The 52,874-nt window shown below is 68.9% G+C and carries 61 protein-coding genes and 3 tRNA genes (2 of these 64 running past the window's edge); 41 read left to right on the top strand and 23 right to left on the bottom strand.

Annotated elements, in window-relative coordinates; translation table 11 throughout:
- Window positions 1-87: the 3' portion of a helix-hairpin-helix domain-containing protein gene (locus tag AC1RSK_RS20510; RefSeq protein ID WP_492909544.1), read on the top strand. 549 nt of this gene lie to the left of the window's left edge; 87 of the gene's 636 nt are visible here — the last part of the coding sequence; the start codon falls outside the window, past its left edge; it ends in the stop codon at window positions 85-87.
- A 142-nt stretch (window positions 88-229) separates the two neighbouring features.
- On the opposite strand, the gene AC1RSK_RS20515 is transcribed toward AC1RSK_RS20510, so the two are convergent.
- The 3 genes from AC1RSK_RS20515 to AC1RSK_RS20525 all read right to left on the bottom strand — a co-directional run bounded on the left by AC1RSK_RS20515 (window position 230) and on the right by AC1RSK_RS20525 (window position 2,025).
- On the bottom strand, window positions 230-589 hold the full coding sequence (locus tag AC1RSK_RS20515) for a hypothetical protein (protein ID WP_492909545.1): 360 nt from the start codon (window positions 587-589) through the stop codon (window positions 230-232).
- A gap of 66 nt (window positions 590-655) precedes the next feature.
- Window positions 656-1,633, bottom strand: a complete 978-nt coding sequence (meaB, locus tag AC1RSK_RS20520; protein WP_492909546.1) for a methylmalonyl Co-A mutase-associated GTPase MeaB — start codon at window positions 1,631-1,633, stop codon at window positions 656-658.
- A 47-nt stretch (window positions 1,634-1,680) separates the two neighbouring features.
- Window positions 1,681-2,025 (bottom strand): heavy metal-binding domain-containing protein, encoded by a 345-nt coding sequence (locus tag AC1RSK_RS20525; RefSeq protein ID WP_492909547.1) that lies wholly within the window; start codon window positions 2,023-2,025, stop codon window positions 1,681-1,683.
- Between the two features lie 179 nt (window positions 2,026-2,204).
- On the opposite strand from AC1RSK_RS20525, the gene AC1RSK_RS20530 reads away from it, so the two are divergent.
- Genes AC1RSK_RS20530 through AC1RSK_RS20540 form a run of 3 tightly spaced genes read left to right on the top strand, consistent with a single transcriptional unit; the run spans window position 2,205 to window position 4,054 of the window.
- Complete coding sequence (locus AC1RSK_RS20530) at window positions 2,205-2,702, top strand: DUF4112 domain-containing protein (RefSeq protein WP_492909548.1); 498 nt, start codon at window positions 2,205-2,207, stop codon at window positions 2,700-2,702.
- 46 nt (window positions 2,703-2,748) lie between these two features.
- Window positions 2,749-3,156, top strand: a complete 408-nt coding sequence (locus AC1RSK_RS20535; protein ID WP_492909549.1) for a DUF4112 domain-containing protein — start codon at window positions 2,749-2,751, stop codon at window positions 3,154-3,156.
- A gap of 58 nt (window positions 3,157-3,214) precedes the next feature.
- Window positions 3,215-4,054 carry an SDR family NAD(P)-dependent oxidoreductase gene (locus AC1RSK_RS20540; protein WP_492909550.1) on the top strand — a complete coding sequence of 280 codons (840 nt, stop codon included), beginning with the start codon at window positions 3,215-3,217 and terminating at the stop codon, window positions 4,052-4,054.
- On the opposite strand, the gene AC1RSK_RS20545 is transcribed toward AC1RSK_RS20540, so the two are convergent.
- From AC1RSK_RS20545 to AC1RSK_RS20575, 7 genes are all read right to left on the bottom strand, one after another.
- On the bottom strand, window positions 4,051-4,971 hold the full coding sequence (locus AC1RSK_RS20545) for a M23 family metallopeptidase (protein WP_492909551.1): 921 nt from the start codon (window positions 4,969-4,971) through the stop codon (window positions 4,051-4,053). The genes AC1RSK_RS20540 and AC1RSK_RS20545 overlap by 4 nt on opposite strands.
- Before the next feature lie 3 nt (window positions 4,972-4,974).
- Window positions 4,975-5,586 (bottom strand): hypothetical protein, encoded by a 612-nt coding sequence (locus AC1RSK_RS20550; RefSeq protein WP_492909552.1) that lies wholly within the window; start codon window positions 5,584-5,586, stop codon window positions 4,975-4,977.
- Window positions 5,587-5,642: 56 nt separating this feature from the next.
- Window positions 5,643-6,146 carry a hypothetical protein gene (locus AC1RSK_RS20555; protein ID WP_492909553.1) on the bottom strand — a complete coding sequence of 168 codons (504 nt, stop codon included), beginning with the start codon at window positions 6,144-6,146 and terminating at the stop codon, window positions 5,643-5,645.
- Window positions 6,143-6,565 carry a hypothetical protein gene (locus AC1RSK_RS20560; protein WP_492909554.1) on the bottom strand — a complete coding sequence of 141 codons (423 nt, stop codon included), beginning with the start codon at window positions 6,563-6,565 and terminating at the stop codon, window positions 6,143-6,145. Before AC1RSK_RS20560 ends, AC1RSK_RS20555 begins: the two co-directional genes overlap by 4 nt.
- Window positions 6,566-6,690: 125 nt before the next feature.
- On the bottom strand, window positions 6,691-7,206 hold the full coding sequence (locus AC1RSK_RS20565; RefSeq protein WP_492909555.1) for a hypothetical protein: 516 nt from the start codon (window positions 7,204-7,206) through the stop codon (window positions 6,691-6,693).
- 2 nt (window positions 7,207-7,208) lie between these two features.
- Window positions 7,209-9,365: a methylmalonyl-CoA mutase gene (scpA, locus tag AC1RSK_RS20570; protein ID WP_492909556.1), complete on the bottom strand. Its 2,157-nt coding sequence runs from the start codon at window positions 9,363-9,365 to the stop codon at window positions 7,209-7,211.
- Between the two features lie 3 nt (window positions 9,366-9,368).
- Window positions 9,369-10,802 (bottom strand): methylmalonyl-CoA mutase family protein, encoded by a 1,434-nt coding sequence (locus AC1RSK_RS20575; protein WP_492909557.1) that lies wholly within the window; start codon window positions 10,800-10,802, stop codon window positions 9,369-9,371.
- Window positions 10,803-11,016: 214 nt separating this feature from the next.
- On the opposite strand from AC1RSK_RS20575, the gene AC1RSK_RS20580 reads away from it, so the two are divergent.
- The 4 genes from AC1RSK_RS20580 (at window position 11,017) to AC1RSK_RS20595 (ending at window position 13,631) form a co-directional block, all read left to right on the top strand.
- On the top strand, window positions 11,017-11,673 hold the full coding sequence (locus AC1RSK_RS20580; RefSeq protein WP_492909558.1) for a class I SAM-dependent methyltransferase: 657 nt from the start codon (window positions 11,017-11,019) through the stop codon (window positions 11,671-11,673).
- 76 nt (window positions 11,674-11,749) lie between these two features.
- Window positions 11,750-12,757: an NAD(P)H-dependent flavin oxidoreductase gene (locus AC1RSK_RS20585; protein WP_492909559.1), complete on the top strand. Its 1,008-nt coding sequence runs from the start codon at window positions 11,750-11,752 to the stop codon at window positions 12,755-12,757.
- Window positions 12,758-12,816: 59 nt separating this feature from the next.
- Window positions 12,817-13,221 carry a DUF2177 family protein gene (locus AC1RSK_RS20590; RefSeq protein ID WP_492909560.1) on the top strand — a complete coding sequence of 135 codons (405 nt, stop codon included), beginning with the start codon at window positions 12,817-12,819 and terminating at the stop codon, window positions 13,219-13,221.
- Between the two features lie 44 nt (window positions 13,222-13,265).
- On the top strand, window positions 13,266-13,631 hold the full coding sequence (locus tag AC1RSK_RS20595) for an EthD domain-containing protein (RefSeq protein ID WP_492909561.1): 366 nt from the start codon (window positions 13,266-13,268) through the stop codon (window positions 13,629-13,631).
- A gap of 75 nt (window positions 13,632-13,706) precedes the next feature.
- On the opposite strand, the gene AC1RSK_RS20600 is transcribed toward AC1RSK_RS20595, so the two are convergent.
- Window positions 13,707-13,781 (bottom strand) — tRNA-Thr (locus AC1RSK_RS20600).
- 60 nt (window positions 13,782-13,841) lie between these two features.
- Here AC1RSK_RS20600 and AC1RSK_RS20605 point away from each other — a divergent pair.
- The 15 genes from AC1RSK_RS20605 to AC1RSK_RS20675 all read left to right on the top strand — a co-directional run bounded on the left by AC1RSK_RS20605 (window position 13,842) and on the right by AC1RSK_RS20675 (window position 24,175).
- Entirely contained in the window at window positions 13,842-14,036 is a 195-nt protein-coding gene (locus AC1RSK_RS20605) for a hypothetical protein (RefSeq protein ID WP_492909562.1), read from the top strand.
- 100 nt (window positions 14,037-14,136) lie between these two features.
- Window positions 14,137-15,423: a UDP-N-acetylglucosamine 1-carboxyvinyltransferase gene (gene murA / locus AC1RSK_RS20610; protein ID WP_492909563.1), complete on the top strand. Its 1,287-nt coding sequence runs from the start codon at window positions 14,137-14,139 to the stop codon at window positions 15,421-15,423.
- Window positions 15,420-15,854: a DUF2948 family protein gene (locus tag AC1RSK_RS20615; RefSeq protein WP_492909564.1), complete on the top strand. Its 435-nt coding sequence runs from the start codon at window positions 15,420-15,422 to the stop codon at window positions 15,852-15,854. Before murA ends, AC1RSK_RS20615 begins: the two co-directional genes overlap by 4 nt.
- 24 nt (window positions 15,855-15,878) lie before the next feature.
- Window positions 15,879-17,018 carry a hypothetical protein gene (locus AC1RSK_RS20620; RefSeq protein ID WP_492909565.1) on the top strand — a complete coding sequence of 380 codons (1,140 nt, stop codon included), beginning with the start codon at window positions 15,879-15,881 and terminating at the stop codon, window positions 17,016-17,018.
- 49 nt (window positions 17,019-17,067) lie between these two features.
- On the top strand, window positions 17,068-18,351 hold the full coding sequence (gene hisD, locus AC1RSK_RS20625; protein WP_492909566.1) for a histidinol dehydrogenase: 1,284 nt from the start codon (window positions 17,068-17,070) through the stop codon (window positions 18,349-18,351).
- Between the two features lie 24 nt (window positions 18,352-18,375).
- Window positions 18,376-18,849, top strand: coding sequence for a UPF0262 family protein (locus tag AC1RSK_RS20630; protein ID WP_492909567.1), 474 nt, complete (start codon window positions 18,376-18,378; stop codon window positions 18,847-18,849).
- Entirely contained in the window at window positions 18,846-19,310 is a 465-nt protein-coding gene (locus AC1RSK_RS20635; RefSeq protein ID WP_492909568.1) for an arsenate reductase/protein-tyrosine-phosphatase family protein, read from the top strand. Before AC1RSK_RS20630 ends, AC1RSK_RS20635 begins: the two co-directional genes overlap by 4 nt.
- Before the next feature lie 127 nt (window positions 19,311-19,437).
- The gene (infA, locus tag AC1RSK_RS20640; RefSeq protein ID WP_004617696.1) at window positions 19,438-19,656 is read left to right on the top strand and encodes a translation initiation factor IF-1; all 219 of its coding nucleotides are present in this window, start codon (window positions 19,438-19,440) and stop codon (window positions 19,654-19,656) included.
- Window positions 19,657-19,664: 8 nt separating this feature from the next.
- Window positions 19,665-20,243 (top strand): Maf family protein, encoded by a 579-nt coding sequence (locus AC1RSK_RS20645; RefSeq protein WP_492909569.1) that lies wholly within the window; start codon window positions 19,665-19,667, stop codon window positions 20,241-20,243.
- Window positions 20,240-21,283, top strand: coding sequence for a ribonuclease E/G (locus AC1RSK_RS20650; protein ID WP_492909570.1), 1,044 nt, complete (start codon window positions 20,240-20,242; stop codon window positions 21,281-21,283). The genes AC1RSK_RS20645 and AC1RSK_RS20650 overlap by 4 nt, the downstream gene beginning before the upstream one ends.
- On the top strand, window positions 21,280-21,447 hold the full coding sequence (locus AC1RSK_RS20655) for a DNA gyrase inhibitor YacG (RefSeq protein WP_492909571.1): 168 nt from the start codon (window positions 21,280-21,282) through the stop codon (window positions 21,445-21,447). Before AC1RSK_RS20650 ends, AC1RSK_RS20655 begins: the two co-directional genes overlap by 4 nt.
- Window positions 21,448-21,530: 83 nt before the next feature.
- Window positions 21,531-21,606, top strand: a tRNA-Phe gene (locus tag AC1RSK_RS20660).
- A gap of 499 nt (window positions 21,607-22,105) precedes the next feature.
- Window positions 22,106-22,993: a MotA/TolQ/ExbB proton channel family protein gene (locus AC1RSK_RS20665; RefSeq protein WP_492909572.1), complete on the top strand. Its 888-nt coding sequence runs from the start codon at window positions 22,106-22,108 to the stop codon at window positions 22,991-22,993.
- A 5-nt stretch (window positions 22,994-22,998) separates the two neighbouring features.
- Window positions 22,999-23,448 carry a biopolymer transporter ExbD gene (locus AC1RSK_RS20670; RefSeq protein WP_492909573.1) on the top strand — a complete coding sequence of 150 codons (450 nt, stop codon included), beginning with the start codon at window positions 22,999-23,001 and terminating at the stop codon, window positions 23,446-23,448.
- A gap of 4 nt (window positions 23,449-23,452) precedes the next feature.
- Window positions 23,453-24,175 carry an energy transducer TonB gene (locus AC1RSK_RS20675; protein WP_492909574.1) on the top strand — a complete coding sequence of 241 codons (723 nt, stop codon included), beginning with the start codon at window positions 23,453-23,455 and terminating at the stop codon, window positions 24,173-24,175.
- Window positions 24,176-24,542: 367 nt separating this feature from the next.
- Here the strand turns inward: AC1RSK_RS20675 and AC1RSK_RS20680 are convergent, their stop codons facing one another.
- On the bottom strand, window positions 24,543-25,433 hold the full coding sequence (locus tag AC1RSK_RS20680) for an alpha/beta fold hydrolase (RefSeq protein ID WP_492909575.1): 891 nt from the start codon (window positions 25,431-25,433) through the stop codon (window positions 24,543-24,545).
- Between the two features lie 91 nt (window positions 25,434-25,524).
- On the opposite strand from AC1RSK_RS20680, the gene AC1RSK_RS20685 reads away from it, so the two are divergent.
- Window positions 25,525-25,601, top strand: a tRNA-His gene (locus AC1RSK_RS20685).
- A 53-nt stretch (window positions 25,602-25,654) separates the two neighbouring features.
- Here the strand turns inward: AC1RSK_RS20685 and AC1RSK_RS20690 are convergent.
- From AC1RSK_RS20690 to AC1RSK_RS20710, 5 genes are all read right to left on the bottom strand, one after another.
- Complete coding sequence (locus AC1RSK_RS20690; RefSeq protein WP_492909576.1) at window positions 25,655-26,125, bottom strand: DUF2314 domain-containing protein; 471 nt, start codon at window positions 26,123-26,125, stop codon at window positions 25,655-25,657.
- Between the two features lie 1,003 nt (window positions 26,126-27,128).
- Complete coding sequence (locus AC1RSK_RS20695) at window positions 27,129-27,953, bottom strand: DUF2971 domain-containing protein (RefSeq protein ID WP_492909577.1); 825 nt, start codon at window positions 27,951-27,953, stop codon at window positions 27,129-27,131.
- A 165-nt stretch (window positions 27,954-28,118) separates the two neighbouring features.
- A complete protein-coding gene (locus AC1RSK_RS20700; RefSeq protein WP_492909578.1) occupies window positions 28,119-28,403 on the bottom strand; it encodes a hypothetical protein in 285 nt (94 codons plus the stop codon).
- Between the two features lie 28 nt (window positions 28,404-28,431).
- Entirely contained in the window at window positions 28,432-28,563 is a 132-nt protein-coding gene (locus tag AC1RSK_RS20705) for a hypothetical protein (protein ID WP_492909579.1), read from the bottom strand.
- Between the two features lie 170 nt (window positions 28,564-28,733).
- Window positions 28,734-29,633 (bottom strand): AraC family transcriptional regulator, encoded by a 900-nt coding sequence (locus tag AC1RSK_RS20710; RefSeq protein ID WP_492909580.1) that lies wholly within the window; start codon window positions 29,631-29,633, stop codon window positions 28,734-28,736.
- A 166-nt stretch (window positions 29,634-29,799) separates the two neighbouring features.
- On the opposite strand from AC1RSK_RS20710, the gene AC1RSK_RS20715 reads away from it, so the two are divergent.
- Window positions 29,800-30,534 (top strand): SDR family oxidoreductase, encoded by a 735-nt coding sequence (locus tag AC1RSK_RS20715; protein WP_492909581.1) that lies wholly within the window; start codon window positions 29,800-29,802, stop codon window positions 30,532-30,534.
- A 112-nt stretch (window positions 30,535-30,646) separates the two neighbouring features.
- Here the strand turns inward: AC1RSK_RS20715 and AC1RSK_RS20720 are convergent, their stop codons facing one another.
- Entirely contained in the window at window positions 30,647-32,791 is a 2,145-nt protein-coding gene (locus AC1RSK_RS20720) for an amylo-alpha-1,6-glucosidase (protein ID WP_492909582.1), read from the bottom strand.
- Window positions 32,792-32,838: 47 nt separating this feature from the next.
- Window positions 32,839-33,945, bottom strand: coding sequence for a glycosyltransferase family 4 protein (locus AC1RSK_RS20725; RefSeq protein ID WP_492909583.1), 1,107 nt, complete (start codon window positions 33,943-33,945; stop codon window positions 32,839-32,841).
- A 196-nt stretch (window positions 33,946-34,141) separates the two neighbouring features.
- Between AC1RSK_RS20725 and AC1RSK_RS20730 the strand changes: the two genes are divergently transcribed.
- From AC1RSK_RS20730 to AC1RSK_RS20755, 6 genes are read left to right on the top strand one after another with little or no spacing between them, the layout of a single operon-like run.
- A complete protein-coding gene (locus AC1RSK_RS20730; protein WP_492909584.1) occupies window positions 34,142-34,798 on the top strand; it encodes a DUF4129 domain-containing protein in 657 nt (218 codons plus the stop codon).
- Window positions 34,795-36,027: a hypothetical protein gene (locus AC1RSK_RS20735; RefSeq protein WP_492909585.1), complete on the top strand. Its 1,233-nt coding sequence runs from the start codon at window positions 34,795-34,797 to the stop codon at window positions 36,025-36,027. Before AC1RSK_RS20730 ends, AC1RSK_RS20735 begins: the two co-directional genes overlap by 4 nt.
- Window positions 36,014-36,970 carry an AAA family ATPase gene (locus tag AC1RSK_RS20740; protein WP_492909586.1) on the top strand — a complete coding sequence of 319 codons (957 nt, stop codon included), beginning with the start codon at window positions 36,014-36,016 and terminating at the stop codon, window positions 36,968-36,970. The genes AC1RSK_RS20735 and AC1RSK_RS20740 overlap by 14 nt, the downstream gene beginning before the upstream one ends.
- Entirely contained in the window at window positions 36,967-38,280 is a 1,314-nt protein-coding gene (locus AC1RSK_RS20745; protein WP_492909587.1) for a DUF58 domain-containing protein, read from the top strand. The genes AC1RSK_RS20740 and AC1RSK_RS20745 overlap by 4 nt, the downstream gene beginning before the upstream one ends.
- An 11-nt stretch (window positions 38,281-38,291) precedes the next feature.
- Entirely contained in the window at window positions 38,292-39,299 is a 1,008-nt protein-coding gene (locus AC1RSK_RS20750; protein ID WP_492909588.1) for a stage II sporulation protein M, read from the top strand.
- The gene (locus AC1RSK_RS20755; protein ID WP_492909589.1) at window positions 39,286-40,161 is read left to right on the top strand and encodes an RDD family protein; all 876 of its coding nucleotides are present in this window, start codon (window positions 39,286-39,288) and stop codon (window positions 40,159-40,161) included. Before AC1RSK_RS20750 ends, AC1RSK_RS20755 begins: the two co-directional genes overlap by 14 nt.
- Window positions 40,162-40,426: 265 nt before the next feature.
- On the opposite strand, the gene AC1RSK_RS20760 is transcribed toward AC1RSK_RS20755, so the two are convergent.
- Entirely contained in the window at window positions 40,427-41,194 is a 768-nt protein-coding gene (locus AC1RSK_RS20760; protein WP_492909590.1) for an SDR family NAD(P)-dependent oxidoreductase, read from the bottom strand.
- A 72-nt stretch (window positions 41,195-41,266) separates the two neighbouring features.
- Window positions 41,267-41,815, bottom strand: coding sequence for a pyridoxamine 5'-phosphate oxidase family protein (locus tag AC1RSK_RS20765; RefSeq protein ID WP_492909591.1), 549 nt, complete (start codon window positions 41,813-41,815; stop codon window positions 41,267-41,269).
- A 137-nt stretch (window positions 41,816-41,952) separates the two neighbouring features.
- Between AC1RSK_RS20765 and AC1RSK_RS20770 the strand changes: the two genes are divergently transcribed.
- The 6 genes from AC1RSK_RS20770 (at window position 41,953) to AC1RSK_RS20795 (ending at window position 47,761) form a co-directional block, all read left to right on the top strand.
- A complete protein-coding gene (locus AC1RSK_RS20770) occupies window positions 41,953-43,299 on the top strand; it encodes an alpha/beta hydrolase family protein (protein WP_492909592.1) in 1,347 nt (448 codons plus the stop codon).
- 64 nt (window positions 43,300-43,363) lie between these two features.
- Window positions 43,364-43,696 carry an ArsR/SmtB family transcription factor gene (locus tag AC1RSK_RS20775; RefSeq protein WP_492909593.1) on the top strand — a complete coding sequence of 111 codons (333 nt, stop codon included), beginning with the start codon at window positions 43,364-43,366 and terminating at the stop codon, window positions 43,694-43,696.
- Window positions 43,693-44,118: an SRPBCC family protein gene (locus tag AC1RSK_RS20780; protein ID WP_492909594.1), complete on the top strand. Its 426-nt coding sequence runs from the start codon at window positions 43,693-43,695 to the stop codon at window positions 44,116-44,118. The genes AC1RSK_RS20775 and AC1RSK_RS20780 overlap by 4 nt, the downstream gene beginning before the upstream one ends.
- A gap of 61 nt (window positions 44,119-44,179) precedes the next feature.
- The gene (locus tag AC1RSK_RS20785; RefSeq protein ID WP_492909595.1) at window positions 44,180-45,184 is read left to right on the top strand and encodes an acyltransferase family protein; all 1,005 of its coding nucleotides are present in this window, start codon (window positions 44,180-44,182) and stop codon (window positions 45,182-45,184) included.
- Between the two features lie 49 nt (window positions 45,185-45,233).
- On the top strand, window positions 45,234-47,372 hold the full coding sequence (locus AC1RSK_RS20790) for a PQQ-dependent dehydrogenase, methanol/ethanol family (protein ID WP_492909596.1): 2,139 nt from the start codon (window positions 45,234-45,236) through the stop codon (window positions 47,370-47,372).
- Window positions 47,373-47,392: 20 nt separating this feature from the next.
- On the top strand, window positions 47,393-47,761 hold the full coding sequence (locus tag AC1RSK_RS20795; protein ID WP_492909597.1) for a VOC family protein: 369 nt from the start codon (window positions 47,393-47,395) through the stop codon (window positions 47,759-47,761).
- Here the strand turns inward: AC1RSK_RS20795 and AC1RSK_RS20800 are convergent.
- A complete protein-coding gene (locus AC1RSK_RS20800) occupies window positions 47,758-47,931 on the bottom strand; it encodes a hypothetical protein (protein WP_492909598.1) in 174 nt (57 codons plus the stop codon). The genes AC1RSK_RS20795 and AC1RSK_RS20800 overlap by 4 nt on opposite strands.
- Window positions 47,932-48,030: 99 nt before the next feature.
- Here AC1RSK_RS20800 and AC1RSK_RS20805 point away from each other — a divergent pair, with 99 nt between their 5' ends.
- Window positions 48,031-48,945: a LysR substrate-binding domain-containing protein gene (locus tag AC1RSK_RS20805; protein ID WP_492909599.1), complete on the top strand. Its 915-nt coding sequence runs from the start codon at window positions 48,031-48,033 to the stop codon at window positions 48,943-48,945.
- A 49-nt stretch (window positions 48,946-48,994) separates the two neighbouring features.
- A complete protein-coding gene (locus AC1RSK_RS20810) occupies window positions 48,995-50,974 on the top strand; it encodes a TonB-dependent receptor (protein ID WP_492909600.1) in 1,980 nt (659 codons plus the stop codon).
- On the opposite strand, the gene AC1RSK_RS20815 is transcribed toward AC1RSK_RS20810, so the two are convergent.
- On the bottom strand, window positions 50,964-51,491 hold the full coding sequence (locus AC1RSK_RS20815; protein WP_492909601.1) for a CinA family protein: 528 nt from the start codon (window positions 51,489-51,491) through the stop codon (window positions 50,964-50,966). The genes AC1RSK_RS20810 and AC1RSK_RS20815 overlap by 11 nt on opposite strands.
- 94 nt (window positions 51,492-51,585) lie before the next feature.
- Between AC1RSK_RS20815 and AC1RSK_RS20820 the strand changes: the two genes are divergently transcribed.
- Window positions 51,586-52,578 (top strand): NAD(P)/FAD-dependent oxidoreductase, encoded by a 993-nt coding sequence (locus tag AC1RSK_RS20820; RefSeq protein WP_492909602.1) that lies wholly within the window; start codon window positions 51,586-51,588, stop codon window positions 52,576-52,578.
- Window positions 52,578-52,874 carry the 5' portion of an acyl-CoA dehydrogenase family protein gene (locus tag AC1RSK_RS20825; RefSeq protein WP_492909603.1) on the top strand. Its footprint extends 873 nt past the window's final position, so only the first 297 of its 1,170 coding nucleotides appear in the window; its start codon is at window positions 52,578-52,580; the stop codon falls past the right edge of the window. The genes AC1RSK_RS20820 and AC1RSK_RS20825 overlap by 1 nt, the downstream gene beginning before the upstream one ends.

The raw sequence follows: 52,874 nt of genomic DNA on the forward strand, positions 1-52,874 counted from the left end.
GCCACGCTCGACAAGGAGATGAAGCTGATCGGGCGCGTCACCCGAGAAGCCTGGGTGGCGCAGGCCAAGCGGCTGGCGGGGAGCTAACCACCACCCCTCCGATCATCCCGACGAAAGTCGGGACCCAGTGTCCACTTTCGTAGATTGCTAAAGCGCTGATCAGCGCCAGCGCATCTCCTGGTTTGCCAACTGGGCCCCGACTTTCGTCGGGGTGATCGGATATGGGGGGTCACTCCGGCTTGAGCATCTCGTCGAGCATCTTTCGCGACGCCGACTCTTCATCGTTCAGCGCCTTGTCGGAGTTAGCGCAGACGAAGCCGGTTTCGGTGGACTTGCAACGCATCTTGCCGTCTTGCGGCGGCGCGTTGGCCTCCTGGCCGGCCTGCTCGGCGCGGGCGAGGGCGGCGGCGTTTGCGGCCGCGATGCGCTCTTCCTCGGTCTGAGGTTTGAGCGGCGCAAAGCCCAGCCTGCCGCTGCCGGCGGGTGGCTTGGCCGGCGCGGGCGGAGACTCCGGCGCGGGCCTGGGGTTCCAGTCGATCTCCGCGGGTTGGGCAAGCGCGATGAGGAGGCTGGCGGCGAGGGTCAACATGGCGGGCTCCGATCTGGCGCCATGATGCCGCGCGCCAGCGCCGGCCGAACCGTCTGAATGGGGGGCTTACAGCCCGAACGCCGCCAGCAGCCGGTCGGCGGCCAGGGAGGCGGGGACCTCGCCGGCCAGGACCTGGGCTTCCAGGGCCGGGGCGAGGGCGGCGACCCCGGGGTGGTCGCGGAAGGCGCGGCCGAGGCGGTCGTGGACCATGGCCCACATCCAGCGGCCGTTCTGGCCGGCGCGGCGGGCGGCCCGCTCGCCGTTGGCGGCCATCACCTCGCGATGGCGCTGGACCTGCGCCCAGAGGATGTCGAGGCCGGCGTTGTTGAGGCCCGAGGCGGTGAGCACCGGCGGGGTCCAGTCGGGATGGGCCGGGGTGAGGATGTGCAGGGCGTTGCGGTATTCCCGGGCGCTGCGTTCGGCGCGGGGCGGGTCGGTGTCGGCCTTGTTGATGAGGATCAGGTCGGCGATCTCGATCAGGCCCTTCTTGATGCCCTGCAGTTCGTCGCCGCCGCCGGGGATGAGCACGGCCATGAACAGGTCGACCATGTCTGCCACGACGGTCTCGGACTGGCCGACGCCGACGGTCTCGACGATGACCACATCGAAGCCGGCCGCCTCGCAGAGCAGGATGGCCTCGCGCGTCTTGCGGGCGACGCCGCCCAGTTCGCCGCCGCTGGGGCTGGGACGGATGAAGGCGCGCTGGTCCATGGCCAGCCGCTCCATGCGGGTCTTGTCGCCGAGGATGGAGCCGCCGGTGCGGGTGGAACTGGGATCGACCGCCAGGACGGCGACGCGGTGGCCGGCGGCGGTCAGGTTGCAGCCGAGCGCCTCGATGGTCGTCGACTTGCCGGCCCCGGGCACGCCGGTGATCCCCAGGCGTTGGGCGCCGCCGGTGTGGGGCATGAGCTTTTGCAGCAGCTGGCGGGCGGCGGCCTGGTGATCGGCGCGGCGGCTCTCGACCAGGGTGATGGCGCGGGCCAGGGCGGCGCGGTCTTGCGCCAGTAGGCGTTCGGCGAGGTTGTCTAGGTCGGGAAGGGCCATCACATCCTCACCCGTAGCGAAGCGTACGGGGGAGGATGGGGAGGCTCTTAGATGACGACGGCGGTTCCCGAAACCGAAACCATCAGCATCGAGCCGTCAGGGCCGACGGTGTTGTAGTCCAGGTCAACGGCGATGATGGCGTTGGCGCCCAGCTTGTCGGCCTGGATCATCAGGTCGCCGAGCGCGTCCTGGCGGGCGTGGTCGAGGATGCGCTCGTAGGACTTGGACTTGCCGCCGATGAAGTCGCGGATGGCGGCCAAGAGGTCCATGACCACGTTCGCGCCCATGATCGAGGTGGTGTAGATCGCCCCCTTGTACTCACGCACCGGATGGCCCTCGATAAACGGGGTGGTGCTGATCAGGACATTGGGCAGCGGCTTTTTCACGGTCATGAGTATTAAGCCTAATCGGCGCAAAGGGCGAGGGTTCCCCCCAGGCGCGAGAACAGGTGACTTTAGCCGGCCCTGAAGGCGAATTAACCGTCCCGGGCCTTTCAACAGGCGGCAGGGTTGTTGCACAGTGGAGTTGGCGGGGGCTGTAGATGTGCCGTTCCCGCACGTGGAGCGCATCGATGATCCTGGCCCGGACCCACCTCGACCTGCACAATGTGCGGGGCAGCATCGAGCGCACCAAGAAGCTGTCCGACAACATCATCGGCATCGGACCGCTGGGCGTCGGCCTGGACGCCATCCTTAACGTCGTGCCCGGCGCCGGGGCGCTGTACAGCGGCCTGGCCGGGTTGATGCTGATCTTCGACGGGGTGCGGGCGCGGGCGTCGGGGATGGTCCTGATCCAGATGGGCGGCATCCTGCTGGTCGACACCGTGGCGCCGCTGGCCGGCAAGCTGGGGGCGGTGGCCGACGTGCTGTTCACCGGCCACAAATGGGCGGCCGACATGCTGCTCAAGCACATGGAAGAGACCATCTATTTCGAGGGCACCCGCGAGGAGGCCCTCAACACCGCCGAATACCGCGACCTGATGGCCCGGGTGCGGGCCGGCAAGGAGAAGCGGCGGGTGGTGTTCCTGGGCGGCGCCTGGCGCAAGAAGACGCCGCCGGTGACCTCTTAACCACCCCCTAGGCGGAACCGACAACGCCGGTATACGCTCGGGTCCCATGACCCGTGAACGCGCACACTCCGCCTGGAAGTCCGCCGAGGCGATCAAGACCATCTCCGATCGGGTGATCGGCATCGGCCCGTTCGGCGTCGGGCTGGACGGTTTGCTGACCTGGTTGCCGGGGGCCGGCATCGTCTACAGCGTCGGGGCCAGCATCTTTCTGCTGTTCGAGGCCTTCCGCGCTGGGGCCTCCTTGAGCACCCTCTTTCGGATGCTGAGCTATCTGGGCATCGACGCCCTGACCTCGGAAGTGCCGGTGGTGGGGGATGTCATCGACTTCTTCTGGCAGGGCCACCTGATGGCGGCCACGGCGCTGCAGAAGGACATCGAGGACAAGCACGGGGCGCCGGACGACATCCCGGTCAAGAAGCGGGCCCGCAAGGGCCGCAGCAAGTTCGCCCACTAGGCATCACCGAACCGGCAGGCGAGACTGGCCCCAACGACAAGACGGGGAGTGATGACGCATGGCCGACGAGGAACGCTATGTCCGGCCGCCAAGCGCGGAGTCGGAAGGCAGGGCGCCGGGGCGCGGGCGGCTCATGGGCCGGCGGGTGCTGGTGGTCGGCGGCGGGCAGCGGGTTGTCGACGCGGAAACCGACCCGGTCGGCAACGGGCGGGCGATGAGCCTGCTGTTCGCCCGCGAAGGCGCGCATGTCGCCGTGGCCGACCGCGACGAGGCCAGCGCCGCCGAGACGGTGCGGCTGATCGAGGCCGAGGGCGGCCAGGCCTTCGCCATCGCCGCCGATATCTCCCATGAGAGCGACGTGGCGGCGATGGTCGAGGCGGCGGTGCGGGGCCTGGGCGGGCTCGACGGGCTGGCGCTGAATGTCGGCATCGGGTTGGGCGGCCTTGGCCTGGCGGCGGTGAAGGCCAGTGAGTGGGACACGGTGCTGGGGGTCAATCTGCGCGGGCCGATGCTGTGCTGTCGCGAGGCGCTGCCGGTGATGGAGCCCGGCGGGTCGGTGGTGTTCATCAGCTCGATCGCCGGCCTGGTCGCCGGCTCGCGGCTGCCGGCCTACGACAGTTCCAAGGCGGCCCTGGGCGGGTTGATGCGGCATGTGGCGCTGGAGGGGGCGCGCAAGGGCGTGCGGGCCAACATCGTCGCGCCGGGGCTGGTCGACACGCCGCTGGGCCGGGCGGCGACGCAGGGGCGGCCCAGCCGCGGTCGCTCGCCGACGCCGTTCGGGCGCCAGGCGACGGGCTGGGAGGTGGCCTATGCGGCGCTGTTCTTCATCGCCGAGGAGAGCGTCTACGTGACCGGCCAGACGCTGGCCGTCGACAGCGGGATGACCGGGATCAGCTAGCCGCAGGTCCCGCCGTTGAGCTTGCGGCGGTAGGCTTCGACCAGGCTGAGGTAGGGCGGCAGGAAGGTGTGGACCACCACCGGCTTGCCGTCGGTGCTGACCCCGGCGACGCCCGAGCGGAGCTCGAAGTGCATGTGGATGGTGGTGGCCGTGCCGCCGAAGTTGTTGGAGGCCTTGCCGAGCCGCCCGCCCTTGGCGACCACCGAACCCTCGCTGACCGACAGCTGGTTCATCTGCAGGTGCAGGTAGCGGTAGACGCGGTGCGGCGCGGCGCTGGCGGTGAGGGTGACGGTGTAGCTGCCGATGTCGGTGATGGTCCCGGCCTCGGCGGCGACCACCCAGTGGACGGCCTTCTTGCAGGTGGCCGGGCGGATGTCCTGGCCCTGGTGGCCCTTGCCGTTGGCGCAGAGCGGGGTGGAGTAGCCGCGGGTCTCACAGAAGTTGTCGGTCCAGGGCAGGACGTAGGCCGGCGAGTCGCACTGGCCGGTTCCGGGCGGACCCTTATAGCCGCCGGGGCCATAGACCTGCGAATTGGCGAAGGCGGCCTCCTCGAACGGGAAGCACATGTCCGGCGACCAGACGGTGCGGTCCAGATAGCCCGAACCGGAGCCGGGATGCAAAGCTCCGGCGGCGTTGTGCGGGAAGTCGACCGGGGCCGGCGGGGTGACCGGGACCTGGTCGGAGGGGACCGGGTCGGCCGGGGTGTCGGGCAGTGGCTCGTCAGGCAGCTGTTCGGCCCCACCGTCGTCGGCCGGCTCGCTGGGCGTCGGGGTCGGCGAAGGCTCGGAGCCCTGAGGCGCGGGCGGCTGGGGGGAGGGCGTCTGCATGCCGTCGAACCAGCCCAGGCTGTTGCCGACGGCGCCCAGCAGCAGAAGCAGGAGGATCAGGCCGAGGATCCAGAGGACGATGCGGTTCATGGCCTAGCCCCCCGATCCTGCGGTTTGGCCGGCCGCCTGGCGGGCGGCCTGGCCGAGGATGACGGCGGTGGTGGCGGCGGTCAGCTGGCGGACCAGGGTCTCGTTTCGGCAGCGGACATCGGACGGCGCGTCGCAGCGGACCTCGACGGTGTAGAGGACGCCGTAGCGGACGAAGCTGGCCAGCTGGCCGTCGACCGTGCGCTGGACGGTCAGCATTTCGGGGGTGTTGGGGTCGATCTTCAGGGGTGATTTGGCGGGCAGGTTCACGACGCTGGTCGTGCCGGTGAAGGAGACGCCGAGGCCGGGGCGGTCGGCGGTGATGCTGTAGTAGTCGCCGAAGGAATAGACCCGGGCGCTGGCCAGCAGGTCGGGGTCGGCCGGGACCAGGATGGGCAGGCGGGTCTGGTTGATGGCGGCCTGGTCAAGCCGGCCCAGGACGTTGGCCGCCCCGGCCGAACGGCGGGCGCCGCCGACCGCCGCCGGCCAGTCGATGGCGCCGGTGCGAGCCGCGCGGGCGCCGGCCGTGGGCGGGACGCTGAGGGTCTGGGAGGCGGCCGGCAGGGCCAGCAGGGCGACCAGCAGCGCGGCGCTGGCGATGGAACGACGACCGGGCATGCGACCCCCACGGCGAAACGATCGGATACCGACGTTACGCCTATTTCGAGGGGCTGTTAAGCAGTCGGCTTGGGGTCCGGATCAACTGTTTGAGCGGCGCGTTCGGCGGCGGGATAGGCGATCCAGCGGACCAGCAGGCCGGTAGCCGCGCCCAGCAGGATCAGGGCGCCGAGAAAGATGCCGCCGGTGTCGTCGCTGAACGGTCCGTTGTTGTAGCGCGCGCCGCTATACAGGCTGATCGCGCCGATGCTGGCCAGGGGGGCGAGGCCGCCAAGCACCGCCGCTGGCCCGATGCCGCGCAGCCCCCGGCGATGGAGCAGGAACCAGCCCAGGAAGCCGACGAACAGGGTTGGAATGCCGACGATGAGCCCGGCGATCGGCGGGTAAATCAGCATGAGCGCAATGGCTTCGATCGAAGCGCTCCAGATTCCCTGTCCGGTCAGGGCCGTCTGCAGGCCCAGAGCGATGGCGTAGCTGGGAAACAGCCAGGCGGCCAAACCGCCCATGAAGACGCGCAGCTCCGGGTCGCGCGGCCGAAAGTCCCGCCCGGCGCCGCTCACGCCGCCAGCTCGGCCTGACGGTAGGCGACCCACCAGACGGCCAGGCCGGTGATGGCGCCGATCACCGGGCCCGCGAAGATCCACTGTGTTTCGCCGCCGCGCCCGCCCAGGGCGATGCCGGCCGCCGCGCCGCACAGCAGGCCGACGCCGGCGGCGACCTTGGGCGTGGCCAGGCGCCAGTGGTGCAGCAGCGCCCAGGCGGCGAAGGCGGCCAGCAGGAAGGGCCAGCCCATCAAGAGGCCCATCACCGGCCCGGCGGTCCAGGCGGTGACGGCGGCGCTGATCATGTCGGCGTCGGGGCCAGAGCCCGTGAAGGCGTCGCCGATCATGATCAGGTTGGCGAGGAGCAACGACGGCAGCAGCCAGGCGACGACGGCGGCGAGGGTGATGCGGCGGGGACTGAGGCGGGGGGCGGGCATGGCGGGCTCCAGAATGGGCGATCAATCTGGCGCACACCGGCGCCCGCGCCAGCGGCGAGAAGTGCAGAGATAGTGAAGAGTCGGCGCCCATTGGGCCAGCCCGACGGGTGCCCGCGTCCTTGCGATCAATCGGAGCGCGCGGGGTTCAGCGAGGAGGACTTCCCAACCCCGTAGGCGACCAACCATATGGCCAAGCCGGCCAAGAGCCCAATAAGGCTGCCGAAACCGCTCATCCACCAGATCAAGTCCTGCGGCCCTTCAATGCCTTCCGGCTGTCTGGCGAAGGCCCAGAGCAGCGAATTCGCAAGCCAAGAGATCAGCGCCAGGGGCAGTGCTCCAACAACGGCTGAGAGGAACAGAAAGCTCACCATGCCGCCCTTCGCCCAACGGTGGGCCGCCCAAACGGGGGTAAACAGCAGCAGAATAACGCCGAACGACAGAAAGACGGTGGCCGGCATCAAAGCGACGGTCGCGGAAACGAACCCGACCACATGTTGGACCGCATCGACCGTCGGTTCGGCACGAGACCGAAAGGCGATTGAGAAGAAGGCCACCGGCACGGCGCTGGCAACGGTACCGGCCGTAAACGTGCCCGCCAAGGCCGCGAGAAGAAGGCGATCGCGGCTGGTGGCCCTACGCATGGCTACTCCGCCGCCGCCTGCTCGTAGCCGAGCTGGCGGTTGAGCTTTTCCAGCAGGTTGATGGCCGCTTCGGCGATCACCGTGCCGGGTGGGAAGATGGCGGCGACGCCGGCCGCTTCCAGGGCCGGCCAGTCCTGGGGCGGGATGACGCCGCCGATCACCGTCATGATGTCGGGACGGCCCTGCCTGGCCAGCTCGTCCTTCAGCTCGGGCGCGAGGGTCAGGTGGCCGGCGGCCAGGGAGCTGGCGCCGACGACATGGACGTCGTTCTCGACGGCCTGGCGGGCGGCTTCGGCCGGAGTCTGGAACAGGGGGCCGATGTCGACGTCGAAGCCGAGGTCGGCGAAGGCGGTGGCGATGACCTTCTGGCCGCGGTCGTGGCCGTCCTGGCCCATCTTGGCGATCAGGATGCGGGGGCGGCGGCCGTCCGCCTGTTCGAAGGCGTCGACCATGGCCTTGGCGCGGGCGACGGCGGCGTTGGATCCGGCTTCCTGCATGTAGACGCCCGTGATGGATTTGATCTCCGCCCGATGGCGGCCGAAGACCTTCTCCAGAGCATAGCTGATTTCGCCCAGCGTCGCCTTGGCGCGGCCGGCGTCGACGGCCAGGGCCAGCAGATTGCCGGTTCCGCGCGCGCCGTCTTCCAGCGCCTGGAGGGCGGCCTGTGTCTCAGCTTCGTTGCGCTCGGCCTTGAGTCGTTTCAGCTTTTCCAGCTGCGCCGAGCGCACCGCGGCGTTGTCGACCTTGAGCACCGGGATGTCGTCGGCGACTTCCGGGCGGTAGCGGTTGACCCCGACGACACTCTGGCGATTGGCGTCGATGCGGGCCTGGGTGCGGGCGGCAGCTTCCTCGATGCGCAGCTTGGGCAGGCCCTGCTCGATGGCCTTGGCCATGCCGCCGAGGGCTTCGACCTCCTCGATGTGTTCCAGAGCGCGGGCGGCGAGGTCGTGGGTCAGGCGTTCGACGTAGTAGCTGCCGCCCCAGGGGTCGGCGACGCGGGTCGTGCCGCTTTCCAGCTGCAGGAAGAGCTGGGTGTTGCGGCTGATGCGGGCCGAGAAATCCGTCGGCAAGGCAAGGGCTTCGTCGAGGGAGTTGGTGTGCAGCGACTGGGTTTGGCCGTTCACGGCAGCCATGGCCTCGACGCAGGTGCGGGCGACGTTGTTGAAGACGTCCTGGGCGGCCAGCGACCAGCCGGAGGTCTGGCTGTGGGTGCGCAGGCTGAGCGAGCGGCTGTCCTTGGGGGCGAACTCGCGCTTCATCAGCCGGGCCCAGAGCAGGCGCGCGGCCCGCATCTTGGCCACTTCCATGAAGTAGTTCATGCCGATGGCCCAGAAGAAGCTCAGGCGCGGGGCGAAGACGTCGATGTCCATGCCCGCCGCCACGCCGGCGCGAGCGTATTCGATGCCGTCGGCCAGGGTGTAGGCCAGCTCCAGGTCGGCCGTCGCCCCGGCCTCCTGCATGTGGTAGCCGCTGATCGAGATCGAGTTGAACTTCGGCATATGTGTCGAAGTGTATGAAAAGATGTCCGAAATGATCCGCATGCTGGGCGCGGGCGGATAGATGTAGGTGTTGCGGACCATGAACTCCTTGAGGATGTCGTTCTGGATGGTCCCGGACAGCTTCTCTGGGGGAACGCCCTGTTCCTCGGCGGCGACGATGTAGAGGGCCAGGATCGGCAGCACGGCGCCGTTCATGGTCATCGAGACGCTCATCTTGTCGAGCGGGATGCCGTCGAACAGGGTGCGCATGTCGAGGATGCTGTCGATGGCGACGCCGGCCATGCCGACATCCCCCTTCACCCGCTCATGGTCGCTGTCGTAGCCGCGGTGGGTGGCCAGGTCGAAGGCCACCGACAGGCCCATCTGACCGGCGGCCAGGTTGCGGCGGTAGAAGGCGTTGCTGTCCTCGGCGGTCGAGAAGCCGGCGTACTGGCGCACCGTCCATGGGTTGGTGACATACATCGTCGGATAGGGGCCGCGCAGGAAGGGGGCGACGCCCGGATAGCCGGTCAGGAAGTCGAGGCCCTCGACGTCCTCGGGGCCATAGGAGGGGGCGACGGCGACGCCTTCGGGAGTTTCCCAGACCTGGCCTTCGGTGGGGGCGGCGACCTTGAGGTCGGCGTCGAAGGCAAGCTCGGCGAAGTTGGGGAACGTGGCCATGGTTCAGGCCTCCTCGAGAGCGGCGGCGAGGCGGACGGGGACGAGCGGTGGGCAGCTGGCCGAGGGGCCGGGGATGCGCAGCTCGGGGACGGGAAGGGCGAAGGCCGCCGCGTCCGGGGTTTCGAAATCGGCCGGGGTCTGGTCGGCGTTGGGGAAGGCGTTGACGCCGAGGATCTTGTGCGGCCGGGCCAGCCAGGCGTCACGGGTGGCAGTGACGGCCCCCGCGACCACGCCTTTGCTGAGCGCCTCGATCAGGCCGCCCTCGGCCTCGATGGCCTGGAAGCCGCCCCAGGCGGCGCGGGCGATCTGGTCGGTCAGGGTTTCCAGGTAGGACGCGCCGCCGGCCGGGTCTGCGACGCGGCCGAGGTTGGCCTCTTCCATCAGCACCAGCTGGGTGTTGCGGCTCTGGCGGCGGGCGAAGGTGGTCGGCAGGCCCAGAGCGTCGGTGTAGGCGCCCAGGATGACGGCGTCGGCCCCGCCGACGGCTGCGGCGAAACCGGCGGCGGTCAGGCGGATGAGGTTGGTCCAGGGGTCCTTGCGGGTCAGCATGCGGTGCGAGGAGCGGACCTCGATGCGGGCCGGCAGCGCGACGCCGCAGGCGGCGGTGATCTGGGCCCACAGGGCGCGGGCGGCGCGCAGCTTGGCGACGCCGGTGAAGTATTCGGCGTCGATGGAGACGCCCAGCGTGATGGCCCCGAAGGCCTGTTCCATGCTCAGCCCGGCCCGGACCAGGGCGCGGGCGTAGGCGACCGCCGCGGCGGCCATGACTGCCAGTTCTTCGGCCTCGCCGCCGCCGGCCTCGTGCACCACCGCGCCGCTGGCCAGCATCAGGCTGGCCTTGGGATGGATGCCCGCAAGGCGCGCGCCGACGGTGGCGGCGGAGACCAGGTGGCTTTCCATCGGGCCGGCCGAGGCGCCGGCGCGGGCAAAGGCGCTCAAGGGATCCATGTGGAAGGCGAGGGGAGCGTTCGGCGCGCCCTTGGCCAGGCTGGCCAGCCAGTCGGCGGCCTTGGGGCCCAGGAAGCCGGCGTCGAGGGCGACGGGGGCGAGGTCGAGCAGCACGCCGTCGAGCACCCGGGCCAGGCCGGCTGCGTCGGCGACGGCGACGCCGTCCTGGCCGGTCGGATCGATCTTGATGAGGACTGAGGCCGCGCCCTGTTCGAGGTCCTTCAGGATGTCGGCGTTGGCGCGGGCGGGATCGGGATGGGCGACGATGGCGCGCAGGTCCCAGGGACGGGCGGCGTCACGGGCCCGCAGGTCGCGGGGGTTTTGCGGGCCCTCGGTATAGAGCGGCTGGATGGCGATGCCATTGACGGTGCGACTGACCAGGGCGTCCTCGAAGGACTGGCCCTTCAGGGTCTTCTCGACGAGCGACAGCCATTCGGCCTTCGGCGCGGCGGGAAAATCGTCAGCGAGCGTTAGAACGGGTCCTGACAAGGCGTCGGCTCCAGCAGTGCGATGCAGCAATTTACGCGGGCGTCATGCGCCCCTGACGTTAGGAGCGTCAAGCGCTCGGGAACGGCGTCCGGGCAGCCGGCGGTGTTGGTTCCGCCGGGGCGCAAGCATCGGTTGGTTTACATCGCCGATCCGATCTTTAGGGGAGGGGGTGAGGTCGGCCCAATCTGAGCTGCCAGCGGCGCGGAGCGACTGGTTGGAACTGAGTGAGACGGTGCGGGCGCAGGCCGAGGACTACATCACGACCCGTTTGTTGGCGACCGAGGTTCCGGACCTGCCTGGCGTCGAGCTCTATCTGGCCGGACCGCGCAGCGGCCTTGGCCGGCTGCAGGCGCTCAATCCCGACTTCATGACCCCTTACTGGGCTCACCTGTGGGGCGGCGGGCTGGCGCTGGTTCGTTTTCTCAGCGAACGGCCGGAGGCGGTCGCGGGGCGGCGGGTGCTCGACCTGGGGTCCGGGTCCGGCCTGGTGGCCATCGCCGCTGCCCGGGCCGGGGCGAAGGCCGTGACGGCGATCGACGTTGACCCTTACGCCGTGGTTTCGACAGACTTGAACGCGCTGCGCAACCAAGTCCCGGTGACCAGCCTGTTGGGCGACGCGACCTGCGCGCCGCTGCCGGAGGTCGATGTCATCCTGGTTGGCGATGTCTTCTATGAGTTCGGGCTGGCCGAGCGGATGACTGCCTTCCTGGACCGCTGCCTGGCGGCGGGGTGCGAGGTGCTGGTCGGCGATCCCTGGCGCGAGTTCCTGCCGCAGAACCGGCTGGCCCTGGCAGCGGAGTATGAGGTCCCCGATTTCGGCGGCCGCCATCCGGGCCCGGCGGCGGTGTTCCGCTTTGTCGCGGCGGCCTGACCCAAGGTCACGGTTGCGCCATCCAAACGGTTGTTATATTTACAGCGTATATCAACCGCACCCAAGGTGACGTTCCATGGCCCTGCCGCCCGTCCTCCGCGACCGCCTCCGCCTGCCGGTCATCGGCTCGCCGCTGTTCATCATCTCGGGGCCGGAGCTGGTCATCGCCCAGTGCAAGGCCGGGGTGGTCGGCAGCTTTCCGTCGCTGAACGCCCGGCCGATCAGCCAGCTGGACGAGTGGCTGGCGCAGATCACCGAGGAACTGGCCGCCTGGGACAAAGCCAATCCGGACACGCCCTCGGCCCCCTATGCGGTCAACCAGATCGTCCACCGGACCAACAACCGGCTCGAGGAGGACATCGAGATGTGCGCCAAGTACAGGGCGCCGATCATGATCACCTCGCTGGGGGCCCGCGAGGACCTCAACAACGCCGTCCACGCCTGGGGCGGCATCACCCTGCATGACGTCATCGACAACCGCTTCGCCCGCAAGGCGGTGGAGAAGGGGGCCGACGGCCTGATTCCCGTGGCGGCCGGGGCCGGCGGTCACGCCGGCGGGCTGTCGCCCTTCGCCCTGGTGCAGGAGATCCGCGAGTGGTTCGACGGGCCGATCGCCCTGTCCGGCGCGATCGCCAACGGCAAGTCGATCCTGGCCGCCCAGGCCATGGGCGCCGACCTCGGCTACATCGGCTCGGCCTTCATCGCCACCCAGGAGGCGCGGGCCATGCAGGGCTACAAGGACATGATCGTCGAGAGCTCGGCCAGCGACATCGTCTATTCCAACCTGTTCACCGGCGTGCACGGCAACTACCTGCGGCCGTCGATCGTGGCGGCGGGGCTGGACCCCGACGACCTGCCGCAGAGCGACCCCTCGAAGATGAACTTCGGCTCGGGCGGCAACCAGGAAGCCAAGGCCTGGCGTGACATCTGGGGCTGCGGCCAGGGCATCGGGGCGATCAAGGAAATCCCCACCGTGGCCCAGATGGTCGCCCGGCTGTCGGCCGAATACGAGGCGGCCAAGGCCGAGCTGGCGGCCAAGACGGCGCTGACCTCCGGGGCGGCGATGGCGCTGGCGGCGGAGTAGCCTCCGCCCTTGGCGGCGGCTCCGCTTGCGCTAGCTTCAGGCGCGTAAGGGAGCCGTCCATGCTGCAATACATCGTCGCCTACATCGCCGCGGCCGTGGTCTTCGTGGCCGTGGACTTCGTCTGGCTCGCCTTCATCGCCCAGAAGCTCTACCAGCGCGAAATCGGCCCGCTGCTGCTGGAAAAGCCGCTGCTGAGCGCGGCCGTGCCCTTCTATCTGCTGTACCTGGTCGGGGCGGTCTGGTTCGGGACCCGCGCGGGGCTGGAGGCCGGCTCCTGGAGCGTCGCCCTGCTCAACGGGGCGCTGTTCGGCTTCATCGCCTACGCCACCTATGACCTGACCAACATGGCGACCCTGAAGGGCTTCAGTTGGACGGTGGTCGCCGCTGACCTGGCCTGGGGGGCGTTCATTACGGCCACGGTTGCGACGGCGGGCTATTTCGCCGCCGGGTTCGTAAAGGGCTAGGCGAACGCGGCGGCAGGCCAGCATCTTCTCCAGCGGAGGACGCCATGATCAAGATCACCTTCTGCCTGACCCGCCTGCCACACCTGACCCGGGCGCAGTTCCAGACCTATTGGCGCGACACCCACGCGCCGCTGGTGGCGGCGCGGGCCGAGCTGCTGAAGATCCGCCGCTACGTGCAGAGCCACAGCCTGCCCGACGAGGCCTTCGCCGCCCTGGCCGCCAGCCGGGGCGGTCCGCCGGCCTATGACGGCGTGGCGGAGCTGTGGTGGAACCGGCCCGAGGACCTGGCAAACGACGATCCGGCCGCGCGCCGGGCGGGGCTGGAGCTGCTGGAGGACGAGCGGAAGTTCATCGATCTGGCGAGGTCGCCGATCTTCCTGGTCGAGGAGCGGGAGATCGTCTCGCGCTGACCGGAACGGCGGACGCGCAGAAGCGATCGACGCCTTGAAACGTCGATCCACTGCTCTTCTTGCGAAGGGAAAACCTGGTGCCGTCGGGCAGGATTGAACTGCCGACCTCAGCCTTACCAAGGATGCGCTCTACCACTGAGCTACGACGGCGAACCAAGTGAGGCGCGCCTAGTAGCGAAAGTCGGCGGGGAGGCAAAGGGAAAAATCGGCTTGACCGCAATTGGTCGCATCGATCCCTTGCAGGCCATGGCCAAACCGCCCCCCAAAGCTCCGCCAAATACGTCTGGCGACAAGGCCGACAAAGAAGCGCGGCTGGCGGCGGCGCTGCGGGCCAACCTGCGGCGAAGGAAGGCGGCCAAGCGGGCCTCTGCACCGGAAAAACAAGACGATCCCGCCAAGGGCTGACAGGGACGTGACAGGCTTGGAAGTGGCGCGCGGGGCTCGCGCCCGCTAAAGGCCATTCTTTGCGCCCGACTTGCCCGGGGGCGACGACCAGAGGGACTGGATGGACAGCATCGCCATCACCGGCGGCACGCCGCTGAACGGGGACATCCCGATCAGCGGAGCCAAGAATTCGGCCATCAAGCTGATGGTCGCCAGTCTGCTGACCGACGAGCCCCTGCGCCTGACCAACATGCCGCGCCTGCGCGACACGCGGTTCCTGGGCCAGCTGTTGCAGCACCTGGGGACGCAGATCACCGAGAGCGATGGGCCTGACGGTCCGGAATCGGTGCTGCACACCAAGACGATTCGCAGCCACTTCGCGACCTACGACCTAGTCCGGCAGATGCGGGCCAGCTTCAACGTGCTGGGACCGCTGGTGGCGCGCAACGGCCAGGCCAAGGTGTCGCTGCCGGGCGGTTGCGCCATTGGCGGGCGGCCGGTCGACCTGCACCTCAAGGCCATCGAGGCCCTGGGCGTGACCATCGACCTGCACGAGGGCTACGTCTACGCCCAGGCCCCGCGCGGGCTGAAGGGCGCCGACATCGACTTTCCGGTGGTCTCGGTGGGCGCTACCGAACACGCCATGCTGGCCGCCGTGCTGGCCAAGGGCGTGACCCGCCTGGGCAACGCCGCCTGCGAGCCGGAGATCGTCGACCTGGCCGACTGCCTGAACGCCATGGGCGCGCGGGTGGAGGGGGCGGGGACCTCGACCATCACCATCACCGGCGTGAAGAAGCTGGGCGGCGCGACCCATGCGGTGATCACCGACCGCATCGAGGCCGGCACCTATGCGGTGGCCGCCGCCATGGCCGGCGGCGAGGTTCGCCTGACCAACACCCGCGCCGACCTGATGGAGGCCCTGCTGAGCAAGCTGGAAGAGGCCGGCGTCGGCGTCACCCGGCTGAACGACGGCGTGGTCATCAAGCGCAACGGCGCGCGGCTGAAGGCGGTCAACATCGAGACCGCCCCCTATCCGGGCTTCGCCACTGACCTGCAGGCGCAGTTCATGACCCTGATGACCCTGGCCGACGGCGAGAGCGTCATCCGCGAGACCATCTTCGAGAACCGCTTCATGCACGCCGCCGAGCTGGCGCGGCTGGGCGCCGACATCACCGTTGCCGGCAGCGAGGCGCGGGTGCGAGGCGTCGAGCGGCTGGAGGGCGCGCCGGTCATGGCCACCGACCTGCGGGCCTCCGTCGGGCTGGTGATCGCCGGGCTGGTGGCCTCGGGCGAGACGACGGTCAGCCGGGTCTACCATCTGGATCGCGGCTTCGAGCGGCTGGAAGACAAGCTCAACGCCTGCGGGGCCCAGGTGCGGCGCATCCATGGGGACGGCGTCGAGGAATGACCGTCGCTCCACTGCGCCTGATCGCCGAGGACGGCGAGGACCTGGCCGTCATCTCGGCGGCCCTGCAGGACGCTGTTTGCAAGATCGGCGACATCCGCTTCGAGGCGGCCGCGCGGCGGCTGACGCTCGGACTGAACCGTTTCCGCTGGGAAGCGGACGGCAAGACCAAGGCCACCGAGCGCGTGCGCAGCGGGCTGCAGATTGGCGGCGTCATGCAGGTGCGCAGCCTGCGTCTGCGGCGCGAGGCCAAGGCCGCGGTGCTGTCGCTGCTCGGCGTCACGTTCGAACCGGGCGAGGCGCCGGGCGGCGCCATCGTGCTGACCTTCGCCGGCGGCGGTGAGCTGCGGGTCGAGGTGGAGTGCGTCGATGCGGCCCTGGCCGACGTCTCGGCCCCCTGGCCGACGCCCCGCCGTCCGGCGCACGACGACTGAGTTGATAGTCCTGGAGTTCCTCTGATGCTTACCCGTCGCCTCCTGCTCGCCCTGGGCGCAGCGCTTCCCGTCGCCGGCGTGGCGCGAGCCCAGGCCGGGGCGATCGTCGCCAAGGTTCGGCTGGAGAATGGCCGCGCGGTGATCGATGCGCACATCAACGGCAAAGGCCCTTTTCCGTTCGTGATCGACACCGGCGCCGTGGTCAGCGGCGTCGAGGATGGGCTGGCGAAGTCGCTGGGACTGAAGTTTGTCCGCCAGGTCCGGCTGAACAGCGGCCGGACCTTTCCCCTCTATGCCGTCGATGACCTGGTCCTCGGCGGCGCGGTGCGCCAGCAGGGCGCGAGCCTGTTTGGGCTGAAGGCCGACCTCCGCGGCGGCGAGGGTCTTGTGGCGGCCGGCATGATGACCACCCACGACAGCATCCTGGATTTCGACCGGGAGGAGTGGAGGCTGTACCCAGGCGGATTGGCCGCGCGGCCGGGCTACAGCGAACTCGACTCCGAAATTCAGCTTGATCCGGGCAGTAACGGGTCGCGGCGAATTTCGGTGCAGGCCATGCTCGACGGCAAGCGGCTCAAGCTGCTGGTCGATACCGGCGCGCCGAGGATGGTGGTCTTGGACCCGGACATCGGCAAGGGGCTGGGCTATTGGGACGATGGCAAGGTGTTCGCCCCCGCCGCCTTCAACGGCATCGACGGAACTCTGGATCGGTCGGGGCGGACGGTTCGCGGCGAGGTCCTGGAGATCGGCCCTGGCCGCTTTGAGCGGCCGCTGGTGACGACGCGGTATCCTGGCGCGCCGGTTATTCGTGGCTTTGACGGCATCGTTGGCCTGCCGGTGCTGGAACGGCTGAACCTGTCGGTCGCCGCCGCGGCTCGCCGGCTCTGGGTACAGCCCAACGGTCGCCCGCAGCGACGGGAGACTGTCAATCGCAGTGGGCTGTGGCTCGACCCGGCCAACGGCGGCGCGCGGGTCGCCGTGGTCGGCACCGGCAGTCCGGCCGCGGCGGCCGGCCTCAAGGTCGGCGACCGAATCGCCGGGCCGGCGGCGTTCGGGGAGTTGCTGCGGCCGCTCGGCGGCGCGGTCGGCGAGACCGTGACCTTGCGCGTCGAGGGCCCAGGCGTCGCGCGGGACGTGAGCTTCGTCCTCGCGGACTATGTCTGAGCGACCCGATTTCTCTTGATCTGACGGCAAGAGGCGGCAAGTGGAACCTATGCGCCGCTTCCGTTTCACCGACCCCGATTTCAAGACCGTTTTCGCCGCCTTCCTGGACGAGCGACGCGGCCAGCCGGACGACGTCGATGCGGCGGCGGCCGAGGTCATCGCCGGCGTCAAGGCGCGGGGCCTGGAGGCCGTCCTCGACTACACCGCCCGCTTCGATCGGGTGATCCTGACCGAGCAGACCATCCGCGTCAGCCCTGAGGAGATCGCCGCCGGCGTCGCCGCCTGCGATCCCAAGGTGCGCGAGGCCATCGCCTTCGCCGCCGCCCGCATCCGCGCCTACCACGAGCGCCAGCGGCCGGCCGACCAGCGCTGGACCGACGAGGCGGGCGTCGAGCTGGGCTGGCGTTGGGGACCGCTGGAGAGCGTTGGGGTCTATGTGCCGGGGGGCAGGGCGGCCTATCCCTCGACGGTGCTGATGAACTGCGTGCCGGCCCAGGTGGCGGGCGTCGACCGTATCGCCATGGTCACACCGCCCGGCAAGCTGCAGCCGGCGGTGCTGGCGGCGGCGGCGGAAGCGGGCGTCACCGAGATCTGGCGGATCGGCGGGGCCCAGGCGGTGGCGGCGCTGGCCTATGGGGCAGGACCGATCGCCTCGGTCGACAAGATCGTCGGGCCGGGCAACGCCTATGTCACCGCGGCCAAGCGTCGGCTGTACGGGGTGGTCGGCATCGACGCCCTGGCCGGACCGTCGGAGATCGTGGTGGTGGCCGACGCCGACAACGACCCCGAATGGATCGCCGGCGACCTGCTGTCCCAGGCCGAACACGACCCGGCGGCGCAGTCGATCCTGATCACCGATGACGAGGCGCTGGCCGACCTGGTCGAGGCGGCCGTGCAGCGGCGGCTGGGCGAACTGGCGACCGGCCAGGACGCCGCCGCCAGCTGGCGCGACCACGGGGCGGTGATCATCGCGCCCCTGGCCCACAGCCCGGCCCTGGTCGACGCCATCGCCCCCGAGCACGTCGAGTTCTGCACCGACGACCCCGATTCCCTGGCCGACCAGGTGCGGCATGCCGGGGCGATCTTCCTGGGCAGGTTCACGCCGGAAGCCCTGGGCGACTACGTGGCCGGCTCCAACCATGTGCTGCCGACCAGCCGGGCGGCCAGGTTCCAGTCGGGGCTGTCGTTGTTCGATTTCCTCAAGCGCACCTCGGTGATCAAGGCCGGCGAGGCGGGCTTCCGCGTGCTGGGCCCGCACACCGTGGCCCTGGCCGAGGCCGAGGGCCTGCCGGCCCACGCCCTGTCGGCCGCCTTGCGGTTGCCGCGCGGCTGAACCCGGGTATCCTGCCCCCGACCCATGACCGACAAAGCCGCCCATCGCCTGCAGAGCATCGAGCTCGACGAGGATTCGCTGTCGGCGGCCTCCCGCGACCAGGAGCAGGAGCGGCAGGTCGCCATCTTCGATCTCCTGGAAGACAACTACTTCCAGCCGGCCGGGGCCGAGACCGGGCCCTATGACGTCAAGATCGCCCTGATCGACAACCGGCTGGCCATGGCCATCACCGGGCCGGGTTACGAGCAGACCCACCTCTTGTCGCTGTCGCCGTTCCGGACGGTGATCAAAGACTACTTCATGATCTGCGAGAGCTATTACGCGGCCATCCGCAACGCCACGCCGGCCCAGATCGAGGCCATCGACATGGGCCGGCGCGGCCTGCACAACGAGGGCAGCACGCTGTTGCAGGCCAGGCTCGAGGGCAAGGTGAAGACCGACCTCGACACCGCCCGGCGGCTGTTCACCCTGATCTGCGCGCTGCATTGGCGGGGATGAGCCCCTTCGACGCCACCCCTGGGGCGGTGCTGTTCACCTGCAACTTCAACCGGGTGCGCTCGCCCATGGCCGAGGCGCTGATGAAGCTGGCCTACGGCACGGCCATCTTCGTCGACAGCTGCGGGCTGAAGGCCGATCCGAGCGAGGTCGGCATGGACCCCTTCGCCGCCGTCGTTCTGGAGGAGCTGGGCATCGAGGCGGCGGGGCACAGGCCCAAGACCTTCGACATGCTGGAGGACGACAGTTTCGACGTCGTCATCTCCCTGACCGCCGAGGCGCAGCACCGGGCGGTGGAGCTGTCGCGGGGCCGGGCGGTCGATATCGAATACTGGCCGACCTATGACCCGACGCTGGCGACGGGTTCGCGCGAGCAGATGCTGGACGCCTACCGCCAGGTCCGCGACGAGCTGTACGGCCGCATCCGGCGCCGGTTCGGGCGGGTGGTGACGGCGGGCGGATGAGCGGAAATCGGACCATCGACCTTTCACCCCCTCTTGCGCTATAAGGCGCGCCATCGAGCCACGGCTCGCGCTCCGAATCGTGTGCGCGAGCCGTGTTGCTTTGCGGAAAGACCAACTGAGAGGCCGTATGGCTAAGGAAGAACTGCTCGAGTTTCCGGGCACCGTCAGCGAATTGCTGCCCAACGCGACGTTTCGCGTGAAGCTCGAAAACGACCATGAGATCATCGCCCACACGGCGGGCAAGATGCGCAAGAACCGCATCCGGGTGCTGGCCGGCGACAAGGTCCTGGTCGAAATGACGCCCTACGACCTGACCAAGGGCCGTATCACCTACCGCTTCAAGTAAGCCAAGCGATGACCAGCCGCCTGGTGCTGGGCAGCGCCAGCCCCCGCCGCCTTCAGCTTCTGGCGCAGGTGGGCGTAACGCCGGACCTGGTCGACCCCGCCGACATCGACGAGACCGTCCGCAAGGACGAGACGCCCCGCCTGCTGGTGGGGCGTCTGGCCGGCGAGAAGGCGGCCGCCGTGGCGGCGCGCCATCCGGACGCCTTCGTGCTGGGCGCCGACACCATCGTGGCGGTGGGAACCCGGGTGCTGGGCAAGCCGGTGGACGAGGCGGACGCCCGGCGGATGCTCAAACTGCTGTCCGGGCGCAGCCATAAGGTGCTGACCGGCGTCGCCGTGATCGCGCCGGGCGGGCGTAGCGCCAGCCGCATCGTCGAGAGCCGCATCACCTTCAAGCGGCTGACCCCCGCCGAGACCGACGCCTTCATCGCCTCGCGCGACTGGGACGACGCGGCCGGCGGCTACAAGATCCACCAGCGGGCCGGGGCCTTCGTCACCAACCTGCAAGGCAGTTTCACCGGCGTGGTCGGCCTTCCCCTCTATGAGACCCTGGCGCTGCTGACGGGCCTTGGCTGGACACGGCCGTGAGCCGGCGCGAGGCCTTTCTCGATCGGGGCGTCGGCGAGACGCGCGGCGTGGTGCTGCTGGACGGGCGGCCCGAGCGGCTGCTGATCCAGCGGGACGGCGATGCGCCGGCCCTGATGGTCGGGGCGCGCAGCGTGGCGCGGGTGCGGAGCGTCGAGGCGGCGTTCAATTCGGTCTTCCTGGATATGCCGGACGGGGCCGAGGCGATGGCTCCGCTGCGGACCGACACGCCCAAGCCGGTTCGTGGGGCCTTGGTTGAGGTGGAGATTCGCGGCGAGGCCCGCCGTGGCAAGCTGGCCAACGCCTGGCTGCTCGGCGAAGGGCAGGGGGAGCCGCGTCTGCTCACCCCCGCGCCGACCGTTGAGAAGGAGCTGCGGCAGCTGGCCAAGGCCGAGATGGTCACCATGGGGCTGGAAGCCCGCGAGGCGGCCGACGAGGCCGAGGCCGAGGCGCTGGCGGTGGTCCACCCGCTGCCGGGCGGCGGCAGCCTGGCCATCGAGCCGACCCGGGCGCTGACGGCCATCGACGTCGACACCGGCGAGCGGACCGGCGGTGATTCCAAGCGGGTGTCGCGGGCCGCCAACCTGGCGGCCATCACCACGGCGGCGCGGCTGCTGCGGCTGAAGGGCCTGGGCGGGCTCGTGGTCATCGACCTGGCCGGGCGCGGCCACGACGGGACAGCGATTCTGGCCGCCATGCGCGCAGCCTTCGCCGCCGACAACCCTGGGGTGGCGATCGGGCCGGTCAGCCGCTTTGGAACCCTGGAACTGACCATTCCGCGCCGCCGCCAGCCGGTGCTGGAGCGCCTGCTGGGCGAGGACGGCCGCCTGACGCCCCTGAGCGCCGCCCTGAGGCTGGCGCGGCTGCTGGAGCGGGAGGGCAGGGCGGATCCCGGCGGGCGGCTGACAGCCCGCTGCGGGCCGGCCGTGGCTGATTCCTTCAAGAGCCTGCACCCGGCCCTGGCCGATCGCCTTGGCGGCCGATTCACCATCGAGGCCCAGGCCGGATGGCTAAACGACCGGCTGGAAGTGAGCGCGTCATGAGCAATGCCTGCCCGATCTGCAGCAAGCCGGTCGATCCGGCGTTCCGGCCCTTCTGCTCCAAGCGTTGCGCCGACGTTGACCTGCACCGCTGGCTGTCGGGAAGCTACGTCATTCCCGGCCTCGAGGACGAGCCGAACACGGAAGACGAAGACCCGGACGAATAATCCGTCAAACCCGGCTGGACTTAGCGAAGACCCTCTTTTATAGACCCGTCTCCCGCGAGGGCGGGGCCTTTTCCAGGGCTTAGGCCTGGGTAGCTCAGTTGGTAGAGCAGCGGATTGAAAATCCGCGTGTCGCTGGTTCGATTCCGGCCCCAGGCACCACTCCCTTGCAGCCGCATGCGGCAATCTTCGCCCGTCGCGCGAACCGTCCAAAAATCCAATCAATCGACAAACGTCGTTCCGTCGAATTGCTGCAGTGCAATATGACTTTTCCCCCGCAAAGGGAAATTTCTTCGAAGCATGAGCAGTTCTACGTGCTGCATTGCAACATAACTGCATGGAACCGGGGGCGTCGCAGAACATTCATGTTGCGATGGGCCCTTGACGGCACAGAAAGGTGTTGCCAAAGGGCCAGTGCGCCAAGTCTAACTTGGTGCAGAAAGCATGTGGTTCAAGATCACACGCTCTCTGTGCGCCTTCAAAACGCCTTCGCTGGTTTGCACAAACAGCGGCGGGTGTAGCGGGTCGGGCGCAGCGAAAGCGTCTCGTTCGCGATCCATTCCGGATCGTGTGCGGGTAATATTTAGTCTAGGGTGGAGACGCTTCCGCGCGACGACCCTTCGGTCCAATAAGTGCTAGACCAAGCAGGAACTGGCGAAAGATGCTCGACAACAAACGAAAGACCCCCCTCATCGCTATGATCGGCGCCCTGGCGCTGATGGCGAGCGCCCCCGCTTTCGCTCAGGAAGCCGCGGCTCCCACTGCCGACGCCGCCGCCGCTCCGGCCGCTGCTGCTCCGGCGACCCCGGCCCCCGCGCCGGAACCAGAAGGAAAGGCCCCGCCTGTCATCGACAGCCACGGCGGCAAGCTGACCCCGGTGACCATGTTCATGGACGCCGAGCTGATCGTTAAGGTCGTCATGATCGGTCTGATCCTGGCCTCGATCTTCAGCTGGGTTCTGCTGATCACCAAGCTCATCGAGTTCGGCTCGCTGAACCGCAAGTCGGACCGCTTCGTCGAAGCTTTCCGCGGCGCCAAGTCGATCAACGACATGGGCCGGATCGCCATCTCCGAAGAATTCGAAGGCAACCCGCTGGCCGACATGGCCGCCGCGGCCGCCTCCGAAGTCGAACTGTCCCGCCAAGCGGGCCTGCAGGTCGGCGGCGAGCACCGTGAATCGACCATCGCCCGCGCCCAAACGGCCGTCGGCGCTGTTCAGTCCACGCTGTCCAAGCGCCTCTCGGGCGGCATGACCTTCCTGGCCTCGGTCGGTTCGTCGGGTCCGTTCATCGGTCTGTTCGGCACCGTCTACGGGATCATGAACTCCTTCATCGGTATCGCGAACACCAACACGACCAACCTGGCCGTCGTCGCGCCCGGTATCGCCGAGGCCCTGCTGGCCACCGGTATCGGTCTGTTCGCCGCCATCCCCGCGGTTATCTTCTACAACTACTTCCAGACCCGGATCTCGGGCTTTGGGGTCCGCACCGATGGTTTCACCGCTGAACTGATGAACGCCATTTCCCGGCAGCTCGACAAGGGGGCCTAACCCAGATGGCCGCCAAACTCGCAGGCTCCGGCGGCGGCAACAGGTACCAGGTCGAACAGAACAGCGAGATCAACGTCACGCCCTTCGTGGACGTCATGCTGGTCCTTCTGATCATCTTCATGGTGGCTGCGCCTCTCGCCAGCGTGTCGGTCGAGCTGAAGCTGCCCAAAGCGGTGGCTAAGCCCAGGCCGAACCCGCCTAAGCCGGTCTATATCTCGATCCAGAAAGGTGGGGCCCTGTACATCGGGGACTTCCCCACCGATCTGGCTTCCATTGGCGACGACCTCAAGAAGCAGATCGGTACCCGGGACCCCTCGAAAGAGCGGATCTTCATCCGAGCTGACAAAGAGGTCCGGTACGGAACCTTCATGACCGTTTTGAACGCGCTGCAGGACAACTACTTCTACAGCGTCGCGCTCATCGGTCAGGACGACAGCCGGGCCGAGGATCAGTAGCGCCATGACAGATCAGACCCAGGATATTACCCACCCGCTGCACAACCCGTTCGATGCTCCCAAGCAGAAGACGAGTCCTGTGGCCTGGCTGGTGGCGCTCGGGATCGTGTTCCTCTTCCACGCGATCATCGGCTACTACCTCTACACGATGCGCTTCACCATCAAGGAGCGTCTCTTCGAGGACGAGAAGCTGGACACCCAGCTGATCAAGCCCCCGCCGCCGCCGCCCCCGCCGCCGCCGCCGCCGCCTCCGACGGATAAGCCTCCGCCGCCGGCCAAGCTGCAGCCGCGTCCTCCGGTCGCCCCTCCGGCCGACCTTCCGCCGCCGCCGATCCTGCAGGCTCCGCCTGTTGAGAAGCGGGAAGTGCAGCCGCCGGCTCCGCCGGTGCTTGCGCCCCCCGCGCCTCCGGCTCCGCCCCGCAACCCGGTGATCACCAAGCCGGACTGGGTGCGTAAGCCGAGCGGTGACGCCGTGAACCGGGCCTACCCGGATCGCGCGCAACGGCAGAACATCGGCGGCCGCGTGACCCTGTCCTGCACCGTCAATGCCGACGGTACGGTCAGCGGTTGCTCGGTGGTCTCGGAAAACCCGGCCGACTACGGCTTCGGGGACGCCGCGATCCGCCTCAGCAAGCAGTTCAAGATGCGGCCTCAAACCGCGGACGGACAGCCTGTTGGCGGCGCCACGGTCCGGATCCCGCTCTCGTTCACGCCCGCTTCGGAGTAGGCGAGCCAGAGCGGGTCGACAGACCCAGACATGCGAAGGCCCCGGAGGAAACTCCGGGGCCTTTTGCTTTGGGCCCCGGCGCTTCGGCGCGATGAGAAAGACCGGCCGCTTATCGAAGCGGCGGATCCATTATACGGGCGGCGCGCGGCCTACAAAAAATGCGGGGATCGCCGCCGGCCGGCCCAAACCCCCGGTCCTGTTGGCTTTGGCGTGGCCTTGCTGTCGCCAGCCGTGGGTCCAGGCGTTGGTCGGAACGTTGGTCGGCAGTTGCCGGATGTTGGTCGCCGGGTGGCCGGGCCGACCAACGCCCCGGGCGGGCGACCGGATCAGCGCCTCGGAGCGGCTCAAATATGTCTAGACATATTGGCTAAGGCTTTGAGAGGGCGAGGTTTTTAGCCCGCAGCCAGGTCTCCATCCGGTCGTTGACGGCCTCGGGGGCCTCCTGCTGCACCCAGTGGGAGACGCCGGGCAGGCGGTTGAGCGTCAGGTCCGTCACCAGGCCCTCGTAGCCTTCGGTGAGTTCGAGACCGAGGGCGGCGTCCTCCTCGCCCCAGACCATCAGGGTCGGAACCGCGATCACCGGGCAGTCGGCGCGGGTCCAACGGTTCAGCTCGCCGGTGTTGGCCCGGTAGTAGTTGATCATGGCGGTCATGGCCCCGGGTTTCAGGGCATTGGCGCGGTAGTGGGCCAGCACCTCCTCGGGGAAGCGGCTCTTGTCGACGGCCATGTTGCTGAAGGCCTCGCCGGTGGCCCGGGCGCCGTTGCGGGTCAGCACCCATTCAGGCAGCCAGGGCAGCTGGAAGAAGACGGCGTACCAGGACTTCTTCCGCTGGGCGGCGCTGCGTTTGTAGACCTCGTTGAAGACGACGGGGTGGGGCACGTTCATGATCACCAGCCCGTCGATCGCCCGCCGCTGCTCGATGGCGAAGGCCCAGGCGATCAGCGCCCCCCAGTCGTGGGCGACCAGCAGCCGGCGCCTGGCCCCCAGGGCGTCGTAGAGGGCCGAGACGTCGTCCAGCAGGTGAGGCAGGCGGTAGGCGTCCTTGCCCTGGGGCCGGCTGCTGTCGCCATAGCCGCGCAGGTCCGGGGCCACGACGCGCCAGCCCAGCTTGGCCAGAAGCGGCAGCTGGTGGCGCCAGGAAAAGCGGCTCTCCGGGAAGCCGTGCAGGCAGAGGGCGACGTTGTCGCCTGCGCCGCACTCGTCGATGGTGAAGCTCAGGCCGTTGGCCTCGATCTGGCGGGTGCGGATGGCGGTCATGGGCCAAGCGTGCGGGGGAAGCCCGGTTCGCGCAAGTGTGCCTTGATCGATTCGCCACAAGCGACTAAACGGACGCCTCTTCGATGGAAATGCCGCCTTAGCTCAGCTGGTTAGAGCGCTAGATTGTGGATCTAGAGGTCCTCGGTTCGAACCCGAGAGGTGGTACCATCGGACGTCAGCGGGCTGGGCAGCGATGTCCGGCCCGTTTGCCATTCAGGGCTTCAATTCAGGCCGCTTAGCCAAACAAACGGCGGCTCAGACCTGTAGGCCGCCTTTTCGTCAGGTGAGAACCCGTTCCACATGAGCCGGAAGGTAAAGCCACCGGTTCCCGCTCCGTCGACCACGTAAAGCCAGTCCGATACCCGATCCGGCTGGATTTCGATCACGTCGCCCTCTGCAACCTCGTTGGTATATACCGGGTTGGCATTTACCACGCCCCAAAGGCGGCCATTCTTACTTTCGACGTCGCCGATATATACGTGCTCAACGGCTGCTCCCGGCTTTTTCGCCGCGAATGCATATTTGACAAGAGCCATCTCCACGGGCGGATTGTTACCAATGCCTTGTCGGTCGATGGCATGGCGAAACTCGGCGAACTTGGACTGGGCCTCCCCAATTGCCGCGTTCATCGCTGCGGACTCGCCGCTGAACCATGCGATGGGAGGCTGTTTTGGCTTCTTGAAAGGCCACATGGGATTCGCTTCTTGCTGATGACGAAGGGTAGCCTACCCGTCGTAACAACACCGAACACCCCTGCAGCACTATCTTGGCGGGCGGTGGTACAAGGTGGTTCTGCTAAGTCACGGAATTTTTTGGCATTGGGTTAGATTGTGGATCTAGAGGTCCTCAGTTCGAACCCGAGAGGTGGTATCATCGAGAATGCGAGTGAGGTCTTCTTGTAAAACGAGATTGAGCTCTGCGGCGCAAGTTTCTGTTTTAGCGAACGGCCGGCGGCGAAGGCGAGACGGTCGGGGCTGCAATCGGGGCCGGTGCCGTTGGTGGTGCGGCGCGCGTCTTGGTGGCGACTGTCGGCGTCAAGCGAGTGGCCGCCCTAGTAAAAGCGGAAAATGAGGTGGCTGCGCCAATCAGGAAGCAGAGCACCCCAGCGACGCCAAGGCCGTATGCGGCGGTGGCCCAGAATGTCGAACCCTTTACGCGCCTGTCTAGGTGGGCGGCCATATTCGCCGTAGGCTGCGCGCCACCAGCCCGGGCTAGCATCGCCTCATGTGCGGCCACACTTCCACCGCCAGCGTGGTCCTGGCTGCGTGCAAGCGCGATGATACCCGTCGCCGCTGCCCCGACGCCCAATGCCCAGGCCAAGCCGCCCCAGCCAAGCTGTACGAGATTGAGCTTATTCCTGAACTCTTGGTCGACGTTGCCGAGAAGCGCCAATACGGCGACAGCCGCGCCCCCGTTAATAAGAACGAGCGTCTTGAAGACCTCCATTGCAGTCTCTCGGACGCCGGCAACGCGAACGGCGATGTAGGCCCCATGCGCCTCAAGGCGGGCCTTCCAAACATCGGCTGGATTCAACGGAGGCAGTTGATCAGACACGGCAAGTCCCCTGCTCTTTGAAGTCGGTTTCACGGCGGCGCATTGTGTCGCTCGCCCTTGTCGAGGTGCAGCGAACGAGCGTTTTGCCCAAAGGAAGCAGGCGGGCGTCGGCCAAAGCAACCCCAAAACCCGACGCCATGGCTAGGTTAAGACCTGTTGGAAGGTCAGTGCGTAACTGTTGGGTTGAAAGGTAGCGTGTCTAACATCAAGCGGTCGGCCAGAACCCGCGACCCAATCCATGACGCACTGACGATCGTCCGACGAAATTCTTGCTCCGAGGATGATGCCCCTAACGGCATCGGTGGGCAGGCGATACGGTCCAGACCACCAGAGCCCCACCGCCCGCCACTCCTTCTCGTAGGACCAACCCAAGGATTTTCGAAGGAACGAACATGTGCTCAGAGCCTCCACATCCTTGATCGCATTGTAACTAGGACGATCGTCCGAATAGGCAACTGGAAGAGGACATAGAGCCCGAAGAATCGAGAAATCAAACTCAATGCAAATGCCCTTATGACTATCGCCGTAGTGAGACCACATCAGGTTTGAGGCTGGATCAGCTGAGAAGGAAAGGACGCCAGTCTCGCCGAGGTTGCGGTCGTAAGCGGCCTGGGCAATGGTCTCAAATCCCACGTCCTTGATGCGCCGCGTCATTTGAGCGCTGGTCTCCGCGACCTTCGCGCGTCGTGCGGCCCTAGAGAGATGAGGGTCGCGTCCTTTTGTAACCCAGCTTAGGAACGCCCGGCGTTCAGCCGCAGAGGACTCGAAGGTATTGTGCGGCCTACAGTCGTATGGGTCATTCAGTTGGTCAGGCTTGGCGAAATAGACCTCGGAGCGCACCACGATAGCCTCACTGAAGCGCTTTGCGGTGCCGCTGAGGCTTCGGTATTTGTATAGGCGGATTGGAGGCGTGGGCTGTTGGGCCAAGGCGTCCAGATAACCCTTCGAGAATACGAATTCCGCCATGTCTGAGTTCCTGTCGACAATGCGTCAGGTTGTGACAAGGCACAAAAGCGTCGCCACCTGCAAACGTCGATGCCACTAGGTTCTGTCAGTATTTAAGCGCTAGGAGCAGGTGGGTGTGCCCTAACTCACCGTCGTCACCCGCAAGCTCGCCGGGCACCGCGTCACTTACGCCACCACCAGCCCCTCGCGGACCCGCTCGAACACCAGGTCCACCTCGCAGCCGCCGACCGCCAGCTTCGGCAGGCTCAGCCGGTTCACGCCGGCCGGCAGTCTCGGCCGGGTGATGCGGACCTCGCCGGCGAAGGCGTCGACGTCGACGCCGAGTAGGGCCTGCAGCATCAGGAAGACCGAGCCGGCCGCCCAGGCCTGGGGTGAGCAGCTGACCGGGTAGGGGACCGGGGGTTCGCCGGGGCGGCGGGGGAAGCCGCAGTACAGCTCGGGCAGGGGCATACCCATCTCCGAGGCGCGGCAACGGCCCCTATCGCTTGGACGTCTTGCGACTGTGAAGGTTGTCGAAAATCCAGGCCCCGCCGATGGTGATCATGAACATGGCGAAGGCGGCCAGGATGCCGGACAGGAAGAGGGTTTCGGTCAGGGTGTGTTGCGGCATGGCGGGCTCCTTTGCTGAGCACTTTGCGGAGCGAGCGGCCCTGCGCCCTTGATCTGCGTCAACTCCTTGGCGCCCCTGGGCGCAGGCTCTTGTCTGCCGAGGGTGTAAGCAGGCGCTCAGCGGCTGCGGGGCAATGGTAAGGGAGCGACGACGCCCGGACGTAAACTGGCCTAAGCCACCAGGGCGTAGTCGGGCGAGCGGCGCAGCCGCGCGGCGTCCTTCAGAGGCGGCGCGCCAAAGAGGCGGCTGTAGTCCCGGCTGAATTGCGAGGGGCTCTCGTAGCCGACCGCGAAGCCTGCGCTTGCCGCGTCCATCGCCTCGACCACCATCATGCGTCGCGCCTCCTGGAGGCGAACGCGTGTGCGGTATTGCAGGGGGCTGAGCGTCGTGGCGGCTTTGAAGTGGCTGTAAAACGACGACGGGCTCATGCCGGCTTCAGCCGCGAGGCGCTCGACGCTGACGGGACTGGCGTAGTTGCGCCGCAGCCAGGCGACAGCGCGGCTGACCTTGGCAAGGCGGCTCTCCGTCGCCGCGATATGGCGGATCATCGGAGCCTGCGCCCCCGAAAGCAGCCGGTAGAGAATTTCCCGCTCGGCGAGCGGGGCAAGGGCCGGGGCGTCTTTCGGGGCATCGAGAAGGCGCGCCAGCCGCAGGGCGGCGTCGAGCAGGCCCGGCTCCACCTGGCTGACGCCGAGGGCGGGACCAACCGGTTCCGGCGCCGGTTCCAGCGAGGTCTGCAGCATGAGGTCGGAAAGGGTCGGCAGGTCGATGTCCAGCGCCAGGCAGAGGTAGGGCCGCTCCGGGCTGGCCTCGAGGACCGAGCCCGTCAGCGGCAGGTCGACGGACACGGTCAGGTATTTCGCCGGATCGTAGACGTAGCTGCGCCCGCCCAGCTCCACCTGCTTGCGCCCCTGGGCGATAATGCACAGCGAGGGCCGGTAAAGCGCCGGTACGGACTGGGTCGGCGTGCACGATCGGACAAGGCTGAGGCGGGGCAGGACGCTGGCGTGCATTCCGTCCGCCAGCGCGTGACGGGCGACTATATCGGCGAGTTCATCGATCGGGCGCATGCCGCACCCTGTCACCGCGCGCCCGGGAGGGGCAAGGGCCCGCCCAGGAAACTTGTAGGATCATGCAAGAATGACGGAGAGCCGTTCTACCGGCGCGGCGGCCGTTCAGGCGACAAGGCTCCGGCGCCGGCGACATCCCGTGTCGGCCCAGAAGGAGTCGAAAGTCATGTCCGACACCCAGAGCAAAGTTGTCGTCATTACCGGAGCAAGCAGTGGCATTGGCGAGGCGACGGCCCGCCGGCTGGCGGACGCCGGCATGAAGATTGTCCTCGGCGCGCGCCGAACCGACCGGCTGCAAACCCATGTCCAGGAGATCCGAGCCGCCGGCGGCGAGGCCGAATTCCAGGCGCTCGACGTCGCCGACCGCGCAGCGTTCGAGGCCATGGTCGCCTTCGCCGAGGCGCGCTTCGGCCGCGTGGACGTCCTGGTCAACAACGCCGGCGTGATGCCCCTGTCGCCGCTGGCGGCGCTGAAGGCCGACGAGTGGGACCAGATGATCGACGTCAATATCCGCGGGGTGCTGAACGGCATCGCGGCGGTCCTGCCACGCTTTCAGGCGCAGGGCTCGGGTCATGTGGTGAACGTCGCCTCGGTCGCCGCCTACGGGGTCTGGCCGACGACGGCGGTCTATTCGGCCACCAAGGCGGCGGTCTGGAACATCACCGAAGGACTCCGCCAGGAGCATTCGGAGATTCGCACCACCATCATCTCGCCCGGCGTGGTGGAAAGCGAACTGGCCACGACGATCACCGACCCCGATACCGCCGCCTATATCAACGAGGCGCGCAGGGTCGCTCTCAAGCCCGACGCCATCGCCCAGGCCATCCGCTACGCGCTCGAGCAGCCCGCCGACGTCGCCGTAAACGAGTTGATCGTGCGCCCGATGGGCGGGGCGTTCTGACGACTTGGCAGGGGCCGGGCCGCAAACCTCGCGGGCCGGCCCTTCCTGCCTCGGTCCTGCGCCCGACGCCGCGGGCCCAGAGGCCTGTCGGCGGCCGGCAAGGCCGGTGTCGCTAGCTCACCGTCGTCACCCGCAAGCTCGCCGGGCACCGCGTTGCCGACGCCACCACCAGCCCCTCGCGGACCCGTTCGAACACCAGGTCCACCTCGCAGCCGCCGACCGCCAGCTTCGGCAGGCTGAGCCGGTTCACCCCGGCCGGCAGTCTCGGACGGGTGATGCAGACCTCGCCGGCGAAGGCGTCGACGTCGACGCCCAGCAGGGACTGCAGCATCAGGAAGACCGAGCCGGCCGCCCAGGCCTGGGGCGAGCAGCTGACCGGGTAGGGGACGGGGGGCTCGCCGGGGCGGCGGGGGAAGCCGCAGAAGAGCTCAGGCAGGCGCATGCCCATCTCCGAGGCGGTGTCGAACATGCCGCGCAACAGCCGGCCCAGGTGGTGGCGGTCGCCGTAGCGGGCCATGCCGGCGGCGCAGACGGAGTTGTCGTGCGGCCAGATCGAGCCGTTGTGGTAGCTCATCGGATTGTAGCGGCTCTCGCCCCGGGCCAGGGTGCGGATGCCCCAGCCGGTGTTGAAGGCGGCGCTGGAAAGGGTGTCGATGACCCGCAGGGCGCGCTCGGGGCTGGGCAGGCCGACGAACAGCAGGTGGCCGGCGTTGGAGGTCAGGGGCCGGCACAGCTGGCCCTCGCCGTCGATAGCGATGCCGTAGCCGCCGACGTCGTCCATCCAGAAGCGGTCCTCGACCGACTGGCGCATGGCCTCGGCGCGGGCGGCCCAGGCGTCGCCGCCCGGCTCGCCCAGGCGCTCGGCCAGCTCGGCCATGGCCCGCCAGGCGGCGAAGGCGTAGCCCTGCACCTCGACCAGGGCGATGGGGCCGGGCGGGAAGCGGCCGTCGCTGTGGAAGACGCTGTCGTAGCTGTCCTTCCAGCCCTGGTTTGAGAGGCCGGTGCTGGCGGCGCGGGCGTAGTCGATCAGGCCGTCGCCGTTGGAATCGCCTTCGGTCTCAAGCCATTGGATCGCTTTCTTGAGGGCCGGCCAGATCTGGCGGATGAACTCCAGCTCGCCAGTGCGCCGGGCGTAGGCGCCGGCCAGGGCGACGAACAGCGGGGTGGTGTCGACGCCGCCATAGTAGAGGCCGAAGGGCACCTCGCCGAGCGAGGCCATCTCGCCCAGGCGGGTCTCATGCATGATCTTGCCGGGCGCGGAGTCGCGGAAGGCGTTGGTCTCGGTCGCCTGGCGGCCGGCCAGGTAGGAGAGCACGCCGCGCGCCAGACCGGGGTCGAACAACAGCATCTGCCAGGCGGTGAGGATGCCGTCGCGGCCGAACGGCGTCGAGAACCAGGGGATGCCGGCATAGGGGTAGCGGCCGGTCTTCAGGTCGGTGGTCAGCAGGGCCAGGTCGACCCGCGACTGGGTGGTCCAGCGGTTGAAGGCGGGGCTGTCGCTGCGCGGGGTGACGCCCAGGCGCGAGCGGGTGCGCATGGTCTTGCGGGCGGCGGCGGTGGCGATGCGGAAGCGGCGGCCGTCGGGGATGTCCTCGAAGGCCGCGCCGACCTCCAGGTAGAGCTCGTAGGAGGTGCGGGGCTGGAAGGAGGCCAGGAAGTCGGCGCGGTCCGCGTGCAGCCGGGCCGGCGGCTCGGAGAAGGCGATGACGCTGGTGCGGGCAACGCCGTCGAGCCCTTCGTAGCGGAAGGTGACGTGGCGGCCGTCGACGACGGGGCGTTCGAGGTGGCCGCGCTTGCGGCGGGTCTGGCCGCGGACCTCGAAGATGTCGCGGAAATCGGCGGCGAACTCGATGGAGACCGGGGCCAGCACCTCGTCGAGGCCGTGGTTGGTCAGCTTGATGCGCTCGTACAGGCGGTCGTTGTGGACGACCCGCTGGCGCTCGACATGCAGCACGCCCGGCGGCACCTGCCGGCCGCCGGCCGGGGGCAGGGGCCGGTTGGCGCCGTGGAAGGTGAAGAGGACGTTGTCGCTGGAGACCCCGGAACTGAGCAGGGTCGGTCCGGCCCCGCCGATCAACAGCTTCAGCCGCGAGAGGATGCGGGTGTCGGCGTCGAACAGGCCGTCGGAGCCGCCGAGGATGTCGCCATGGCCGTCGGCCACCAGGAAGCAGTCGCCGGCCTTGAGGGCCAGCATCCGCAGGGGACCTTCGTTGCGCTGTTCGTCGAGGGCTGGAGCGATGACGGCGATGTCGTTCATTCGGCCTCCAGGCGCATCCGGCAGCAGATCGGCCGGATGCGTCGCCGTCAGGCGATGCGGGCCAGGTCCAGGTCTTCCTCGGTGTTCAACGGCGAATCAGGCGGATCGGTTTCCGCGAACGGACAGCCGGCCAGACGATCCGCGTAGAGGGTAACGTATCGCCGGGCCATGGCCACCGCCGAGAAGCGCAGTTCGAAGCGGGCGCGGATGGCGGCGCGGTCCAAGGCCAGGGCCCTGGGGACGGCGGCGACGGCCTCTTCCAGGCTGTCCACCAGCCAGCCGGTCTCGCCCGGCTGGATGACCTCGGTGGTCGAGCCGTTGCGCCAGGCGATGACCGGCGTACCGCAGGCCATGGCCTCGATCATCACCAGGCCGAAGGGTTCGGGCCAGTCGATGGGGAAGAGCAGGGCCTCGGCGCCGCCCAGGAAGATCGACTTCTGGGCCTCGTTGATCTCGCCGATGAATTCGATGCTGGGGTCGCCCTCGATGAGCGGCTGGATGACGTCGGCGAAGTACTGGCGGTCGGCGCCGTCGATCTTGGCGGCGATCTTCAGCGGCATGCCGGCGGCCCGGGCGATGGCGATGGCGCGATCGGGGCGCTTTTCCGGCGAGATGCGGCCGAGGAAGGCCAGGTAGCCAGAGCCGCGCGGCGAATAGTCGAGCAGGGCGGAAGGCAGGCCGTGCTGCACCGTGCCGGCCCAGCTGGCCAGCGGCAGGCCGCGGCGCTGGTCGTCGGAGATGGAGACCAGCGGATAGCTGGACCAGCGCTCATAGACGGCGGGCAGGTCCTTCAGGTCGACGCGGCCGTGCAGGGTGGTCAGGGTGCGGTGGGCGATGTCCTCGAACAGGGGGAACTGGATCATGTCGGTGTGGAAGTGGATGAGGTCGAACTCATGGGCCCGGCGGCGAACCTCGCTGAGCATGGTCATATGGGCGGCGAGGTCGGACTTCAGAGGCGCCGGGTCGAGGCGGATGGCCTGGTCGCGGCCGGGACAGAGGGTGGCGAGGGTCTTGGATTCACCGCTGGCGAACAGGGTGACCTCATGGCCGAGCTCGACGAGGGCGTCGGTCAGATAGGCGACGACCCGCTCGGTGCCGCCGTAGAGCAGCGGGGGGACAGCCTCATAGAGAGGGGCGACCTGGGCGATTTTCACTGAGGATACTCCGGACGCGGCCGTCAATCGGGCCAAAGCTTCGAAGGCGCGACTCGCGGTCTTGGTTCCTTCACAATTTACGCAATACGGGTTGTGGCGCTGATGGCGCGGCAAACGGGCATTCAGCGCCTTTCGAACGGGCGCGGAAAGCGGCGTGGTTGTGTTGTCATGCCAGTCGCCTAGTATCAGGACGGGGATGAGCCAGCCGACAGCTTCCGTGCCGAGCGTACCGCCTGACGGGTCTGTCGATCCGTCGGGGTTCGACCGGGCGCATGCGGCGATGATGGCCGACAAGACCCTGCAGCACGTGCTGCCCGGCCTGCCCGAGCGCAAGCCGCCGCCGCAGTGGAGCCTGCCGCTCCTCGAGGGGCTGGGGGCGATCAGCGGCGGCGTCACCTTCCTGGTCTGGACGGTGATCATCCTGGGCGTCGCCTTCGTCATCTTCCTGATCGTGCGCGAGCTTTACGGCGTGCAGCTGGGCTGGAAGGGCGGCAAGGGCAAGGCCAGGACCGGGGCCACCGACTGGCGGCCGGACCGGGAGAAGGCGCGCATCCTGCTGCTCGACGCCGACGCGCTTGCCGCCGAGGGGCGCTTCGACGAGGCGGTGCACATGCTGCTGCTGCGCGGGGTGGCCGACATCACCGCCCGGCGGCCGCGGCTGATCGGCCCGGCCCTGACCAGCCGCGACATCGCCGCCCTGCCAGACCTGCCGGAGACGGCGCGGCCGGCCTTCGCCCTGATCGCCGAGATCGTCGAGCGCAGCTTCTTCGGCGGCCGGCCCGTCGACGAGGCCGGCTGGCTGCAGGCCCGCGAGGCCTATGAGCAGCTGGTGTTCTCGGGGACCTGGTCATGACCCTGGTTCCCGGACGCCGCACCCGCAAGCGCGGGAGCAACCCCTTCTCGCCGGTGCTGGTGCTGTGGCTGGTGGCCGTCGGCGTGCTGGCCTTCATCGGCAGCCTGGTGATGGGCGCCTTCGGCGACGACTTCAAGAAGGGCGACAACGGCGGGGCCCACGCCCTGTCGCGCTCGGCGGTCGGCTATGCCGGGATCATCGAGCTGTTGCGGGCCAGCGGCGTCGAGGTGGCCATCGACCGCACCGGCTACACCGACGATCCGGGCCATCCGCTGGTGGTGCTCGCGCCGCAGGTCTTCGCCTCGCCCGAGGCGCTCCAGGAGGTGGTCAACGACGGGCCGCGGCTGATCGTCCTGGCGAAATGGGCGCCGGGCCGGCATCCGACCCGCATGGGCTGGGTGCGCGGCCGCGACACCGTCCCCGAGGGCATGGTCGCCGAGGTGCTGGAGGGCATCGCCGAGGGAACCAAGCTGGACGAGGACAGGGCCAACCGGCCGCGCCGGCTGCTGCGGCCGGACGGTTCGCTGTTCGCCGCGACCGGCCGGATGGACCGTCTGCGGACCCTCACACTGGGCAAGGGCTGGCGGCCGGTGATCGTCGCCGAGGGCGGCGGGGTGGTGCTGGCGCAGTCCAACAGCAGTTTCATCCTGTCGGATCCCGACCTGATCAACACCCACGGGATCAGCGACAAGGCGACGGCGCGAGCCGGCCTCAAGCTGCTGGCGCTGGCGCTGGGGACCGGCGAGGGGGTGGTGTTCGACGTCTCGCTGAACGGCCTGCAGAACCGGCGCAACATGCTGGAGGTGATGCTGCAGCCGCCATTCCTGGGGGTGACCCTGGCGCTGGGTCTGGCGGCGCTGCTGCTGGGCATGCAGGCGATGGGCCGGTTTGGGCCGCCGATCGAGAAGGCCCGGGCCATCGCCCTGGGCAAACGCGGCCTGGCCGACAACACCGCCGCCCTGATCCGGCTGGCGCGCCGGGAGCATGCCATGGTCGAGCGCTACGCCCTGTGGGTGCGGGCCGAGGCGGCGCGCGCGGTGGGCGCGCCGCACGCCCTGTCGGACGATGAGCTGGAGGCGCTGCTCGACCGGCTGTCGGCGCAGGCCAACCTGACCCCCTTCACCACGCTGCGCGCCCGCGCGGCGGCGGCCAAAGACATCGGCGCGGCGCTCGAGGCGGCGCGCCACCTCTATTCCTGGAGACTGGAGATGACCCGTGAACGTCGTTGACGTGCAAGGACTGGCGGCTCGCATCCGCGCCGAAATCGCCAAGACGGTGGTCGGCCAGGCCGACACCGTCGACCTGATGCTGATCGCCCTGCTGGCCAAGGGCCACATCCTGCTGGAGGGCCCGCCGGGCACGGCCAAGACCCTGCTGGCCCAGACCTTCGCCCGGACCCTGGGGGTGAGTTTCGGCCGCATCCAGTTCACCCCGGACCTGATGCCCGGCGACATCGTCGGGGCCAACATCTTCAACTTCCAGACCAGCAGCTTCACCCTGACCCGGGGGCCGATCTTCTGCGACCTCCTGCTGGCCGACGAGATCAACCGCACGCCGCCCAAGACCCAGGCGGCCCTCTTGGAAGCCATGCAGGAGCGGACCGTCACTCTGGACGGCAAGCGCCATGAGCTGGGCGAGCGGTTCATGGTGGTGGCCACCCAGAACCCGATCGAGCAGCAGGGGGTCTATCCGCTGCCCGAGGCGCAGCTGGACCGCTTCCTGTTCAAGCAGACGCTGAGCTATCCCAGCGCCGCCGAGGAGAAGGCCATCGTCGCCCGCTTCGGCGGCCGCACCGGCCAGCCGGACCCGGTCGAGATGGGGGTGCAGAAGGTGGTCGAAGCCGCCGAGCTGGCCGCCATCGCCGAGCTGCTGGCCAGCATTCGGCTGACCGAGGAGATCGGCAGCTATGTCGTCGACATCGTCCGCGGCACCCGCGAGTCGGCCGACTTCGAGACCGGGGTGTCGCCGCGCTGCGCCGCCAGCCTCGCGACCGCGGCCCGGGCCCGGGCGGTGCTGAACGGCCGCGACTACGTCATCCCCGACGACATCAAGGCCCTCAGCCTGCCGGCCCTGCGCCACCGGGTGATCCTGTCGCCGGCGGCCGAGATCGAGGGCCGCAAGGTCGATGACGCGCTGAACACCCTGATCGGCCAGATCGAGGCGCCTCGGTGATCTATCCGACGCGCACCGCCGTCGTGCTGACCGCCATGGGCGCGCCCCTGGCCGCGGCCGCCGGCGTGTTCGCGGCCAGCTACTGGGTGGTGGGCGTCGCCTGGTCGGCGCTGGTGTTCGTGCTGATGCTGCTGGACGCCGGGCTGACGCGGCTTCGGCGGGCGCCGGAGATCGTGCTCGAGGCGCCGGGGGTGCTGGCGGTCGGGGCGGGGGCCGAGGCCAGGGTCGGGGTGCTGTTCACCAATATCTTCACGCCCCGTCGGGTCGAGATGATGCTGGAGGGCAATGAGCTGATCGGCATCGCGCCCCGCAAGGCCACCGTCGAGGTCAGCGACAAGGAGACAGCGGCGGCCTTCACGGTGACGCCGCACCGGCGCGGCGAGGCGGTGCTGGAGAAGCTATGGCTGCGCTGGACGGGGCCGCTGGGCCTGTCTTGGGCGCAGGTCGTGCATCCGCTGGACTATGCGGCGCCGGTGACGCCCAACATCGCGGCGGTCAAGGAAGAGGCCCTGCGGCTGTTCTCGCGCGACGCCCTGCATGGGCTGAAGGAGCAGATCGAGACCGGGGAGGGGACCGAGTTCCACGCCCTGCGCGACTTCGTGGCCGGCATGGACCACCGGACCATGGACTGGAAGCAGTCGGCCCGGCACGGCAAGCTGGTCGCCCAGGAGCGGCGCACCGAGCGCAACCACACCATCGTCCTGGCGCTGGACACCGGCCGGACCATGGCTGAGCCGCTGGACGGCCTGCCGCGCATCGACCGGGCCATCAACGCCGCCCTGCTGCTGGCCTATGTCGGGCTGGCGACCGGCGACCGGATCGGCATGTTCGCCTTCGACGCCAGGCCGCGGCTGTCGACCGGCGCGACGAGCGGGGTGCAGTCCTTCCCGCTGATCCAGCGGCTGGTGTCGCGGCTCGACTACGCCAGCGAGGAGGCCAACTTCACCCTTGGCCTGACCACCCTGGCCGGCGACCTGGACCGCCGCTCGCTGATCGTCATGTTCACCGAGTTCACCGACAGCATCGGCGCCGAGCTGATGATGGAGAACCTGCGCCGGCTGTTGAAACGCCACCTGGTGCTGTTCGTGCTGATGCGCGACGAGGAGCTGGAGACACTGGCGAAGGCGGAACCGATCGACAGCGCCGACGTCTCGCGGGCGGTGACCGCCGCCTCGCTGATCCGTGAGCGGGAGGTGGTGATGATGCGCCTGCGCCGGATGGGCGTGCAGCTGGTCGAGGCGCCGGCGAACGCGGTCGGCCCGGCACTGATCAACGCCTATCTCGACATCAAACGCCGCAACCTGCTGTAGGAGAGGAAACCATGGCCCCCCTGCAGCTCAAGAGCGCCAAGTTCCGCCAGGAGCGGGAACACGACTGGAGCCGGCTGTCGGGCCTCCTGGAAAAGGTCGAGGCGCGCGGCGCCCGCTCGCTGACCGACGAGCAGCTGCTGGCCATTCCGGTGCTGTACCGCTCGGCCCTGTCGTCGCTGTCGGTGGCGCGGGCCACCTCGCTGGACCAGAGCCTGATCGACTACCTGGAGGGGCTGTGCGCCCGGGCCTATTTCCTGGTCTATGGCGCGCGGCCGTGGCTGGGCCAGCGGCTGGGCCAGTACTTCGCCAGCGGATGGTCGCGGTCGGTGCAGGCGATCTGGAAGGAGACGCTGGTTTCGGCGCTGATCACGGTGTTCAGCGTGCTGCTCGGCTATGTCCTGGTCAGCCAGAACCCCGACATGTACTTCTCCTTCGTATCGCCCGACATGGCCCAGGGCCGCGATCCGACCGCCAGTTACAAGGCGTTGCATGACACCATCTATGGCGGCGACAAGGACAGGCTCGGAACCTTCGCCGCCTATCTGTTCCAGCACAACGCCCAGGTCTGCATGTTCTCCTTCGCCCTGGGGTTCGCCTTCTGCGTGCCGACGGCGATGCTGTTGATCTATAACGGCGCCTCGCTGGGGGCGATGCTGGCGGTGTTCTCGGCCAAGGGCCTGGGCTGGGGGTTCGCCGGCTGGATCATGATCCACGGGGTGACGGAGTTCTTCGCCATCATCCTGGCCGGGGCGGCCGGCTTCAAGATCGGCCTGGCCGTGGCCTTCCCGGGCGACCGCACCCGCCTGGACGCCGCGGCCGAGGCCGGGCGGGCCTGCGGCGGGGTGATGGCGGGCGTGGTGCTGATGCTGGTGCTGGCTGGCATCCTGGAGGGCTTCGGCCGGCAGCTGATTACGCTCGACGCCGTGCGCTACGCGATCGGCATCGGGACGGGCCTGATCTGGCTGGCCTACTTCTACCTGCCGCGTCGCCAGAGGGGGGTCGGCGATGTCCGCCTATGACGTCACGCTGAAGTCCGAGGCGGCGCTGCGCCGGTCGCTGGTCACGCCCGAGGGCATCGACCTCAACCTGCGCATCGGCGACGCCGGCCAGCGGATCGGCGCCTTCGTGATCGACTGGGCGATGCAGATCACCTGCATCGTGCTGTTCTTCGTGGCCATGGCCTGGACCTGGGGCGCGATGGGCGGCAAGAAGGCCGAGCATATCGAGATCATCGCCCTGCTGGGCCTGTTCTTCCTGCGCAACGGCTGGTTCATCGGCTTCGAGCTGTCTCCACGGGCCGCCACCATCGGCAAGCGGATCATGGGCCTGCGGGTCGCGGCGCGCGACGGCGGCCGGCTGACCGCCGAGGCGGTGATCGCCCGCAACGTCATGCGCGAGATCGAGTTCGCCGCCCCGATCAGCTTCATGTTCGGCGCGGCCTTCAGCGGCGGCGCCGATGGCCTGTTGATGCTGTTCATGGCCGTGTGGACCGGCATCTTCCTGCTCTTTCCGCTGTTCAACAAGGACCGCCTGCGGGCCGGCGACCTGATCGCCGGCACCTGGGTCGTGCGCACGCCCAAACGGACCCTGCTGCCCGACCTCTCCGACAACGAGGCCCGCGGCCACTTCGCCTTCACCGACGCCCAGCTGTCGGCCTACGGCATCAAGGAACTGCATGTGCTGGAGCAGGTGCTGCGCACCCGCGACCGCAAGACCATGCAGGCGGTGGCCCAGCGCATCCGCCGCAAGATCGACTGGACGGCCGACAGCTTCGAGAGCGACGAACAGTTCCTGCAGGCCTACTACGCCGGGCTGCGGGCCAAGCTGGAGCAGCGGATGCTGTTCGGGCACCGCCGCAAGGACAAGTTCGACAAGGCGTGAGGGGCGGACCACCCGGTTTGTCGAAGCGGGACAATTATAGCAGGAAATGGCGGCTGTGGGAAAAAATATGCAAGTAAAAACAGTAGCTTAAAGTCCCATTTTGACCATCCTTAGGTGGCCAGTCAGCCACCTTTCGGCGGACTTTCCGCAGGCCGGAAGCCTACCGCAGACCACCCCGACACCTATCCGATGCGGCGGGATGTGGCGCGCCGGGCGGCGACCGTCGACGCAGACCCTGGGCGAATATGTATAGACATATTCACAATCAGATCGATTGCCCGTCATCCACCGTCACCACGCTGCCGGTGACGGCCTTGGAAGCGTCGCTGGTCAGCCAGGCGATGACCGGGTCGAGGTCGGCCTGTTCCATCAGGCGGCGGCGCGGGAAGCCGGCGATCTGTTTCTGGCCGCCGTCGCTGGCGAACCAGTCGCTGTTCAGTTCGGTCTCGATGTAGCCAGGGCAGACGACGTTGACGTTGATGCCCTTGCCCGCCCATTCGCGGGCCAGGGTCTTGCCCATGTGGGCGACGGCCGCCTTGGAGGCGCAGTAGGCGGCCAGGCCCGGCAGCACCTTATGCGCGCCGATCGAGGCGATGATGACGATGCGGCCGCGGCCCGTCTCCTTCGAGCCGGCCGCCATCATCCGCCGCGCGCCCTCGCGCACGGTCAGGAAGGCGCCGGTGACGTTGATGTCGAGGACGGTGCGGAAGTCGTTGACTGGGATGTCGACCGCCAGGCCCTCGTTGTTCATGCCGGCGTTGGCGATGACGGTGTCGATGGGGCCGAACTCAGTTTGCGCGGCCTCGAAGGCGGCGATGACGCTGGCTTCGTCCTGGACGTCCATGGCGTAGGCGGCGGCGGTTCCGCCGGCGGCCTGGATCTCCGACACCAGGTCGGCGAGGCGGTCGGTGCGGCGGGCGCAGACGGCGACCTTGGCGCCGGCGGCGGCCAGTTGGGCGGCGAAGCGACGGCCGAGGCCCGAGGAGGCGCCGGTGATCAGGACGGTGCGGCCGGCGTGGGTCTGCTGGGTCATCGGGCTCTCCTTGCTTCGAGACGCCCTGTGCCCGGCTTCCGCAGGGTTCGGCAAGAGGTCAGGCGATGCCCCCTACACCACGCCTGTCGGCAGACCGTCGAGGCTGACGGCGTTCTTTTCGGCGCGGTAGTCGACGAGGCCGTCATCGCCCTTGGCCTCGGCCCAGCGGATCAGGCTGTCGCGTTCGCCCTGGTAGTCGTAGAGCGGCACGCCGAAGCCGCAGGAGGTCTGGACCAGATCGACGTCGAGGCGGACGATCTGGCGGGCGCCGACCGGCTCCTTGCCATCGAAGGCGGAGGCGAGCAGGGCGGCGTAGGCCTCGCCGCCGCGCGGCAGGACTTCGCCGCGGCCATAGAGGCGCAGGATCAGCGGCGGGCCCTGGAAGGCGCAGACCATCACCGTCAGGCGGCCGTCGTGGCGCATATGGGCGGCGGTCTCGGCGCCGCTGCCGGTCAGGTCCAGCCAGCATACGCTGTGGTCGCCCAGCACGCGCAGGGCGTCGAGGCCCTTGGGCGAGAGGTTGACGCGGCTGTCGGCGGTGGCGCTGGCCGTGAAGAAGATGTGCTGTTTGGCGATGAAGTCGGCGTGCTGGGCGCCGATGCGGTCGAACTGCTTGGCCATGGGGGCAGGGTGCCACAGTCCTTCCGGCCCGGAAACTTTTCCTATTGTCGATTATTTACAATGAGGAGGAATGCGACCAGTCTGACGTCGTCCCGCCACGGCGCGCGGACCAATCAGAAAACAGGGAGGACGACAGGATGGCCGAGACAGTGGTGTTTTCCGTCGACACCGGTCGCGACTATGTCACCGGCAGCACGAGCCACGACCGGGTGATGCCGTTGCGCATCTACACCCCGACCGAGCCCGGGGATTATCCGGTGATCTTCTACAGCCACGGCAACACGACCAACCCGGCCATCGCCGAGGCGACGCCGGAGGCCCTGGCGGCGCAGGGCTACATCGTCGTCTGTCCGACCCATCTGGACAGCTACGCCGACCTGATCACGGCCCTCTACTTCCCGCGCTCGGACCCGCAGTCGACCGTCGAGCGGGTGCTGGACATGAAGTATCTGGCCGCCAACGCGGCCGACCTGCTGGCCGGGCATCTGCCGGCCGGCTACACGGCCAACCTCGACACCCCGATCATCGCCGGCCACAGCCAGGGGGCCTTCACCGCCCAGCTGCTGATCGGCACCGACAGCGCCCAGGCCGCCTTCGCCGGTTCCCATGAGCCCTTCTACGAGGCCGCCATCCTGATCTCGCCACAGGGCGTGCCGACCAGCGCCAGCTATCCGGTGTTCGGCGAGTCCAAGGCCGAGGCGGCGACCATGGTCGACGGCGAGTACTGGACCGGCCTCTATTACGAGGACGCCACCCACAACAGCTGGAGCAATGTCACCGTACCGGTGCTCACCCTGACCGGCACGCAGGACAACGGCGACGCCGGCCAGACGGTGCAGCACCGCAAGGACGCCTTTGAATACGCGCCCGGCGGAAACAAGCATCTGGCGGTGATCGACGGGGCCGACCACATCGACATGGGCACCAGCGGGGCGTCGGCGCAGGTCGGCGAGCTGGCGGGCGATTTCCTCGACATCTATGTGCACGGCGACACGGACATGCGCGACCTGTTCGTCGACACCCAGGCCTACAGCGCCAGCCACAGCTACCTGGCCGAGTTCTACGAGAAGGAGGGGGCGGGGAACGGTCACGGCTACATCCGCGACTGGGGCGCGACCCGCGTTGGGGCCGACACTGACGACGTCATCTTCGGTGGGGCGGGAACCGACACCATGACCGGCCGCGGCGGCGACGACACCTTCGTCTTCGCGCCAGGCGACAGCGGCACGCTGGCGCTGACACGCGACAAGATCACCGACTTCGACGACTTCGGGAACGACCAGCTGGACCTGCGCGGCTTTGGCGACCTGACCTGGATCGGCACGGCCAACTTCACCGCCGCCGGGCAGGTGAGGGCGGTGGTGTCCGGCTCCCATGTGCTGGTGCAGATCAACACCACCGGGGCCGGCACGGCCGAGTCGGTCATCGAGCTCAGCAACACAACGATGTCCCAGATCGCGGCCGACGACTTCTGGATCCTCTGACGCCCCGCCTCCCGCTCGCCTTGGGGCGTTGACCGGGGTCATTATTCAACTGTATGGTTGAATAATGACCCCGGCGTCTTTGCAGCTCGACGCGGCGCTGTCGGCCCTGGCCGACCCGACCCGCCGTGCCATCCTGGCCCGGCTGACCCTCGGCGAGGCCCGGGTCACCGATCTGGCCAAGCCCTTCGCCCTGTCCCTGAACGCCGTCTCCAAGCACATCCGCATGCTGGAGCGTGGCGGGTTGGTGAAGCGGCGGCGGGCAGGGCGGGAGCACATCCTGGCTCTCGACCCGGCCCCGCTGGACGCCACGGCCGACTGGATCGCGGCCCAGAAGTCGGCCTGGAGCGCCAGGCTGGCGCTTCTCGACGACATCTTGCGGGAGGAGGACGCCCGATGACCAAGCTGATCAAACTGACCGTCAGCCACAGCTACAGTTCCCCGGCCGAGCGGGTGTTCGACGCCTGGCTGGACCCGGACAAGGCCGGGCGGTTCCTGTTCGCCACGCCGGACGGCGAGATGATCAAGGTCGAGATCGATCCGGTGGTCGGCGGCCAGTTCAACTTCACCGAACGGCGCGGCGACATCGACGCCGCGCACATCGGCGAATATCTGGAGATCGACCGGCCTCGCCGGCTGGTCTTCGAATTCGGCGTGCCGGCCTATTCGCCCGACCGCGGCCGGGTCGAGGTCGACATCGAGGCCCTGGCCGAGGGCGGCTGCAGGCTGACCCTGACCGCCTGGGTCGATCAGGAATACGCCGATCGGACCAGGCATGGCTGGACGACGATCCTGGATAGCCTGGACCGGGTGGTCGGCTGAAGGTTGCGCGCGGCGCGGCGGCGGGGCATCACTGCTCCACGCTCGGCCTGGGGAGGGACGCATGCGTACCCTCCTGTCGATCCAGTACCTGCGCGCCCTGGCGGCGTTTTCGGTGGCGGCCTACCACGCCTTTCAGTGGGCCCGGCTGGACTTCGAGATCGGCGGGGCCGGGGTCGACATCTTCTTTGTCATCAGCGGCTTCATCATGTGGCGCACGACCGAGGGGACCGACATGCGTCCCCTGGAGTTCCTGCGCCGGCGGGCGGTGCGGATTGTGCCCCTCTATTGGGTTGCGACCCTGGGGCTGACAGCGGCGGCGTTGTTGTACCCGCTGAGGTTTCCGGACGTTGAGCCAACCCTGGGCCATGTCCTGCAGTCGCTGGCCTTCATCCAGCACCGCAACCCGGCCGGCCTGCCGTTTCCCGTCCTGGCGCCGGGCTGGACCTTGAACTACGAGGCCGTCTTCTACCTGGTCTTCGCCGGCTGCCTGCTCGTGCCGATGGCTCGGCGGCTGTTGGTCCTGAGCAGCGCCCTGCTGCTCCTGGGGATCGGCGGCTTCTTCTATCCGCCAGCCTACGAGATGCTGGCCAACCCGCTGATTCTTGAATTCCTGGCCGGGGTGCTGCTGGCCAAGGTGATGCGGATGGACTTCGCACCGGGCCGTCCGGCCGGCTGGCTGATGCTGGGGTGCGCGTTGGCCTGGTACCTGACCATGTTCGTGCTGCGGGTCGAATGGGACCTGTGGCGGCCGCTGTTCTGGGGCATGCCGGCGCTGCTGATCGTCGCTGGGCTGACGGCGGTGGAGGCCGACGGCGGTCTGCCGAGGCTGCCGCCTCTTCTGGCCATCGGCGACGCCAGCTACAGCCTCTACCTGACCCATCCGCTGGTCATCGGGGCGCTGGCCGTGACCCTGGGGACCTGGCGGCCCTGGCTGTTCATCCCCCTGGCCCTGGCCCTGGCCTGTCTGTTCGGCTGGCTGTCCTGGCGCCTGTTCGAAAAGCCGGTGACGAAGGCGCTGAAAGGGCCGTTGATTGACGCTGCGTCGGGCGGCCATACTGCTCCCTAACACCGCGCGTCAGATGCGGTGATCTGCATCAGGGATCGGGAGAATCGGGATGGGCGCCAAACGCGCGATCTGGGCCGCCTTGGCGGTCGCTAGCCTGGCCTTGGCCGCCTGTGGCGGGCCGGCCAGCACGGGCGTCGATGGCGCCCGCATCGCCGCCGCCGACAGCAAGCCGGGCGAGTGGCTCAGCCACGGCCGCACCTATTCCGAACAGCGGTTCAGCCCGCTGGACAAGGTCAACGCCGCCAACGTCGGCCAGCTGGGCCTGGCCTGGTCGTTCGACCTGCCGGAGAACCGCGGCATTGAGGCGACGCCGCTGGTCGCCGACGGGGTGATGTACACCACCAGCGCCTGGTCGGTGGTCCGCGCCTTCGACGCAAAGACCGGCAAGCTGCTCTGGGAACATGATCCGGCCGTGCCGCGCAGCACCGGCGTGAAAGCCTGCTGCGACAGCGTCAACCGGGGCGTCGCCCTGTGGGGCGGTCGGGTGTTCTACGGCACCCTGGATGGGCGGCTGGAAGCGCTGGACGCCAAGACCGGCAAGCTGGCCTGGTCCAAGGTCACGGTCGACCAGTCCAAGCCCTACACCATCACCGGCGCGCCGCGCGTCGTGAAGGGCAAGGTGCTGATCGGCAACGGCGGGGCGGAGCTGGGCGTGCGCGGCTATCTGTCGGCCTATGACGCCGACACCGGAAACATGGCCTGGCGCTTCTACACCGTGCCCGGCGAGAAGGAGGCCGACGGCGCCGCCTCCGACAAGGCGATGAAGGACGTCGCCCGCAAGACCTGGAACGGCGAATACTGGAAGGTCGGCGGCGGCGGCACGGTCTGGGACTCGATGGCCTATGACCCCGAGCTCGACCTCCTCTACATCGGCGTCGGCAACGGCTCGCCCTGGAACCGCGACATCCGCAGCCCCGGCGGCGGCGACAACCTGTTCCTGTCCTCGATCGTGGCGCTGAAGCCCGAGACCGGCGAATACGTCTGGCACTACCAGACGACGCCCGGCGAGACCTGGGACTACACGGCCACCCAGCACATCGTCCTGGCCGACCTGACCATCGGCGGCCAGCCCCGCAAGGTGCTGATGCAGGCGCCGAAGAACGGCTTCTTCTATGTGCTGGACCGCACCAACGGAAAGCTGATCTCGGCCGAGAAATATGTCGCCGGGGTCAACTGGGCGACGGGTGTCGACAAGGTCACCGGCCGGCCGATCGAGGCGCCGGGCGCGCGGTTCGAGAAGGCCATCCACCTATCCAACCCCGGCCCGCTGGGGGCCCACAACTGGCACCCGATGGCCTTCAGCCCGAAGACGGGGCTGGTCTACATCCCGGCCCAGGAAATTCCCTTCCCCTACATGCAGCCGGGCGGCGACAAGGCCAACTTCCGCTACCGGCCGCAGGGCTGGAACGTCGGCGTCGACTTCCTGGTCGCCGGCCTGCCGGACGACGAGGCGCAGCTGAAGGCCATCAAGGCCTCGCTGAAGGGCCGGCTGGTGGCCTGGGATCCGGTGACCCAGACCGAGAAGTGGTCGGTCGAGCATGACGGGCCGTGGAACGGCGGCGTGCTGGCCACGGCCGGCGGCCTGGTCTTCCAGGGCAGCGCCACCGGCGAGTTCGCCGCCTATGACGCCGGCAACGGCAAGAAGCTGTGGGGTTTCGACACCCAGACCGGCGTCGTCGCCCCGGCCATGACCTATGAGATCGATGGCGAGCAGTACGTCGCCCTGATGGCCGGCTACGGCGGCGGCTTCGCGGTTTCGGCCGGGGCCGGAGTCGATCCGCGCTCGGACGGCCCGCGCCGCCTGCTGGTCTTCAAGCTGGGCGGAACGAACAAGCTGCCGGCCCGTCCGGTGTCGGAGAAGACGCCGCTGCAGCTGCCGGCCACGCCCGGAACGCCGCAACAGATCGCCAGCGGCGCGGCGGCCTACGCCGCCAACTGCGGGGTCTGTCACGGGACCAGCGGGGTGTCGAACTTCTCGATCCCCGACCTGCGCTATTCGCCGGCCATCACCGACGCGGCCATCTTCAAGAGCATCGTCATCGATGGCGACCGCAAGGACCAGGGCATGGTGTCGTTCGCCAGCCTGGTGACCGTCGACGAGGCCGAGGGGATCCGCCAGTACCTGATTGATCTGGCGCGACGTCAGCAAGGCAGGCAGGCGGCCGCCAAGCCGCCGCCGAAGGGCTAGGACTCCGAGGAGCCGCGAGGATGGCGCTGTCGGTCGCCCCGATGATCCATGTTCCCGATGTCGCCGCCACCGTCGACTGGTATCGGGCCCTGGGCTTCGCCGTCCTCGACACCGCCCTGGATGACGGGGTGATGACCTGGGCGATGCTGGCCCATGGCGATGGCCGCGTCATGTTCAACAGCGGCGGGACGGTCTCGACGGCGGCGCGGCGGGAGGTCGATCTCTATGTCGACGCCGAGGATATCGACGGTCTGTTCGCGCGCTTGCCGGACCAGGTCGCGGTGATCGAGACCCCGCACGACACCTTCTACGGAAGCCGCGAATTCATCGTTCGCGACCTCAACGGCTTCTGGGTAACGTTTGGCGAGGTCTCGGCCGGCGGAGCCTAGTGCGGCCCCGCCAGGTGATGCAGGTCGCCGGGAAGGGTCGGGAAGCCTTCGTCCCAGCGGCGCCGGGCGATCTGGCGCGCCTGGCGTTCGGCCCGGGCGGCCAGGAAATCCTGCAGCATGGCGAACCAGCCGAACGGAACTTCCTTATGGGTTCTGTGGAGGTCTTCCATCGTCTTTCTCCGTCCGGTGTCGTTGTGGGCAAGGGAAAGATCGCGCTTTGAGCCGCAGGTGACAAACGGGTCCTCCTGCTCTATGCATTAGCGCTACTTATGGCAGACGTTCTCGCGACCCTTCCGCTCAGCGCCATCCGCATCTTCGAGGCCGCCGCCCGCCTGAAGAGCTTCACCCGCGCGGCCGAAGAGCTGGGCGTCACCCAGGCGGCGGTCAGCTGGCAGGTGAAGGCGCTGGAGAAGCGGCTCGACCAGAGCCTGTTCCAGCGGCTGCCGCGCGAGGTGGTGCTGACCCCCGCCGGCGAGCGGCTGGCGCGGGCGGCGACCGAGGCGGTCAACCTCCTGCGCGCGGCCATCTCCGACCTTACCGAGACCGGCGAGGGCGTGCTGGCCATCACCACCTTGAACAGCCTGGCGACCCATTGGCTGGCCCCGCGCATCGGCGCCTTCCAGGTGGCCCACCCCAAGCTGGCGGTGCGGATGGACACCAGCAACCGGCTGATCGACTTGGCGCACGACAACGTCGATGTCGGGGTGCGGGCCGGGGCCGGCGACTGGCCGGGCATGGAAAGCCACTTCCTGTTTCCCACGATCCAGACGCCGCTGTGCACGCCGCAGATGCGCGACGAGCTGGGCGGCCTGGCCCGGCCTGAGGACCTGCTGGCCGCGCCGCGCATCGGCTCGGACGAGGAGTGGTCGACCTGGTTCTGCGTGGCGGGCGTGACGCCGACTCAGGGGCCGACGGCGCCGACCCGGCTGATGGCCGACACCCAGACCCTGGAGGTGGCCTCGGCCCTGGGCGGACAGGGGGTGGCGCTGGGCTCGCCGATCCTGTTCTCGGCCGAGATCGCGGCGGGGCGGCTGGTGCGGCCCTTCAAGGCGGTCATGCCGCTGGGCCACGGCTATTGGCTGGTCTACCCCAAGGAGCGGCGGCGCTCGCCGAAGATCGTCGCCTTCCGCGACTGGCTGCTGGCCCAGGCGGCGCCGTTCAGGGAAGAAATGGGCCTGGACTGACGGGGGAATCTCCTTCGTCCGGCGCGGCGCCCGCGCTAGATCAGCCAGGATGCTCCAGGATCTTCCCCCGACCGTAGACCGCGTCGTCGTCGAAGCCGCCCGGCTGGCCCCGTCGCCCGCCGACGCCGTCTTCTCGGTGGTGCGCGTCGACGAGGCCATCGCCACCGCCCCCCGGCTCGACGAGGCCCTGACCAGCACGCCCGGCGTGCAGCTGTTCCGGCGCACCTCCAGCGTGGCGGCCAACCCGACGACCCAGGGGTTGTCGGTGCGCTCGATCGCCGGATCCGGGGCGGGGCGGGCGCTGGTGACGCTCGACGGGGCGCCGCAGAACGATCCGTTCGGCGGTTGGGTCATCTGGTCGGGCCTGCCGCCGGTCAGCATCGAGGGCGCTCTGATCGTGCGCGGCGCGGGCGCGGGGCCGTATGGCGCGGGCGCGTTGACCGGGGTGGTGCAGCTGGCGGAGCGGACCAGCGTGCCGCTGCACGGCGAATACGAGGTGTTCGCCGGCGAGCGCGAGAGTTCCGGCGCGCAGGGCGCTTTCGCGGTCGGCGACCTGTTCCTGGCCGGGGCCTGGCAACAGACCGCCGGCTGGACGCCGGTGCGGGCCGGGCGTGGCGCCGCCGACGAGCCTTTGGCCTATGAGGCGATGTCGGGCGTCGTGCGCTATGCGCCGCAGCTGGGCAGTGTCGACCTGGCGCTGCGGGCCTCGGCCTATGAGGAAAGCCGCGACAGCGGCCTGGCCGGAGCCAGCTCGCGGGCGACCGGGGCGGCGGCGTCGCTGGCGGTGGCGGGGCGCTCGCCGGGGCTGGGGACCGAGTGGCGGCTGCAGCTGTGGAGCCGGGTCTCGGACCTGGAGAACAGCTCCGTCGCCGTGGCGGCGGGCCGGGCGACGACGACGCCGGCCAATGAACAGTATGCGACCCCGGCCGTGGGGATCGGCGTCAACGCCGCCCTGCGGATGGATCGCGGGACCGGAGGCTGGGAGGTCGGCGGCGACTTCCGCTACGCCGACGGCGAGACGCGCGAGCATTTCCGCTTCATGGCCGGCGCCTTCACCCGGGGACGCGTGGCCGGCGGGTCGCAGACGGTCGGTGGCCTCTATGGCGAGGCCTGGAAGGATTTCGGGCCCTGGCGGCTGACCGGCGGCGGGCGGATCGACCACTGGGCCAGTTTCGACGGCAGTCGCCGGGAGCGCGACCTGGCGACCGGCGCCCCGACCCTGACCGTCACGCCGGACGACGCCGATGGCTGGCAGCCGACCGCGCGCCTGGGCGTCCGCCGCGACGGGCCCCTGGTGTTCCGCGCCGCCGCCTACGCCGGTTTCCGGCCGCCGACCTTGAATGAGCTGCACCGGCCGTTCCGGGTCGGCAACGACGTCACCGAAGCCAACGCCGGCCTGGAGCCGGAGGTGCTGTACGGCGCCGAACTGGGGCTGGGCGGAGAGGGCGATTGGCGCTGGAGCGCGACCCTGTTCACCAGCCGGCTGGAGGGGGCGGTGACCAATGTCACCATCGGTGTCGGGCCGGGCGTGTTCCCGGTAGCCGGCTTCATCCCGGCCGGCGGCGTGCTGCGCCAGCGGCAGAACGCCGGGGACATTGATGCGGTCGGGCTCGAGGCGCAGCTGTCGCGGCAATGGGAAACCGTCGGCCTGCGGCTGGCCGGCGCCTGGACTGAGGCGGAGGTGGACGGCGGCGGCGTCGCGCCGCAGCTGACCGGCCTGCGTCCGGCCCAGACCCCGCAGGTCAGCGCCACGGCCGACCTGACCTGGCGCGTGGCCCCGCCGCTCAGCCTGCTGGCCTCGGTGCGCTACGAGGGCCAGCGCTGGGAGGACGACCTCAATAGCCGGTCCTTGGGCGCGGCCACGACCCTCGACCTGCGGGCCGACTGGCGGCTGTCGGGGCAGGCGAGCCTGTGGCTGGCGCTCGACAATGTCACCGACCAGGCGGTCGAGACCGGCCAGACGGGCGATGGGATCGAGAGCTTCGACGCGCCGCGCACCCTGCGCGTCGGCCTGAAATTCACGCCCTGATCCGCAGGGCCGTGGCCAGCATGTCGAGCGCCGTCTCCAGGCAGGCGACGCGCACGGCGGCGCGGCCGAGGTCGCCGTAGAACTCGACATGGGTGGTCAGGCCGCCCTCGCGGGTGGCGCAAGCGAAATGCACCAGGCCGGCGACGGCGTCGGGATCGTCTGGCGGCGCTTCGGCGTAGCCGGTGACGGAGAGGGTGATGGCGGCCTCCGAGGCCCGCAGCGCGCCCCGGGCCATGGCGGCGGCGACCGGCTGGCTGACCGCGCCCTCGTCCTCGAGCATGCGTTCCGGCACGCCGAGCAGCTCCATCTTGGCGGCGTTGGTGTAGGCGACGAAGCCGCGTTCGAAGGCGTGGGAACAGCCCGGCACGTCGGTCAGCAGGGAGGCCAGCAGGCCGCCCGTGCAGCTTTCGGCGGTGGCCAGGGGGCGGTTCTGGTCGCAGGCGGCTTTCAGGACCCGCAGGGCCTTGCGGTCGATGGCCGTGGTGACGGCGGGGGCAAGGGCTTCGGTGGCGCTCATGGCGTGGCGTCCCCCTGGGTGCAGAGGGCTAATCGCACAGAATAGCGTTTGGTTCCGGCTTGACCGGCCGGGCCGGAGAGGGTTGCTGACGGCGATGACGAATCTCCGTGGCAAGAAGGTGCGGGTGGCCGGCGCGGGCGTGCTGGGGCTGTCGATCGCGGCCGAACTGGGCAGGGCGGGGGCCACCGTGATGGTCTTCGATCCGGCCCCGGAAACCAGCGCCTCGGCGGTTGCGGCCGGCATGCTGGCCCCGGCCTTCGAGGCGGCGCTCGATCCGGCCTCGGCGGGCCATCTGCCGCTGCTGCGGGCGGCGCGCGACATGTGGCCGAGCTTCGCGGCGCGCATGGGCATCCCCATCGACCGGTCCGGGGCCCTCTATGTCGGCGAGCGGGGCGAGGCCATCGCCGCCGAGTTCAAGCGGCAGGGTATCGCGCATGAGCTGCGCGCCGACGGACTGTTCACCGGCGAGGACCTGAGGATCGAACCGGCCCAGGCGCTGGCGCGGCTGCGGGCCGTGGCCGCCGACTACCACGTCGCCTTCTCGGACGAGCCGATCGAGGCGGCGTCCGGCAAGTCCCACACCATCGCCGCGACCGGCTGGTCGCCGGTCAGCTGGGCCCCGGAAAGCGCCGTGATTACAGGCATCAAGGGCCAGATCATCAAGACCGGCGCGGCGCCGTTGACCGGGCCAGTGCTGCGCCAGGACGCGGGCTATGTCGCGCCCTCGCCGGGCGGCGCCCTGGTCGGGGCGACGATGCAGCCGGGCGTCACCGACCTGGCGCCCGACGCCTCGGTCTACGACCTGCTGGCCAAGGTCCTGCCGACGCAGATGGGGACCAAGGCCTTCAAGGGCGAGGTGCGCGTCGGGGTTCGCGGCGCGACGCCCGACGGCCTACCGCTGGTCGGTCCCAGCGCCGTGCCGAAGGTCTGGCTGGCCATGGGGGCGCGGCGCAACGGCTGGCTGCTGGCTCCGCTTGTGGCGGCGATGATGCGGGCGTATCTCGCCGGCGAGGACACGGGCCCCTGGACGGCGATGCTGGATGCGCGCCGGTTCTCGGGCTCACAAGAGAACAAGGCGGAGGGCTGATGTCGGGGTTCTGGCTGACCGAGGAGCAGGAGGCGATCCGCGAGGGCGTTTCCAAGGTGATGGCCGACTTCGGCGACGAGTACTGGCGCGGCGCCGACGAGACCGGCCGTTTCCCCGAGGAGTTCGTCTCCGCCATGGCCGACGGCGGCTGGCTGGGCGTGGCCATGCCGGAGGAATTCGGCGGCTCGGGGTTGGGGCTGACGGAAGCGGCCATCGTCATGCAGACGGTGGCCCAGTCGGGCGCGGCCTTCACCGGGGCCAGCGCCGTGCACCTGAACATCTTCGGCCTGATGCCG

The sequence above is a fragment of the Caulobacter sp. GW821-FHT11A05 genome (assembly GCF_058809015.1).

Coding starts and splice junctions, on each gene's coding strand:
- AC1RSK_RS20515 (WP_492909545.1), bottom strand. CDS start 589: ATGTTGACCCTCGCCGCCAGCCTCCTCATCGCGCTTGCCCAACCCGCG.
- meaB (WP_492909546.1), bottom strand. CDS start 1,633: ATGGCCCTTCCCGACCTAGACAACCTCGCCGAACGCCTACTGGCGCAA.
- AC1RSK_RS20525 (WP_492909547.1), bottom strand. CDS start 2,025: ATGACCGTGAAAAAGCCGCTGCCCAATGTCCTGATCAGCACCACCCCG.
- AC1RSK_RS20530 (WP_492909548.1), top strand. CDS start 2,205: ATGATCCTGGCCCGGACCCACCTCGACCTGCACAATGTGCGGGGCAGC.
- AC1RSK_RS20535 (WP_492909549.1), top strand. CDS start 2,749: ATGACCCGTGAACGCGCACACTCCGCCTGGAAGTCCGCCGAGGCGATC.
- AC1RSK_RS20540 (WP_492909550.1), top strand. CDS start 3,215: ATGGCCGACGAGGAACGCTATGTCCGGCCGCCAAGCGCGGAGTCGGAA.
- AC1RSK_RS20545 (WP_492909551.1), bottom strand. CDS start 4,971: ATGAACCGCATCGTCCTCTGGATCCTCGGCCTGATCCTCCTGCTTCTG.
- AC1RSK_RS20550 (WP_492909552.1), bottom strand. CDS start 5,586: ATGCCCGGTCGTCGTTCCATCGCCAGCGCCGCGCTGCTGGTCGCCCTG.
- AC1RSK_RS20560 (WP_492909554.1), bottom strand. CDS start 6,565: ATGCCCGCCCCCCGCCTCAGTCCCCGCCGCATCACCCTCGCCGCCGTC.
- AC1RSK_RS20565 (WP_492909555.1), bottom strand. CDS start 7,206: ATGCGTAGGGCCACCAGCCGCGATCGCCTTCTTCTCGCGGCCTTGGCG.
- scpA (WP_492909556.1), bottom strand. CDS start 9,365: ATGGCCACGTTCCCCAACTTCGCCGAGCTTGCCTTCGACGCCGACCTC.
- AC1RSK_RS20585 (WP_492909559.1), top strand. CDS start 11,750: ATGGCCCTGCCGCCCGTCCTCCGCGACCGCCTCCGCCTGCCGGTCATC.
- AC1RSK_RS20590 (WP_492909560.1), top strand. CDS start 12,817: ATGCTGCAATACATCGTCGCCTACATCGCCGCGGCCGTGGTCTTCGTG.
- AC1RSK_RS20595 (WP_492909561.1), top strand. CDS start 13,266: ATGATCAAGATCACCTTCTGCCTGACCCGCCTGCCACACCTGACCCGG.
- murA (WP_492909563.1), top strand. CDS start 14,137: ATGGACAGCATCGCCATCACCGGCGGCACGCCGCTGAACGGGGACATC.
- AC1RSK_RS20615 (WP_492909564.1), top strand. CDS start 15,420: ATGACCGTCGCTCCACTGCGCCTGATCGCCGAGGACGGCGAGGACCTG.
- AC1RSK_RS20620 (WP_492909565.1), top strand. CDS start 15,879: ATGCTTACCCGTCGCCTCCTGCTCGCCCTGGGCGCAGCGCTTCCCGTC.
- hisD (WP_492909566.1), top strand. CDS start 17,068: ATGCGCCGCTTCCGTTTCACCGACCCCGATTTCAAGACCGTTTTCGCC.
- AC1RSK_RS20630 (WP_492909567.1), top strand. CDS start 18,376: ATGACCGACAAAGCCGCCCATCGCCTGCAGAGCATCGAGCTCGACGAG.
- AC1RSK_RS20635 (WP_492909568.1), top strand. CDS start 18,846: ATGAGCCCCTTCGACGCCACCCCTGGGGCGGTGCTGTTCACCTGCAAC.
- infA (WP_004617696.1), top strand. CDS start 19,438: ATGGCTAAGGAAGAACTGCTCGAGTTTCCGGGCACCGTCAGCGAATTG.
- AC1RSK_RS20645 (WP_492909569.1), top strand. CDS start 19,665: ATGACCAGCCGCCTGGTGCTGGGCAGCGCCAGCCCCCGCCGCCTTCAG.
- AC1RSK_RS20655 (WP_492909571.1), top strand. CDS start 21,280: ATGAGCAATGCCTGCCCGATCTGCAGCAAGCCGGTCGATCCGGCGTTC.
- AC1RSK_RS20665 (WP_492909572.1), top strand. CDS start 22,106: ATGCTCGACAACAAACGAAAGACCCCCCTCATCGCTATGATCGGCGCC.
- AC1RSK_RS20670 (WP_492909573.1), top strand. CDS start 22,999: ATGGCCGCCAAACTCGCAGGCTCCGGCGGCGGCAACAGGTACCAGGTC.
- AC1RSK_RS20675 (WP_492909574.1), top strand. CDS start 23,453: ATGACAGATCAGACCCAGGATATTACCCACCCGCTGCACAACCCGTTC.
- AC1RSK_RS20680 (WP_492909575.1), bottom strand. CDS start 25,433: ATGACCGCCATCCGCACCCGCCAGATCGAGGCCAACGGCCTGAGCTTC.
- AC1RSK_RS20690 (WP_492909576.1), bottom strand. CDS start 26,125: ATGTGGCCTTTCAAGAAGCCAAAACAGCCTCCCATCGCATGGTTCAGC.
- AC1RSK_RS20695 (WP_492909577.1), bottom strand. CDS start 27,953: ATGGCGGAATTCGTATTCTCGAAGGGTTATCTGGACGCCTTGGCCCAA.
- AC1RSK_RS20700 (WP_492909578.1), bottom strand. CDS start 28,403: ATGCCCCTGCCCGAGCTGTACTGCGGCTTCCCCCGCCGCCCCGGCGAA.
- AC1RSK_RS20705 (WP_492909579.1), bottom strand. CDS start 28,563: ATGCCGCAACACACCCTGACCGAAACCCTCTTCCTGTCCGGCATCCTG.
- AC1RSK_RS20710 (WP_492909580.1), bottom strand. CDS start 29,633: ATGCGCCCGATCGATGAACTCGCCGATATAGTCGCCCGTCACGCGCTG.
- AC1RSK_RS20715 (WP_492909581.1), top strand. CDS start 29,800: ATGTCCGACACCCAGAGCAAAGTTGTCGTCATTACCGGAGCAAGCAGT.
- AC1RSK_RS20720 (WP_492909582.1), bottom strand. CDS start 32,791: ATGAACGACATCGCCGTCATCGCTCCAGCCCTCGACGAACAGCGCAAC.
- AC1RSK_RS20730 (WP_492909584.1), top strand. CDS start 34,142: ATGAGCCAGCCGACAGCTTCCGTGCCGAGCGTACCGCCTGACGGGTCT.
- AC1RSK_RS20735 (WP_492909585.1), top strand. CDS start 34,795: ATGACCCTGGTTCCCGGACGCCGCACCCGCAAGCGCGGGAGCAACCCC.
- AC1RSK_RS20750 (WP_492909588.1), top strand. CDS start 38,292: ATGGCCCCCCTGCAGCTCAAGAGCGCCAAGTTCCGCCAGGAGCGGGAA.
- AC1RSK_RS20755 (WP_492909589.1), top strand. CDS start 39,286: ATGTCCGCCTATGACGTCACGCTGAAGTCCGAGGCGGCGCTGCGCCGG.
- AC1RSK_RS20760 (WP_492909590.1), bottom strand. CDS start 41,194: ATGACCCAGCAGACCCACGCCGGCCGCACCGTCCTGATCACCGGCGCC.
- AC1RSK_RS20765 (WP_492909591.1), bottom strand. CDS start 41,815: ATGGCCAAGCAGTTCGACCGCATCGGCGCCCAGCACGCCGACTTCATC.
- AC1RSK_RS20770 (WP_492909592.1), top strand. CDS start 41,953: ATGGCCGAGACAGTGGTGTTTTCCGTCGACACCGGTCGCGACTATGTC.
- AC1RSK_RS20775 (WP_492909593.1), top strand. CDS start 43,364: ATGACCCCGGCGTCTTTGCAGCTCGACGCGGCGCTGTCGGCCCTGGCC.
- AC1RSK_RS20780 (WP_492909594.1), top strand. CDS start 43,693: ATGACCAAGCTGATCAAACTGACCGTCAGCCACAGCTACAGTTCCCCG.
- AC1RSK_RS20785 (WP_492909595.1), top strand. CDS start 44,180: ATGCGTACCCTCCTGTCGATCCAGTACCTGCGCGCCCTGGCGGCGTTT.
- AC1RSK_RS20790 (WP_492909596.1), top strand. CDS start 45,234: ATGGGCGCCAAACGCGCGATCTGGGCCGCCTTGGCGGTCGCTAGCCTG.
- AC1RSK_RS20795 (WP_492909597.1), top strand. CDS start 47,393: ATGGCGCTGTCGGTCGCCCCGATGATCCATGTTCCCGATGTCGCCGCC.
- AC1RSK_RS20800 (WP_492909598.1), bottom strand. CDS start 47,931: ATGGAAGACCTCCACAGAACCCATAAGGAAGTTCCGTTCGGCTGGTTC.
- AC1RSK_RS20805 (WP_492909599.1), top strand. CDS start 48,031: ATGGCAGACGTTCTCGCGACCCTTCCGCTCAGCGCCATCCGCATCTTC.
- AC1RSK_RS20810 (WP_492909600.1), top strand. CDS start 48,995: ATGCTCCAGGATCTTCCCCCGACCGTAGACCGCGTCGTCGTCGAAGCC.
- AC1RSK_RS20815 (WP_492909601.1), bottom strand. CDS start 51,491: ATGAGCGCCACCGAAGCCCTTGCCCCCGCCGTCACCACGGCCATCGAC.
- AC1RSK_RS20820 (WP_492909602.1), top strand. CDS start 51,586: ATGACGAATCTCCGTGGCAAGAAGGTGCGGGTGGCCGGCGCGGGCGTG.